Raw genomic sequence first — 54,837 nt, forward strand, 5'->3', positions numbered from 1 at the left:
AGCATGAAGTGATCGCTGGCGGGCACCTCATGCTTGTTTTAGACTTGGCCGGCAGCCGGGTTGGGCCGCTGGCATATGGGGCCGATAAAATGATCTTCCGTCAGCTCTTCGATTCCGTTTCGGGCACCTATTCCTATCTGCTCGCCAGCCGCCGCGGCGGCGAGGCGCTGATCATCGATCCGGTGCTGGAGAAGGTCGAGCGCTATCTGCAGCTGGTCAACGAACTCGACCTCAGGCTGGTCAAGGCGGTGGATACGCATCTCCATGCCGACCACATCACCGGTCTCGGCGCGCTGCGCGACAGGACGCATTGCGTGACCGTGATGGGCGAGCAGACCAAGGCCGACGTCGTGTCGATGCGGCTTGCCGACGGCGACAAACTTGCCATCGAGGGGCTGGCGCTCGATGTCATCTATACGCCCGGCCATACGGACGATTCCTACAGCTTCATTCTGCCGGACCGGGTGTTCACCGGTGACACGCTGCTCATTCGCGGCACCGGCCGCACCGATTTTCAGAACGGCGATCCGCGCCAGCAATATGAATCGATCTTCGGCCGCCTGCTCAAGCTCCCCGACGAGACGATGATCTTCCCGGCGCACGACTACAAGGGCGAGACCGTGTCGACGATCGGCGAGGAAAAGGCCTTCAATCCGCGCCTGCAGGTGAGGTCGGTCGACGAGTACGTGAACATCATGAACAATCTGAAGCTGTCCAATCCGAAGATGATGGATGTGGCGGTGCCAGCCAACATGAGAGTGGGGCTGCACCAGGACGATATCGCCAGCCGGGGCTGGTCGGTGACCGCCGAAGAGGCGCTGGCGCTGGTCGGCCGGCCCGACGTCGCGCTGATCGACCTGCGCGAGCAGTCCGAGCGGGAACGCCACGGCGTCATCCCCGGCGCGATCCATCTGCCCTATGCGCGGCTGCAGGAGAATATCGCCGCCGGCGGCATGCTGCATGAACTGGCGAAGTCGACCAGCAGACAGATACTGTTTTACTGCGCCTTCGGCGAACGCTCGGCGATGGCCGTGCAGGCGGCGCAGGATGTCGGGATCTCGAGCGCCCGCCACATCCAGGGCGGCATCGATGCGTGGCGGAGGGCCAGCGGCCCGCTCATCCACTAAGGCGCGTTGATATTCAGATGATGCCGGCCTGCAAATGCCGGTTTCCTGCGCTTCCGGTGCTCACGTACTTTAAGTACGCTCCGCTCCGGTTCTCGGAAACCGTCATTTTCGGCGCGGCCTGACCTGAATCTCGACACGCCTTGGGGTGTGCCAATATTCAGGTGATGCCGGCCTGCAAGATGGCCGGAGGCTCAGTGCAGCCCGATGAGCTTCGCGCCCCGCCGGAACAAAGCTTCGCCATCCCGGTCGAAGCGGAAGGTGGCGATGAAATCGTCTGCCCGGTAGTCAGGCAATGTGGTGCGGATCGCGGCTGCAAAATTGCGGGCCTCGTCCCGCCGGCCGGCCAAGGCCAGGCAATGCGCGGCGATCGCCAGGATGATGACATGGGCATTGGGCCTGGCCGCCGCTTTCAGAGCCCATTCGGCGGCTTCGTTGTATTCGCCCAGCCGCGCATGGGCCATGGCGCGCGCGCCCATCATGCCGAACAGCAGCGGATCGAAGGGGCTGAGATGGCGCGAGTGATCGGACGAGCCGATCGCCGATTGCGGATCGCCCGACTGCGAGTGGACAAAGGACAGGGCATAATGGCCGAGCGCGAAGTTCGGGCTGAGGTCGACGGCCTTTGCCAGCTCGAGCAGCGAGCCGTCCTGCTCGTCGCGCAGCCACAATGCGCGGCCCATCGCCCAGTGAGCGGCCGGATTGCGGTCATCGACCAGAAGACTGTGACCGGCGCTTTCGAAAGCCAGTGCCGCCTCCCGGTCGCGATCGCCCCAGCGCTGGAAGGCGCTCTGCCAATGGGTGAAGGAAAGCCCGGCATAGGCACGGGCGAAGGTCGGGTCGAGCTTCAGGGAGTCGTTGAAGAACTGCTGCGCCAGTTCGTTTTCCTGGCGGGTGAAGCGGTACATGTGCCAGAGGCCGCGATGATAGGCCTCCCACGCATTCAGCGAATTCGGCGCCTTCAGCATTGCCCGGTTTCGTTCGACGGTCGCGATCTCGGCCGCGATCGAGGAGACGATGCTGTTGCCGATATCGTCGATGACGACGAAGATTTCGTCCGGCCTGTGCTCGAAGGTCTCGGCCCAGACGATCCTCGCGGTGCGGACCTCGACGAGCTCGACCGAGACGATGACCCTGCCCGAAAGGCTGCGGACCGAGCCAGTCGCCACATAGTCGACATTGAGCCTGCGCCCGGCATCCTCCGGCGCGATGTCCTTCTCGGCCAGAGCGAAGACCGATCCGCGGGCAATGACGAAGAAATCGCGAAGCTTGGCAAGACGCGTGATGATGTCGTGGGTCAAGCCATCGGCAAGCCCGCCGCGGAAATTGACGGTGCTTTCCGCAAACGGCATCACCGCCAGCGAGGCCCGGCGCAATGCGGCGGGTTCGGCTTCGACGGCAACGATCGGCGGTTGCGGGGCCAGAAAAGCTGGCCCGGATCGGGCGCACGGCGTCGCGCGGGAATGGCGGGCTTTTATCTCCTGCCATGCTTCCCGCAAGGGAGCGACATCCAGCTCCTCGGAGCGAAAGAGCTCCGCCGCGGTCGCAAGATGCTCCTCACCGGCGCCGATCTGTCCCCGCCGCGCGAGGTTTTCCAGCAGCGCCACATGCGCGCGCCCGTCGAACGGCGCGAGTTCCAGCCATCTGTCCAGATAGGCGCCTGCTTCATCGGCTCCCTGCGGGAGAAGGCCAATGATGTGTTCCAGAACGGCGACGTGGCAGGAGCTGAAACGGCGGCGTTGCGCGGTCAGCCAACTGGTGAAATGCGGGCTCCGATCGAGCTCCAGCCCGTCAAGAAAATCGCCGGCGAAGAGTTGCGCAAGCGCCCGCAGACGTTCGAGGCTGAGCGTTTCGATCCCTTCGGCGACCGCCGCAGCCGCTTCGACGGCGTCGACGCTCTTATCGGCAAGACGAAGCGCCACGGTGTCGCCTTCGGTCTCGATCCTGTTGAGGCCCGGTTCGTTGAGGGCGCCGCGAAGCTTGCTCAGGCACCAGCGAAGCTCGCCGCGCGGATCATTGGGCACATCCCACAGAAGCTCGCAGAGCCGGCTGCGGCTGACGGGATGTGGCGCGAGCACCAGATAGGCAAGCAGCGCGCGCAGCTTGCGTGAGGAAGGCAATTTAACCGGCTCGCCGTCACGGGCAATCGTCAGTTGCCCAAGCAGTCGCACGGACAGGCCGGCGGCGGCGTCGCTCAGGCTCGATCGGGTGGATTCCACGTATGTTTCCACGCTTTCTCCAACGCTGACCAGTTGGTCCATGTTCTATCACCAAAGACGACAGGAAGCATCCGGCAGCCCAATTCCATGCCGGAATGCCGCCGTTGCCGCATTAGCGGCAGGTCAAGCAACCTAGCGGGGCAAAGTGTCGAAACCGCGCCGCCGAAGTCGCCGGTCTGTAACCGGCACGTGAGATAGCGAGGAGAAAAGCTCATGTTGCAGCAGTTGAAAATCAGGACCACCGCCGGTCGCGGCCGGCTGTTCGACAGCATTCTCGACACGGTCGGCGACACGCCGGTCATCCGTATCAACAATCTCGGCCCGGCCCATGCGACGATCTATGTGAAGGCCGAGTTCTTCAATCCGGCAGCCTCGGTGAAGGACCGCCTGGCGCTCAACATCATCGAGGAAGGCGAGCGCAGCGGCAAGCTGAAGCCGGGCCAGACCGTCGTTGAGGCAACCAGCGGCAACACGGGCATCGGCCTTGCCATGGTCTGCGCGCAGAAGGGCTATCCGCTGGTAGTGACGATGGCCGACAGCTTTTCCATCGAGCGCCGCAAGCTGATGCGCATGCTGGGCGCCAAGGTGGTGCTGACGCCGCGCGCCCAGAAGGGTTTCGGGATGTACAAAAAAGCCGTCGAGCTCGCCGAAGCCAATGGCTGGTTCCTGGCCCGCCAGTTCGAGACGGAAGCCAATGCCGCCATCCACGAGGCGACGACGGCGCGCGAGATCATCAACGATTTCGCGGGCTCAAGGCTCGACGTGCTGGTCACCGGCTATGGCACCGGCGGCACCGTCACCGGCGTCGGCCGGGTGCTGCGCCGCGAACGGCCGGATGTCCGCATCGTCCTTGCCGAGCCTGCGAACGCGCAGCTTATCGGCAGCGGCAAGACACAGGAACGCGGCGCCGGTGGCGCGCCGGCCTCGAGCCATCCGGCCTTCGAGCCGCACCCGATCCAGGGCTGGACGCCGGATTTCATCCCCGAGGTGCTGCAGGAGGCGATCGACAAGCGCTACTATGACCAAGTGATGCCGATCCCCGGTCCGGAAGGCATCAAGTGGGCGAAGGCGCTGGCGCGGCAGGAAGGGATCTTCACCGGCATCTCCGGCGGCGCCACCTTCGCCGTGGCGCGCCAGATCGCCGGAACCGCTCCAGCCGGCTCGGTAGTCCTGTGCATCCTGCCCGACACCGGCGAGCGCTACATGTCGACGCCGCTCTTCGACGGCATCGAGGCCGAGATGGATGCAGAGGAGACGGCGCTGTCGCGCTCGACACCGAGCTGCCAGTTCGACGCCTGAAGACAACGCGGCGCTGTTGTCCATCCGGATGGCGGCGCCGCGACTGATTTGGCGTGGGACCCGAGAGCGGGCCGCATGCCTGGGCTGGTCGCATGCTTGGGAGAAACCGATGGACACGCTGCAGGAAGCCAAGGTCGCGGACGAAACGCTCGATCCGCCGGACTGGGCCGATATGCAGGCCCTGTCGCACCGGGTCGTCGATGACGCCATCGGCTATCTCAGGGATGTGCGGGAGCGCCCGGTGTGGCGCGGGATGCCGGACGAGGTCCGCGCCTTCTTTTCGGCGCCGTTGCCGCGCGAGCCGGCGCCGATTGCCGACGTCTATGGCGACGTCGCCCGCAACGTCATGGCTTATCCAATGGGCAACATCCACCCGCGCTTCTGGTCCTGGTACATGGGCTCAAGCAACTTCACCGGCGCGCTCGGCGATTTCCTGGCGGCGATCCAGGGCTCGAACCTCGGCGGCGGCAATCACGCCGCCGGGCTGATGGACAGCCAGGTGGTCGACTGGTGCAAGGAGATGGTGGGCTTTCCGGCCTCGGCCAGCGGCACGCTGGTCAGCGGCGGCTCGATGGCCAACATCATCGGGCTGACCGTGGCGCGCAATGCCAAGGCGGGGGTCGATGTGCGCGAAAGAGGCGTCGGCGCCATACCGCGGCCGTTGCGCTTCTACGCGTCGGACCAGGTCCATTCCTGCCACCGCAAGGCGATGGAAGCGCTCGGCCTCGGCAACAGGGCACTGCAGCGCGTCTCCACCGACGCCAATTTGCGCATCGACGTCGATGCGCTCAGGACGGCCATCGCGGAGGACCGCGCTGCGGGTTTCAAGCCGGCTTGCATCATCGGCACCGCCGGCACCGTCAACACCGGCGCGATAGACGACCTGCAGGCGCTGGCGGCGTTGGCGGCGGAGGAAGACCTATGGTTTCATGTCGACGGCTGCATCGGCGCGCTGATCGCGATCGCACCTGAAAACAGATCGCTCGTCGCCGGTATCGAGCAGGCGCATTCCATCGCGCTCGACCCGCACAAATGGCTGCACGCACCGTTCGAGGCGGGCTGCGCGCTGGTTCGCGATGCGTCCGCCCACCGAAATACCTTCGCCGTCACCCCGGAATATCTGGAATCGACGCCGCGCGGCCTCGCTTCCGGGCAATGGCTGCACGACTACGGCCTGCAGACCTCGCGCGGGTTTCGCGCGCTCAAGATCTGGATGGCGCTGAGAGAGCACGGGGTCGAAAAATTCGGCCGGCTCATCGACCAGAACATCGCCCAGGCCGGTTATCTGACTGAGTTGATCCGGGCCGATCCGGTGCTGGAGCTGACGGCGCCGACCACTATCAACATCGTCTGCTTCCGCCATCGCCTGGAAGGCGCATCCGAAGAACGGCTCAAGGCATTCAACACCGAGATCATGCTGAGACTTCAGGAAGAAGGCAGCGCGGCTTTATCGGACACGACCGTGCGCGGCCGGCACTGCCTGAGGGTCGCGATCACCAATCACCGCACGCGGCGCGACGATCTCGATCTCCTGGTGCGCGAAACGCTTCGCATCGGAAAAGAAATCGAGGCTGCGGTCTGAAGTGCGCTGTGAAGACTCAACTGGCGGCCAGCGGCGCGCCGGGCAGATAAAGCGCGATCGGCCGGATCTCGTAGACAGCGGTGGGATTGACGCGCTTGAGATCGCGCGCCACCGCGATCGCCTCGTCCTGGCTCTCGCAATCGAGGACATAGAGGCCAAGCAACTGCTCCTTGGTCTCGGCAAAGGGACCGTCGATCACCATGCCGTCGCCCGGACCGCGCAGCGTGACCGCTTTCGCGGTCTCGCCCAGCCTGGCCGCCGGCCCCAGCTTACCGGCGCGGATCAGCCTGTCGTTGATCTCGAGCAGGTCTTTCATAAGGGCTGCATCCTCCTCGGGCGTCCAAGACTGGACGGTCTCTTCGACGTGATAGGCAAGGATTGCGTAAAACATGGTTCGGTTTCCTCGTGCATGACCCCGAAAATCGGAATCGTTTTTTTGCGTCGCTGACCTTCGGTTCGGAAAGGATCATGCACCAAATTGAAGTGCTACAGCGTCCTCTTCGCGTCCAAGAGGACGCGCGGCGCTGTAGAGCCGGAGCGGGCCGCACTATCACAAGGATGGAGCGGCTGATCCAGTCCCGGCGGCAGCCGGGAAAGCGGCTGCTGACTCAAGCTGCCAGCGGCAGGCGCAGCTCCGTCAGCAGGCCGCCGCCGGGATGGTTCGAAAGGCTGATCTCGCCGCCGGCGCCGCGGGCGATGTTGCGGGCAATGGTGAGGCCGAGGCCAAGGCCGCCGGTCTCGCGGTTGCGCGACTGTTCGAGGCGCACGAAGGAACCGAAGACCTGATCCAGCTTTGCCTGCGGAATGCCCGGCCCCTCGTCGCGGATGGTGAGCGTGATCGTGTCGCCCGACCGCAGCACGCCGATATGCGCCCTCTTGCCGTAGGTGACGGCGTTCTGGACGAGATTGGTGATGCAGCGGCGCAGCGCCACCGGCCGCGCGATGCAGATCAGGCCGCGCGTGGGTGTAGCGTCCTCGTCGAATGAAGCGTCCTCGAACATGTCGACGACAGACTCCGCCAGCGACCAGAAGTCAATCCGCTCGGCCTTTTCCTCCGTGACCTCGAATTTGGCGAAGTCGATCACCGAGCTGGCGATGCTTTCGATGTCGGCGAGGTCGTGGGCGAGGGCGGCGCGCGCCGGCGATCTGCGCAGCAGCTCGAGCCGCAGGCGCATTCGGGTCAGCGGCGTGCGCAGATCATGCGCCAGCGCCGCCGCCAGGTGCTCGCGATCCTCGACATAGTCGCGCAGCCGCATCTGCATGGCGTTGACCGCCTTTGCCGCGGCGCGGATCTCGCGGCTGCCGGTCTCGGCGATCGGCGGGCTTTTCAGGTCGTTGCCGATGCGGTTCACCGCCGTCTCCATCATCCGGTAAGGCGCGGTCAGCCGGCGCAGCGACCAGATCGACATCACCACGACCAGCCCAGCGATCAGCGAATAGAGCGGCAGGCTGTCGACGCTGAGGATCGGCCCGGCAGGCGTGATCGGCTCTGTAAAGTTCAGCCATTGGCCGTCGGAAAAGCGCAGCGACGCCGTCAGCTTGTCGCTCTGGGCGAAATCAGCCGCCAGCACCAGAAGATCACGCTCGACCTGGCCGACATCCCTGTTCATCACCTGGCCGTCCGGGGCATCGGCTTCCTGCGTCGCCGGGTCGCGGCGCACGCGCGCGTCGGTGACGCCGAACTTGGACAGGCGGCCGACCAGGATGTCCTCCAACTCGGCAAGCTGGTCGTCGCCGGCGATCGAGGAGATGACGGCAGGGGTGTCCGAAACGGTCAGTGCATAGGTGGAGTTGAACAGGCCCGACGCGGTAACTTTGCGCTCCTCCGGCGTGGCCTCATGCATCAGTTGCACCAGCGAATAGGCGCGGTCGTTCAGCCGGTAGAGGTCGACCACGCCGTTGGCCGCGGCGCGGTCGCGCGAGACGATGTAGAGCGTCGCGACCTGGCTGATCATCAGGCCGGCAATGACGATGAGCAACACCCAGACAGGCAGGGTTTGCGGCAGGAAGCGTCTCATTCGGAGGTCGTTTCGGGCAGAAACTGATAGCCGCCGCTGCGCACGGTCAAGATCAGCTTCGGCGTCTTCGGGTCGTCCTCCATCTTGCGGCGCAGGCGGCTCACCAGGATGTCGACGCTGCGGTCGAAGCTGTAGCCGGAGTCGCCGCCCGAAAGCTCGATGAGCTGCTCGCGGGTCAGAACGCGCTGCGCGCTCTTGACGAAGGTCTGCAGCAGGTTGAACTCCGCCATCGTCAGCTCCACCCGCACGTCGTCGGGCGCCGTCAGCCGGCGGCGCGAGCAATCCATGGTCCAGCCGGCAAAGCGGTAGATCTGCTTGCTGGTGGGCCGGCGCGGCTCGGCCGTGCCGTTGCGCCTCAGCACCGCGCGGATGCGTGCCAGCAATTCGCGCGGATCGAAGGGTTTCGGCACATAGTCGTCCGCGCCCATCTCGAGCCCGACGACGCGATCCGTCGTCTCCGTCACCGCGGTCAGCATGATGATCGGCGTCGCATAGTTCGCGCGAATTTCGCGGCAGAGCTCCAGCCCGCTTTTTCCCGGCAACATCACGTCGAGGACGATCAGGTCGACCTGCGCGCGGCGCAGGATCGCCTCCATCTCGGTTCCGTCGGCGGCCACGGTCGTACGCAATCCCCGCTTCTGGAAGAACTCCTGAAGCAGGTCCCGTATGCCCTTGTCGTCGTCGACGATCAGTATGTGCGCGTCGGATTTCACGAGAGCCCCGCGATTTGCTGTAGCCAAGCCGTCCTTCGGTGATCACCCACACGATAGAATTCGGGCCACATCTTGGCCAGTGGCGACGAAATAGGAAGGGTTGGCTCCCCGGAAACAATTCAGAAACAAAATTCTACATTCGGGAAAAACTCGTGAAAAATTTCAGGGGCATAACTGGTGCCGTGGCGGTCAGGTCATCGGCTGCGACGCAAGTTTCCGGAGTAACGGGCAAGACCGATGCAGAGGTTCTGGACCAGCGTGATGGGTGCTTTGCTCAGCATGTCGCTCATCACAGCCGCGGTCGGGGCCTCCAACGCAAAGGTAACGCCGCTGACCCGGACCGAGCGCTGCACCAACCTCAACCGCCAAGTTGACGAAGCCCTCGTAACCCATGCCGCGGCAACGCAGGTCACCGCGGCGAAGGCACTTCAAAGAAAGGGAAACCGGTTCTGCGCCGCCAAGAAACAGGCACAGGGCATCCGGATGCTCGCAAATGCTTTGAAGCTGCTTGGAGTGACACCGATCGACCCGGTTCAGTGACGCTCACCCCCTCGACCCGCATGAAAAGGAAATGAAGCCATGAAGAAGTCCCTCCTCTCCGCCCTCGGCCTCGGTGTTGCTCTCTCGCTCGCGATGCCGGCTCTCGGCAACGCTGCCGCCACGACGACCGCTGCTCCGGCTGCTTCGACGACGACCGCTCCTGCCGACACCACGGCTGCCAAGCCCGTGAAGAAAGTCGCTGCCAAGAAGACGGTCAAGAAGCACAAGAAGGCTTCGAAGACGGTCGTCAAGAAGGCCGACAAGAAGGATGCCCCGAAGACCTGATCCGGGTCTCGGTATTACATCTTGCAAAGACCGCTCCGGCCGGATCCGACCGGAGCGGCTTTCCGGCGGCCGAAGTCCGACACCGGCGGCTTCCGCCGCGCCGCGCTCCCAACCCTTAACCCGATCGCAATGCCGGTGCCGTAGGACAATCCGCATGAAGAAGCGGCTTTCGTCCCTGATGCGCTCGCTGACCCTCGGCGGCCTGATCGCCACCGCGGCAGCGAGATCTTTGATCATCTTCAAGGCCAGCCCGGTGCCGGATCCCGCCAGCGGCAGGACGGAGCCGGAGCTTTTCGCACCGGCGATCTCATCGAGCTTCGACTACATCACGCCGGCCCAGAGCTGGGTCCTGATCGTGCTCATCGGCGCAACCCTGATCGGCTTCGCCGCCTGGACGGTTGCAGCCTTTATGGAGCGCGGTTCCAACATGGGCGATGGCGGCTCCGGCAGATCCGGCACAACCATGCGCCGCACGATCGGTCGACATGGCCGTTGAACGGCAGGCGACGCTCCCCACATAACGTCTTGTCGTCGTGATCCGCTCCGGGCGGACAAATGGACGTATGCTTCCCTGCATGGCAGAGTCGAAGCGAGAATTGTGGATGTTTTCGCGCAATTCCGGACGGAAAGCCGCTGAACACCTTTCCTGGAATTGCTTTAGCTTACGACTGGCGGATTTCCTATGCCTGAGACCGTCCTCATACCCCGTACCAAAACGCAGCCGAAGACCGAGCGGCCAAAGCTCTACAAGGTCATTCTGGTCAATGACGACTTCACGCCGCGCGAGTTCGTGGTCACCGTGTTGAAGGCCGAATTCAAGCTCAGCGAGGATCAGGCGCATCGCGTGATGATCACCGCGCACACGCGCGGAGTCTGCGTGGTCGCGGTCTTCACGCGCGATGTCGCCGAGACAAAGGCCACGCGGGCGACCGATGCCGGCAAGGCCAAGGGCTATCCGCTGCTGTTCACGACAGAGCCGGAGGAATAGGGGGCACTCCCTCGCCCCGTTTACGGGAGAGGGAAAGCGAGGCCGGCTTGCCGGCCGAGCAGGGTGAGGGGTGAGGCAAGCGCTGGGTTCTGATTGGCTGGGCGCCGCCCCTCATCCGCCCTTCTGGCACCTTCTCCCCGTGAAAGGGGGAGAAGGAAGGATGCTACCGCCCTTCGCGGTACCACATCGAGCCGATCGCCAGCAGCAGCAGGCCGAGGCCGAGGAAGCCGCCGAATAGCGGCACGCGTGAAACGGCCTTGAGGGTGCTGTCATCGGTGGTGCGGAGCCCGATCCAGTCATCGCCCGAGGCCGCGCCCGCGGAACGGACCGGCACGACCGACGGCAGGCTGACGCCGCCGCCGAGGCTTCCCAGCATGGATGACGGCGCCAGCCGGCGCACGCTACCGCCGGTCGCCTCAGCCGGCGCCTTCAGCCTGTCCTCGGTGGAGACGACATCGGAGAATTCCGGCGCGTTGATCGGGCCGACATGGGCAAGGGCGGTGAGGTCGCCATTGCCCACCTGATAGAGGCCGATCTCGCTGGCCTGCAGGCTCCCGGTGAAAATGCCCGGCTCGGCCTTTTCGAGCTTGACCGTCATCGTCTTGCCGGTGGGCGTGATGACCTGGGCCGGGCCTGGATCGTTGCTCATCGTCTGGCGCCTTATTTCCAGCACCATGCCGCGCCCGTCGGCGGTCAGGCGCTCCTCTTCCAGCTCCGGTTCCTTCATCAGCCAATGGGCGATGCGGCGATAGAGCTGGACATGCGGCCCGCCGCCTTCGAAGCCGCGCGCCCATAGCCAGCCCTGATCGGAAAGCAGCATGCCGACCCGGCCTTCGCCCTTGCGGTCGAGCAGCAAGAGCGGCCGGTCGTCGGCACCTTTCATCACCACCTCGCCTTCCGGATTCTTGACGCCGATGGTGCGGAACCAGCGGCTCCAGTGCGGCGGTTCGGCAGCGGAGCCGTCGAGCCCACGCGTCACGGGGTGGCGCTGGCCGAGATCGGTGAGACGCGGATAGAAGGCCTTGTCGACAACCTCGCCGGTGGGCATCGCCGGCAGGGCCGACATCAGCGGCGTGCGGGCAATGGAGCTTTCGCCGGCATATTCGGGGCCGGCGGCGATCAGCAGCGCGCCACCCTTTTCGACATATTCGGAGATGTAGTCGTAATAGAGGATCGGCAGCACGTCGCGGTGCTGGTAGCGGTCGAAAATGATCAGATCGAAATCCTTGATCTTCTCAACGAACAGTTCGCGCGTCGGGAAGGCGATCAGCGACAACTCGTTGATCGGCGTGCCGTCCTGCTTTTCCGGCGGCCGCAAAATGGTGAAGTGGACGAGGTCGACCGAAGCGTCGGATTTCAAAAGGTTGCGCCAGGTGCGCTCGCCGGCGTGCGGCTCGCCGGAGACCAGAAGCACGCGCAGATGATCGCGGATACCATCGACCAGCGCGATGGCGCGGTTGTTGGCGTCGGTCAGTTCGCCCGGATCGTGATCGATTGAAAGCTGGACGATGTTGCGGCCGGCGTTGGGGATGGTGACCTCAAGCTTCATCGGCTGGCCGATGGTCGCATGCTCGACCGAGACCTGCTCGCCATTGACCGAGACCCGCACGTCGACCGGACCGCCCTGGCCTTCGGTGGAAATGACGCGATAGCTCATGTCGAGCGGCTTGCCGACGAGACCGAAGCGCGGCGCGTTCTCGAAGCGGATGCGGCGGTCCTTCTCGTGCTCGTTGCCGGTGATCAGGGCATGCAGCGGCGCGTTGAACTCCGGAGCGCCGGCCGGCGCATCATGCACCTCGCCGTCGGTGATCATGATCGCGCCGCCGATGCGCGACGGCGGCACGTCGCGGAAGGCGCCTTCCAGCGCGCTGAACAGCCTGGTTTCCGTGCGTTCGTCGGCGTCCTCGGACTTGCCGGCCTCGACGACGCGGACGTCGAATTGCTTGAAGCGGCCAAGACGCTCCTGAAGGCCAGCCAGCGCCTCGTCGGTCTGCTTGGCGCGGTCGCCGATGTCCTGGCTGTGGCTGCGATCGACGACGACGGCGACGACGCTCTTCAGCGCCTCGCGCTCTTCATCGAGGAAAACCGGGTTGAGCAACGCCGCGCCGAGCGCGAGCAGGGCGATGAAGCGCAGCACCGAGCCGCGCTGGCGGAACCACAGGCCGGCCAGCGCGAGCAGCAGGAGCGGCACGATGACGACCCAGAACAGCGGCCAGGAAACAAGCGGCTCAAAGGAGATCGACCAGTTCATGACCTACTGCCCCAGCCGTTCGAGCAGGACGGGCACATGCACCTGGTCGGATTTGTAGTTGCCGGTCAGCATGTACATCATGATGTTGACGCCGGCGCGCAGCGCGTAGATGCGCTGCATCGGATCCGGCGGCACGGTCGGCAGCATCGGATCGCCGTTCTCGTCGACCGCCCAGGCGCCGGCGAAATCATTGGCGGTGATCATGATCGGCGAGACGCCGTCGCCGGTGCGCACCGGACGGTTCTCGGTGTTGCTGGCATCGAGCGAGGTCTCGACCCAGAGCGGACTGCCGTTGAAGCGGCCGGGAAACTCGGGAAGGATGAAGAAGGACTTCGTCAGCACATGGTCCGACGGCACCGGCTCCAGCGGCGGCACGTTGAGATTGGCTAGGATGTCGCGCAGCCGCTCGGTGGCCGGGCTTGCCGAGCCGGCGCCGATGCCGTTGGAGAATTGGTCGCGCGTGTCGAAGAGAACCGTGCCGCCCTGCTGCATATAGGCATCGATGCGAGCGACCGCCGCTTCGCTGGGCATCGGCGCGGTGGCGTCGATCGGCCAATAGATCAACGGATAGAAGGACAACTCGTCCTTGGAGATGTCGACACCCGCCGGCGGGCCGGGCTCCAGCGCCGTCTTCTCGATCAGGAAGCGGGTGAGACCCTCGAGGCCGGCGCGGCTAATCGAATCGACGCCGGGCTCGCCGGTGATCACATAGGCGATGCGGGTTTTCGAAATGTCGTCGACCGCCTGGGAATCGCCGGGCTTCGAATCATCCGCGCGGGCAAGATCGGCGTGGGCGAAGAGCCCGCCGATAGCGATCAGAACGGCAGCGGCGGTCGCCGCGGCACGGCGCGGCCGGCGCGACAACAGCCCACCCATCCAGAACACGGCAAGCGTGTCGAGCACCATGAGCAGCAGGGCCATCGTGACCAGTGGACCTTTCAGGTTTTCCGATTCGTCGAAGGCGTAGGGGATGGCGGTCACCGGCAGCGAGATCTGCGGCCGAGCAAGCGGCGTGAACGTGCTCGAGGCGTTGAGCAGGTTATGCGCGAAGACGCCGGTCTCCGAGCCATAGAGGCCGGGCGGGTTTTCCAGCGTCACCGGCAGCGTGCCGGTGGCGGGCACGAGCGGCCGCGCATCGGGTGTCGGCGGCACCAGCGTGCCGTCGGCGCCGATCATGCGATAGGGCGCCAGCGACGCGGCGGCAGCCTCGGCATTGGCGACTGCGGCGCCCTGGTTGCGCGACAATTGCACGACGCGCCTCAGCATCTCGACGAAGCTGCCGGAGATCGGCAGGTTCGACCAGGTCGCCTCCGGCGTGACATGGAAGAGCACGAGCGTGCCCTTGTCCTTCTTCATGCCCGTGACCAGCGGCGTGCCGTCGGCCAGCGTCGCCCAGGTGCGCTCGACGATGTCGGGCGTCGGCTCGGCCAGCACCTGCCGGCTGACGGTCACCTCGGTCGGCGGCGCGAGATCGGCGAACGGGCCGTTCTTAGGGAATTCGGTGACCGGTTGCGGCGTCGTCCAGGACAGCGCGCCGCCCAGCGCGCGCTCGCCGCTGCGCAGCCTGACCGGCAAGAGGTCGTCGTCATTGCCGGCGGCGGCCAGCCTTGAACCGGCAAAGCGCACCAGCGTGCCGCCATTGCTCACCCAGTCGACCAGCCGCTGCCGGACCTGCGCGGGAATGGTGCCGACATCGGCCATGATGATCATCGCCGGCTTCTGGTCGAGAAGCTGCGGTATGGCGTCGGCCAGATCGGCGCTCGACGGCTCGACCAGATCGGCGAAGGGCTGCAGGGCGCGGCGAATGTAATAGAGCGGCGACAGCAGCGGCTGCGCCTGGTCGGCCTCGGCCTGCGAAAGCAGTCCCACGCGGCGGCGCTTGGAGTTCTCGTCCAGCACGCGAACGGCTCCGGCCTGATGCTCGCCATCGAGTGCTATCGAGGCGAAGTCGTTGCGCAATTCGAACGGCACCTTCATCGTTCCGGTGGCAGTGGTCTCACCCGGCGCGAAGGTCAGCGTCGCGTCGGCGATGCGGCGGCCCTTGTCGTCGAAGGCGCCCGCCGTGAGTTGTGCCGGCGCCGGATCGCCGGGCGCGCGGACGGTGGTCAGCGTGAAACCGTCGACCTGATTGTCGGCGCCGGTCAGGCCGGTGAGCGAGAATCGGTCCGAGGTGGCCCAGACCAGCCTCGAGGCATTTTTTTCCAGAAGAGTCTTGAAAGCCACTTCGTCGCCGTTGGCCGCCAGCCCGTCGGCAAGCACGGCGACGCTGGCGCCCGGCAGGCGCTCCAATGTGGCGGCGACACGGGCATAGACGGCAGGGCGGTCGGTCGGGATCGGGCGCGGCTTTGCCGCGCGCAGGCGGTCGAGCGCGGCCGACGCATCGAAGGGGCCGATCTCGACATTCGGCTTCTCGGCGGTGAAGGCGATGACGACCGGCACGCCGTTCGAGCCGGCGTCGGCGATCAGCCGCTCCGCGGTGGCGACGCGCCTGCCCCAGTCGGCGGCACTTGCCCAGTCATTGTCGATGACAAGCGCCAGAGCCGAGCCTTCCGCCGGCAGCTTTTCGCGCGGATTGAAGACCGGTTCGGCGAGCGCGGTGATGACGAGCGCCGCCATCAACAGTCTCAGCAGCGTCAGCCACCAAGGGCTTTGATGCGGCGTCTCCTCGCGCCTCAGGACCCGGGCGAGAATCCTCAGCGGCGGAAAGACCTCGGTCTGCGGCCTGGGCGGGGTCAGCCTCAGCAGCCACCAGATCACCGGCAGGGCCAGCAGACCCCACATCACCATCGGCGCGCCGAAGGAAAGCGGCAGCCAGCTCATGTGACCACCTTTTCGGCAAGGCCGCCGGCGGTCAGCCCTGCATGACTGCCGCCGGCAGTCAGCCCTGGGCGGCTGCTGTCGGCGGTCATCGCCATGTGGACGCGCACGAGCGCCTCGGAGGCGAGGCGGTCGGTGTGGTTGACGGTGAAACTCCAGCCGAGGCGCTTGCACCAGCCGGCCAGTTCCTGGCGGCGCGCGGCGTAGAGCAGGCGGTATTCGTCTTTAAGCGTTTCGGCGCGGCCGGCGGTCAGCTTGTCGCCGGTTTCGGGATCGGTGAATTCGGTGCGGCCGGCATAGGGGAAGGTCTCCTCGGCCGGGTCGGCGACCTCGATCAGATGCGCGCGCACGCCGTGACGGGCGAGCACGTCGAGCCAGGCCATGGTTTCCTCGACCGGATCGAGGAAATCGCTGACGATGACGATGTCGCAGAAGCGGCGGATGGCCGCGAGATCGGGCTTGGCCGGCATCTCGCCGGCATGGCTGAGCTGGGCCGCGATGCGTTCGGCGCCGTTGCGGGCGGTGAACGGGTCGGTGAGGCCCGGCCAGGCGATGCGCTCGCCGCTGCGCGACAGAAGCTCGGCCAACGCAAGCGTCAGCACCAGCGCGCGCGATTCTTTGGAAACGCCGGCTCCCGCGGACTTGTAGAGCATGGAGGGGGAGGGATCGGACCAGAGCCAGACGGTATGAGCCGCCTCCCACTCGCGGTCGCGAACATAGGTGTGGTCGTCGCGCGCCGAGCGGCGCCAGTCGATGCGCGAGGCATCGCCTTCGACATAGGGGCGGAACTGCCAGAAATTCTCGCCAATGCCGCGCTTGCGGCGGCCGTGCCAGCCGGCGATCACCGTGTTGACGATGCGGCGGGCCTCGACCAGCAGGTCCGGCACCAGAGAGGCCCGCAGCCGGCCACGGGCGAGCGCATCGCGCGTCGCAACCGGTGTCTGAACCTCGCCAATTCGACCCATCAGATGCCTTTTGCCAGTTTCGCCACCACGTCGCGCACGGACGTGCCTTCGGCGCGGGCGGCGAAAGTCAGCGCCATGCGATGCTGCAGCACCGGCTCGGCCAAGGCACGGATGTCGTCGACCGACGGCGCCAGCCTGCCATCATATAGGGCGCGCGCGCGGGCGCACAGGGTCAGCGCCTGGCTGGCGCGCGGACCCGGGCCCCAGGCGACGTGCCTGTCGGTGTCGGCAACGCCCTGGCCCGGACGGGCCGAGCGCACCAGCTTGAGGATTGCCTCGACGACGCTTTCCGGCACCGGCATGCGGCGGATCAGCGTCTGAACCTCCTTCAGCCTGGCCGGCTGCAAGACATTGTCGGCCTTGGCCTCCTCGACGCCGGTGGTCTCGAGCAGGATGCGGCGCTCCGCCTCGATCTCCGGATAGAGGATGTCGACCTGCATCAGGAAGCGGTCGAGCTGGGCTTCCGGAAGCGGATAGGTGCCTTCCTGTTCCAGCGGGTTCTGCGTCGCCAGCACGTGGAAAGGCGAGGGCAGGTCGTGGCGAACGCCGGCGATAGTAACGTGATATTCCTGCATCGACTGCAGCAGCGCCGACTGTGTGCGCGGCGAGGCGCGGTTGATCTCGTCCGCCATCAGAAGCTGAGTGAAGATCGGCCCCGAGATGAAGCGGAAGGAGCGCTTGCCGAACTCGTCCTGCTCCATCACTTCCGAGCCGAGGATGTCCGACGGCATCAGGTCGGGCGTGAACTGGACGCGGCGGGAATCGAGGCCGAGCACGATGCCGAGCGTCTCGACCAGCTTGGTCTTGGCGAGGCCCGGCACGCCGACAAGCAGCGCGTGGCCGCCGGCAAGCAGCGCCACCAGCGTGCGCTCGACGACGGCCTCCTGGCCGAAGATCACGCGGCCTACGGCGTCGCGAACCTTCGAGATGTCGGCCAGCGCCTTCTCGGCCTGCTCGATCATCGCCTTGTCGCTCAACGGACTTTCCTTGATCATCACGCTCATGCCGTTCGATCCTTGTGGTTGGAAATACCGGCCTGCACTCTCAGAGTCGCAGAATGCCGCGATTCGGCCTCGCCTGGCGCCTGTGATTGAACTTAAATCACAGACTTAGGCTGACAAGCGAAACAACAGTGACTATTTCGTGACCATGACCGATCATTGCGGACATCGCGAACCGAGTCTGACCAGCGCCACCGAGGCGCGCGGGCTGGAAGCGCTGATCTCGCGGGCGGCGCGAGCCGGCAGGGGGCCGGCTCCAGTGGAGCGCTGGAATCCGGACTTCTGCGGCGATCTCGACATGGAGATCAAGGCCGACGGCACGTGGTTCTATCTCGGAACGCCGATCGGGCGCATGCCGCTGGTGCAGCTTTTTTCGAGCGTCTTGCGCAAGGACGCCGACGGCAAGACCTACCTCGTGACACCGGTGGAGCGCGTGGGGATCCGCGTCGCCGACGCGCCCTTTGTCGCCGTCGAGATGAACGTGTCGGGAACCGGCGACGATCAGGTCATCACCTTTCGCACCAATGTCGGCGACGTCGTCACCGCCGGACCCGGCCATCCGCTGCGCTTCGTCGACGAGGACACCACAGGCGGGCTCAAGCCCTATGTGCTGGTGCGCGGGCGGCTGGAGGCCTTGGTGGCGCGACCGGTGATGTATGAGCTGGTCGAGCATGGCGAGGAGATCGACATCGACGGCAGGGCAATGTTCGCCGTGCGCTCCGGCGGCGAGGTCTATCCGATCATGCCGGCCGAGAAACTCGAGCGGCTAAGCGCGTGATGGACCAGGTGGCGCCGGTGCCGTTCTCGATCGCGGATTTTCGCGCCCGCGCTGCGGCGCAGGCCGAGGCGCAACCCGGCGACGAGTTCGGCGATCACCGCTACAATCCAGGCCATCCCAGGCTGAAGCACATCAAGCCGCTGCGCGACGCCGCGGTGCTTATCCCGGTCATCGATCACGCCGACGGCGCCACGGTGCTGCTGACCAAGCGCGCCGAGAAGCTGCGCAGCCATTCCGGCCAGGTGGCCTTTCCCGGCGGCACCATCGATCCGACCGATCCCGGCCCGGAAGCGACGGCGCTGCGAGAAACGTTCGAGGAAATCGGCCTCGACCGCGACCACATCGAAATCGTCGGCCGCATGCCCGACTACATCTCCGGCAGCGGCTACCGCATCGTGCCGGTGCTTTCCGTGGTGCGGCCGGGCTTTTCGCTGACGCTCAATGCCGACGAGGTCGACGCCGCCTTCGAGGTGCCGCTGCGCTTCCTGATGGACCCTACCAACCACGCGCGCGACAGCCGCATGTGGAACGACCTCGAATGGTTCTTCTACGAGATGCCCTATGGCGGCCAGCGCATCTGGGGCGTCACCGCCGGAATCATCCGCACACTCTATGAAAGGCTCTATGCATGAGCACGGGGGTGTCTCTCTCCGGCAGGGCCGACTGGCTGGACGAAAAGCATCTGCAGAAGCTGCTTGCCGCGCTGACGGAGGGCGGCGAAGGGGCGCGCGTGGCCGGCGGAGCGGTGCGCAATGCGCTGATCGGCCAACCGGTCGCCGACATCGACATCGCCGCTACGACCCTGCCCGAGGAAACGATCCGCCGCGCCCAGGCCGCCGGCTTCAAGACGGTGCCGACCGGGATCGAGCACGGCACCATCACGGCGATCGCGGGCGGCAAGGCCTATGAGGTCACGACGCTCAGGGCCGATATCGAGACCGACGGCAGGCGGGCCAAAGTGACGTTCGGGCGCGACTGGAAGGCGGACGCCGAGCGGCGCGATTTCACCATCAACGCGCTCTATGCCGAAGCCGACGGCACGGTCGTCGACCTTGTCGGCGGCGTCGCTGATATCGAGGCGCGCCGCTTGCGCTTCATCGGCGATCCGGAAGCGCGCATCCGCGAGGATTATCTGCGCATCCTGCGCTTCTTCCGTTTCTTCGCCTGGTACGGCGACGGCCGGCCTGACGCCGAGGGCTTGAAGGCCTGCGCGAGGCTGAAGGACGGGCTCGCGCGGCTCTCGGCCGAACGCGTGTGGTCCGAGCTGAAGAAGCTGCTTTCGGCCCCCGATCCTTCGCGCGCCCTGCTGTGGATGCGTCAGGCCGGCGTTCTCACCGCCGTGCTGCCGGAGAGCGAGAAATGGGGCATCGACGCCATCCACGGGCTGGTCAGGACCGAAAAGGATCTCGGCTGGAACGCCGATCCGCTGCTCAGGCTGGAGGCAATGGTTCCGCCGGATGCCGCGCGCATGAAGACGCTTGCCGAAAGGCTCAGATTTTCGAACGGCGAGGGCGAACGGCTCAAGCAATGGGCGCTGACGGCTTCGCCGGAACACAAGACGACCGAGACGGAATTCTCGAAAAAGCTCTATTTCGGCGATCGCGAAGGCTTCGTCGATCGGCTGCGGCTCGCGCTCGCCGCCGCGCGCGCACGTGCCGTCGAGGACAATCAGGCCCTGATGGAAGCCGGCGGCTTCTCGCGCCTGCTTGGCTTCGCGTTGAAATGGCAGAAGCCGGTATTCCCCATCAAGGGCGCTCACCTCACCAAACTCGGCGCGTCGCCCGGGCCGAAGCTCGGCGCGATCCTGAGAAACCTCGAGAAGGAATGGGTCGATTCTGGCTTCATCCTGGACCGCGGCGCGCTGCTCGAACGCGCTGCGAAAGCTCTCGAGGGTTAGATGACGCCTGAACGATCGGCGCGGCTCACTTGATCGCCACGGGAGCGAGGGCGCGCGAAAGACTCGCCTCGCCCTTGCCGTAGACCGCAGGATCGTAGTTAGCCAGTGTGTCGGTGCGAGCCGTGTTGAGCAGGTCGTTGGTGATCTGAACCGGCGTCGCCTTGGTGAACTTGCTGCCGATGATCGCGGCGTAGCCGGAGATGATCGGCGCGGCGAAGGACGTGCCGTAAAGGCCGGTCTTGTCGCCCTCGACGCCGACCACGAGGAAGTGGCTCTGCACGAGCGGGTCGGAACCGGCGTAGTTGGAATACCAGGCAAGCGCGGCCTTGTTGGATGTCGTGCCGTTGGTCGACAGCGCGCCGGCAAAGATCGCCGTCGGCTTGCCGATCAGGGCGAGGTCAAGATAGTCCTGCTGGCCGCCTGTGACGCCGCCGACCGCCACCGCGTCGTTTCCGGCCGCTTTCGAGACTATGGCCGATCCCTTGGTGGCGTAGGAGATGATCGATGCCTCCTCAGGGGCCCACCAGATCTGGTTCACGCCGTAGCCCGCGGCGGTATACATGCCGTAGCTGAGGTTGAGCACGTTGCGGCCGCCTGCCAGCGACACGGCCGAGCTTGTGGAAAAATCCTTGGAGCGTATGGTCGCCGCGGGAGCGATCATGCTCGCTTCCTCGCGCGTCCATTCACCGTGCCTTTGGGTCTGCACCCCGATCCCGAAATTGCCGGAGAAGCGCGACGAACTGCTGAAGTCGTCAACGATGGTGATGGTGACACCCTTGCCCTTGTAGCCCTTAGCCCATGCGGCGCCGACGTCGGGGCTCATCCAGTTCCGCACTGCCTGTGTGGTCTTCGCGGCCGGGATCCTCGCGCTCACGCATATTGACCCGCCGCCATGGCAAAGTGCTGCCATCTCGTCCGCGTCGAGGGCTTCCTGCGCCGACGCGGCCGATGCCGGCAGAAGGACGAGAGCGGCGGCAATGGCGAACTTCCAACGACTACCAGACATAGTCTTACTCCCGGTCAAACTGGAACGAGGACGGACGATTTGCGAAATACGGGGGCAAGAAGACTTCTCATGCCTGGCCTCCCGGCGGTCAGAAAGTAACACGGTAATTGAGCCACAGGTGCAGCCTCTCGGGTGTAGCGTTAACCAGATATTTCAGCGTTTCCTCAGGTGCCGTCTCGCCGGCCGCGAGGCGGCAGTTGACGCTGTAGGTGCCAAGATTCCCGTAGTCGGCGACGCAGGGCCTTTCGGTGAGGTTGCCGCCGATGATCGAGGTAACCGACAGGGACAGGGTGCTGCTCGGGCTGGGATGGGTCTGGGTGAGAAAGCCGAGCTTGAGGCTCGGCGCGATGCGATACTTCTCGCCTTGTTCTCCGGTCCCAATTCCCCACAGGATGCCGCTGCTTTCGGTCAACTGGGTGAGAAGGTCGACGTGCAGGTCGAGCCAATTGGCGTGGTACCACCGATTGAACGAGACCCACCTTCCGTCCTGCAATTCGTAGCCGCCGTTGCCGAGGTCTCTCGCGCGATCGCTGAGCGGCGAGCCCTGGTGGATATCGACGAGCGAGGTGGTCATTTCCTGGGCGGCCGCCGGCGACGCGCAGAGGAACGCGCACAACAACAGCGCCGCCGTTCGCGAACCGCCTCGATTGTCGGATTTTTCGCGCATGCGCGAAGCACCTCGCCCACCGGATCCGGATAGCGCCTGGATGGCGACAGCTCCTCGGACAGCCGCCTTTGGCCGGATCATACGCTCGACGATCGCATGGAGACCGTTACCGCGGGGTTATCGAAGCCGGTACGAATATAAGTTTCTGCTTGAATTCGGCGAAAGCCGGGTCATTGCCGGCGGTCGGGACGAAAAAAAGCGAGATGCGCCTGGATGCTGCATCCCGCTCGCCGTCTTGTTAGTAGTCGTGCGAAACCGGTTCAGGCCGCGTCGCGGACCTTCTCGATGCGCGAGCGGATCGCCTCGATCATGGTCTCGCGGATGATGGTTTCGCCATGGGTCTCGCGCATGTGCTCGACGGCACGGCGCATGACCTCCGCTTCCTCCTCGGCGCGGGTGTGCCAGTCACAGCCAGGGACGAGTGTTCCGCATTGGAATTCCTTCATGGGTTTTCCCTTTCCTCGCTGCGGAGCGGTTCAGCTTCGACCACTCCAGCCGTTGCTTTTTACGCAATCCCGCATGGAAAACCGCTAGGCACTTTTCCTGGAATTGCTCAAGTGGATAATCATAACACATGTCGCCGGCTTCGGTTGCATCAAGAGTAGTGCTGTCGGGGACGACCGGTCAAAGTGCTGAAGCCGAAAAAGGCGGAGCAGTACCGCTCCGCCTCCTCGTTGCCTGATCTGCTAAGGCTAAGCGGTCCGTCACTTCATGATCTTGACGGCCTCGGCGATCTTGTTCTTGCCGCTCACGTCCCAGGAAACGCGGACCTTCTCGCCCGGCTTGATGCCCGGATCCTTGAACGCATTGGACAGCGTGAAGGTCGATCCGTTGTCCAGAACAAGGCTCATGGCCGTTCCATCAAAGCTCTTGACCGTGCCGGTGGTGTGCTTGACCGCGGCGAACGCGGCGCCGCCGGAGGCGAGAAAGGCAGCGGTTGCTGCCGTCACAATAAGCTTGCGCATGGCATGCTCTCCTGGAAATGCGGGCACCCGTTTGGCAAGGCACCCCTCTCGATCAGGGCCGTCCGGTCGCGTCGGGTCGCGGCTCGCGGAAGTTTCGAACCGCCGGCGCTTCCCGACCCCGGGACGTTAAATAACTCAATTTTTTCAAAAGGATATTAGACGAAAAAGAAATCGAAGTCGCCACATTGTCCGCCAAGATTTGCCGAATGGGACATCAATGCGGCCAACCTTGCGCTCACCGGATTTTTACGGCCATTTTACCTCGGGCGGCAGGCTGGACAGGATCGAGGCGACATTGCCGCCGGTCGTCAGGCCGAAGATGGTGCCGCGATCGTGAAGCAAATTGAATTCGACGTAACGGCCGCGCCGGATGAGCTGCTCGTCGCGGTCGCCGTCGGTCCAGTTCTGGTTGAAATTACCGCGCACCAGGTGGGAATAGACGACGAGGAAGGATCGGCCGACATCCTGGACGAAATTGAAATCGGCGTCCCAGCCGCCTTTGTCCTCGCCCGAACGCAGCCAGTCGAAAAAGATGCCGCCGACGCCGCGCGGCTCGTTGCGATGCGGCAGGAAGAAGTACTCGTCGCACCACGCCTTGAATTTCGGGTAGTCGGCGACGGCGGCGTTCTTCTCGCAGGCGAACTGCATGGCGCGGTGGAAGGCGAGGGTATCGGGGTCGTCCTGGGTGCGGCGGCGGTCGAGCACCGGCGTCAGGTCCGCGCCGCCGCCGAACCACTGGCGCGTGGTCACGACCATGCGCGTGTTCATATGCACGGCCGGCACGTTCGGGTTCCAGGGGTGCGCGATCAGCGAAATGCCGCTCGCCCAGAAGCGCGGATCCTCCTCGGCGCCGGGCATCTGCTTGCGGAATTCGGGAGAGAATTCGCCGTAGACGGTCGATGTGTGAACGCCGACCTTCTCGAAGACGCGGCCGCGCATCATCGACATGGTGCCGCCGCCGCCTTTGCCCTCGTCGCGCTCCCAGGGAGTCTTCTCGAAACGGCCGGGCGACCAGGACGATTGCGGTCCCGTGAGTTCCTGCTCGATCTGCTCGAATGTGGCGCAGATGCGCTCGCGCAGCGCCTCGAACCAGAGGCGGGCCTTCATCTTCTTCTGCTCGATGTCGGCCGGCAGTCCCACAGGAAGGTCAGGTCGTTCCAATTCCGTCTCCAGTCACGGGCTAGCCTGCCCGACAAAATGACTCGTTTTTTCCCGGCGCGATCCCTAATCTCTTAAGGGCAAGGGTCAAGTCCTGTCTGACCAAGGCGCAAAAAGGAGTTCCTTCGTGCGCACCCCGGCAAGACCGCCGCTGGACGGCTTGAAGAGGAGGCTGGAGCGCTCGCGGGCCGAGCGCGAAAGACAGCCGCGCGACGGATTCCTGCGCGAGACCTTCGTGCTGCCCCGCCCGGACGCGCGTCTCAAAGCCAAGGAATGGTTCGAGCGTTTCCCCAAGCAAGCCTACTGGACCGAGATCGAAAGCTGGTTCGAACGGCCGGGCGACGTCATCGAATTCACCATGCGGCGGCTGCCGGCGGCGGATTAGGGTGTGTTGATATTCAGGTGATGCCGGCCTGAATACACACCTTAGAGCGCGAGTTAGAGCGCGAGCCGTCTCAGGGCGCCAGCAGCCGCCTCGCGCCGGTTCCTTCCCTGGCCAGCTTGTCGTCCCTGTTCCTGAGCGGGCATTTGTCGATCGACATGCAGCCGCAGCCGATGCAGTCGGTCAGGCCGTCGCGCAGCTTCTTCAACTGGGCGATCTTGTGATCGAGCCCGTCGCGCCAGGCCGTTGAAAGCAGGTTCCAATCCTCGCGCGTCGGCGTTCGGCCCTCGGGCAGGGATTGGAACGCCGCGGCGATCTCGGCGAGCGAGATGCCGACTTCCTGGGCGACACGGATGATCGCCACCCGTCTCAGCACGTCGCGGCTGTACCGGCGCTGATTGCCCGCCGTGCGATGGCTGCGGATCAGCCCGCGCGCTTCGTAAAAATGCAGCGCCGATACCGCCACGCCGCTGCGCATCGCCACTTGGCCGACCGTCAATTCCTTCACCAGAGCCATCTCGCACTTTCCGCTTGACCTCAAGTTAGGTTGAGCTTGTAGCGAAGGGGCGGTGATATGGCAAATGCAGGAGAAGGCGATGTGCGCCTGGGTAAGAATGACGCCGCAAGTGGAGGCCTTACGCGACAGGAGCGAGGGGCTGAGGATACTGTCTGAGCTGGCGGAGCGCTTCGCCCGCGACCATCGCGGCGGACAGCGCGACATTGACGCTGCGCGCTCCCGCCCGCATCGGGATGGTCAGCCGCGCGTCCGCCGCCTGGTGAATCTCTTCCGGCACGCCGGCGGATTCGCGGCCGAACAGAAGGATATCGCCGGCGGCGAAGGTAAAGCCTGTATAGGCGGTCGCGGCCTTGGTGGTGAGCAGCACCAGGCGGCGCGCCTTCGTCCGGCGCCACGCTTCGAAGGCGTGCCAGTCGGCATGGCGGGAAAGCGCCGCCATTTCGAGGTAATCCATGCCGGCCCGTTTCAGCGCCCGATCGGAGATGGGAAGCCGGCCGGCTCGATGATGTCGACGCTGAGATCAAGGCAGGCGGCGAAGCGCAGGATTGTCCCGGTGTTGCCGGCGATATCCGGCTGGTAGAGCGCGATGCGGAGACGATAGTTCATTTCCGCATCCTTCTAATAAGTGGCAGATCGGCCACAGGCATCCCCAGCTTTTGGCGATTTCTGGACTGGCGGGTGGTCATTTTCTGCGAAGGCGAGTATATGCCCATCATCGTCAACCCGAACCGAAGGAGGGGGACCACATGATGACCATGCACTTCCAGCTCCTCTCCGGGGCTCTTGTATGCCCAACGGCGGTTTCGGTACGACGATTCTCCTGACACTTTAAGGCCTCATCGCACCGATTCCCGCCGAACCCAGTTTCGGCTTCTCGAAGGAATCTCGCGATGTTTTTCAAACTACCAAAGGGGCGCGCCGCCCCACCTGAACGTGTAGGGACCCACGCTTGTCGTCGTGTCAAGACCGACGCTTGCCGTCATGTCGGGACCGACGCTCCCAGTCGTGTCCTGACCGACGCGTTTCCTGTCTCCGGCCGAATGCCGGAGATCGAGTTCGTGTCACCCTTTTTAACGCATTTGCACATGGAGGTCGGACCGATGTTCGATCCATTCAGAATACCCGGCTCGAGAAGCCTGCACGAGCGCAAGATGGCGACCTGGGCGCTGCTGATCGGCGAGACCTACTCGTCGGCGGTGCACGCGGAGGAGCGCCGGCGTCCGCATCGTGGCATGCTGCCGGACGTCGATTTCTCGTGCGCCGTGCCCGACCACAGCCGGCCTTCGCTGGTGCGCCGTGTCGCAAGGCTGCTTCGCCCGGCCGGCAAAACGCGGACTGGCGACAGCTTTTCGTCAGGAAGTTCGGTGCCGTCAGCATCCTCCGGCGAGCCTGTCGGCGAAAAGCCCGCGACACCCTATATTGCGCGAAGCAGGGCCGGCGATTCAGATGATTCCGTATCGCCGGCCCGTCGCGCCGCGCGGCAGGGGACGCTTGCTCATCAATCCCGCGCCGCGTGAGCGCATAGACAAGTCGAGTGCCTGGGATGTTCCGCTGGTTTGAAAACAAGCTCGATCCGTTTCCCGCCGCGGAGCCGGTCGAGCCGCCGAAGACGCTGGTCGCCTTCTGCGTGCATTATACGCGCGGCGCTTGGCCCTATATCCTCCTCGACGCCGTGCTGGTGACCGCGATCGCCTTCACCGAAGTGTGGATGTTCGGCTTCATGGGGCGCATCGTCGACTGGCTGTCGGCGCAGAACCGCGAAACCTTCCTTGAGACCGAGAGCTGGAAGCTCGGCGGCATGGCTTTCGTCGTGCTGTTCGCGCTGCCAGGCACGGTGTGGCTGCATTCGCTGCTCAACCAGCAGACGCTGATGGGCAATTACCCGATGCGTATCCGCTGGCAGGTGCATCGCTACCTGCTCAAGCAGTCGATGGCCTTCTACCAGGACGAGTTCGCCGGCCGCATCGCCACAAAGCTGATGCAGACCGCGCTCGCCGTGCGCGAATGCGTCATCAAGCTGATCGACGTCCTCAACTACGTCATCGTCTATTTCCTCGGCATGCTGTTCATCGTCGGCTCGGCCGACTGGCGGCTGGCGGCGCCGCTCGCCGTCTGGCTGGTCGGCTATATCGTGCTCTTGCGCTTTTTCATCCCCCGGCTCGGCAAGGTCGGCGAGGAACAGGCCAATGCGCGCTCGACCATGACCGGCCGCGTCGTCGACAGCTACACTAACATCCAGACGGTGAAGCTGTTTTCACACGCGCGCCGCGAGGCAACCTTCGCCAAGGAAGGCATGGCGGGCTTCCTCGATACCGTCTACCGCTCGATGCGCCTGGTGACGGTGCTTTACGGCCTGCTCTACATCCTGAATTCGCTGCTCCTGTTCTCCGTGACGGCAATCTCGCTTTGGCTGTGGCTGGGCGAGGCGGTGACGATCGGCGCCGTCGCCGTGGTTATCGGCCTGGTGCTCAGAATGTGGGGCATGTCGCAGTGGATCATGTGGGAGATGTCGGGCCTGTTCGAGAACATCGGCACGGTGCAGGACGGCATCCAGTCGATCTCGCTGCCGCGCCTGGTCGAGGACCGACCCGGCGCCAGGGACATCGCCGTCAGCCATGGCGAGATCCGCTTCGAGGACATCCGCTTCCACTACGGCAAGCAGAAGGGGGTCATCGAGAACCTGTCGCTCACCGTGAAACCTGGCGAGAAGGTCGGCATCGTCGGCCGTTCCGGCGCCGGCAAGTCGACGCTGGTCAATCTGTTGCTGCGCTTCTACGACCTGGAAAGCGGCAGGATACTCATCGACGGCCAGGAGATCGCCGCGGTGACGCAGGATTCGCTGCGCGCGCAGATCGGCATGGTGACGCAGGACACATCGCTGCTGCACCGGTCGGTGCGCGACAACATCCTCTACGGCCGACCTGACGCGACCGACGAGATGTTGCTCGAGGCGGCGCGGCGGGCGGAGGCGCTCGATTTCATCGACGGGCTTTCGGACCACAACGGCCGCAAGGGATTCGACGCCCATGTCGGCGACCGCGGCGTCAAATTGTCCGGCGGCCAGCGGCAGCGCGTCGCCATTGCCCGCGTTATGCTGAAGGACGCGCCGATCCTGATCCTCGACGAGGCGACCTCGGCGCTCGATTCGGAAGCCGAGGCGGCGATCCAGGAGAACCTTTACAAGCTGATGCAGGGCAAGACCGTCATCGCCATCGCGCATCGGCTGTCGACCATCGCCGCGATGGACAGGCTCGTCGTCTTGGACAAGGGCCGTGTCATCGAGGAAGGGTCGCATGAGCAGCTCGTCGCCAGGGGCGGGCTCTATGCCCAGCTCTGGCAGCGCCAGTCGGGCGGCTTCCTGCTCGACGACGTTTCGGCCGAGGCCGCCAACGACGCAATCGCCAAGGGTGAAGCCGCGGAATGATGAAGGCCGTCTATCGCTGGTTCGAGCGCTGGGTCTACCCGTTCCGCGAGCCCGCGAACCTCCGGCCACCCGCCAGCGTCGGCGGCTTCCTCTGGCATTATGTCGGGCAGGCCAAGCTCGCCTTCTTCGCCATGCTGATCATCGGGGGCATCGCGCCGCTGGTCGAGGCCGGGCTATTCTATTTCGTCGGACGGCTGGTCGATATTCTCGACCAGCTTCCCGGCGAACGCAGCTGGCACACGCTGTGGACCGCCGCCGGTCCCGAGCTTATGTTCATGGGCGCGGTGGTGCTGATCATCCGCACCCTGGTGGTCGGTCTGTCGGCGCTGGTCGATGAGCAGACGATCACGCCCGGCTTCTACAATCTGGTGCGCTGGCAGGCGCACCGGCATGTCTCGCGCCAGTCCTATGCCTTCTTCCAGAACGATTTCGCCGGCCGCATCGCCACGAAGGTCTGGCAGGCGGGGCAGGCGACGGGCGACCTGATGGAAAGCTTCCTCGAGGTCGTCTGGTTCATGATCGTCTACACGGTGACGACGCTGGCGCTGGTCGCCGGTCTCGACCTCAGGCTGGCGGTGCTGGTGGTGATCTGGATCACCGCCTTCGGCTTTCTGGCGAAACTCTATTTGCCGGCGATACGCAAGCATGCCGAGGCGACCGCCGAGGCCGGTTCCATGATCACCGGGCGGATCGTCGATTCCTATTCCAATGTGCAGACGCTGAAGCTGTTTTCGGCCGATGGCGACGATCGTTACATCCGCAGCGGCTTCGACATCTATCTCGATGCGCTGCGGCCCTTCACGCGCCGGCTGACCGGCGTGCGCATGGCGCTGACGATGCTTTCGGGCATCATGATCACAGCGATTGCCGCCTTCGCCATCTACTTGTGGGTCGAAGGCTCGATCACGGTCGGCGCCGTCGCCTTCACGCTCTCCCTGGTGCTGAGGCTCAACATGTTGTTTGGCCGGCTGATGATGCAGCTCAACAGTATCCTGAGGAATCTCGGCGTGCTGGAGAATTCCAAGGCGCTGATAACGCAGCCGCTCGGCTTGAACGACGCGCCGGACGCCAAGGAACTGATGGTTGCCGGCGGCCGCATCGATCTCAGGAACGTCACCTTCCATTACGGCAAGGGGGCAGGGGTCCTCGACGGTATCGACCTTGTCGTGCGGCCAGGCGAGAAGGTCGGGCTGGTCGGTCCGTCGGGCGCCGGCAAGACGACGCTCGCGAATCTCATCCTGCGCCTCTACGACCTCGAGGGCGGCAAGATCCTGATCGACGGCCAGGACATCGCTGAGGTCACGCAGAATTCGCTGCGCGCCAATATCGGCGTGGTCAGCCAGGACACGGCACTCTTCCACCGCTCGCTGCGCGACAACATCAAGCTCGGCATGCCGGACGCGACCGACACGCAAGTGATCGCGGCGGCGCGCAAAGCCGAGGCGCATGATTTCATCTTGGGCCTGCGCGACAACCGTGAGCGCGTCGGCTACGAGGCCTATGTCGGCGAGCGCGGCGTGAAGCTCTCCGGCGGCCAGCGCCAGCGCGTGGCGATCGCCCGCGTCTTCCTGAAGGACGCGCCTATCCTGATCCTCGACGAGGCGACCTCGGCGCTCGATTCCGACATCGAGGCGGCGATCCAGGAAAATCTGGCGAGGCTGATGGAAAGCAAGACCGTCATTGCCATCGCGCACCGGCTGTCGACGATCGCCGCGCTCGACCGGCTGGTGGTGCTCGACGGCGGGCGCATCGTCGAAGAGGGCACGCATGACGAGCTGGTGGCGCTCGACGGTCTCTATGCGCGGCTGTGGAAACGGCAGTCCGGCGGCTTCCTGTTCAACGAGGAAAGCGTGCTGGAAGAGACGCGGCCGGCGGAGTAGAACGCGCCTATGTCGGTCAGAATGCCTTCCAATTTCGGACGATTAGGCGCGCAGGAAAGCGCGCTCGACCTGCTCGGCCACGAAATCCTCGCCGAAAAGGCGGCAGCCCTTGGCCGCGCCGGCCAGCGAGTCGAGGAAACGCTGGCCAAGCTGCGCGAGAACGGCGAGGGCGAGCATCGCAACCGGCTGCTCAAAGCGGCGGCGGAAGCCGTTCATGGCTATTTCATCCAGCGCGAGCTCTGCGGGCTGCGCAAGCATGACGCCGTGATCCGCGAATACAACATCCCGAGGGCGGTGCTGGTCAGGCTCGGCGCAAGCTGAGCTACTCCAGCCATTCGGTGATGAAGCTGCCGTTCTCGTGGATGTCGGTGGTCTCGAGCGGACCGGGGCCGAGATTGGTGAATTTGTGCGGCGTGCCGGGCGGCACGATGAGGATCTGGCCGGCCGAAGCCTCGATTTCCCGGTCGCCGACCGTGAACAGGCCGATGCCGGAGCGGATGATGAAGATCTCCGCATAAGGGTGCTTGTGCAGGCGCGGGCCGCCGCCGATTCCCGGCACGTAGTTGAAGATCAGGCAGCTTCTGGAGCCGAAGGGCCCGCATTGCAGCTCACCTTGCCAGCGGTCGGGGGCTTCCGCCCATTTGTCGCGGTCGATGACATGCGCCATGGCTCGACAATAGACCGGGCCAGCCGCCACTGTCGAGGCAAACCAGGACCCAGCTTGGCCTATGATTTCGCGCCGTTTTGTGGTCTCGGGCAGCCTGCCGAAGGGGCGGCTGCCGATGCTGCGGCGCGTGCCCGCGACAATCTGCCCTTGTGCCTTCACCCGACTGGACAAAAACGGGCTTCACGCATAAACCCAACTCCAAATGCCGGAGGAATTCGCTAGCCTGTTCGCCATGCGCTGTCGGGCCGGCGCGATTGAGCGGGGACAAGGCTCGGCCGCCGGCACGGAAAGAGGCGAAAGGATCAGGCACCCGTGAGCGCAACCGAAATCCACGATCCCAACCGTCGCGATTTTCTCTATATCGCCACCGGCATGGCCGGCGTGGTCGGCGCAGGGGCCGTCGCCTGGCCGTTCATCGACCAGATGCGCCCGGACGCCTCGACGCTGGCGCTGGCCTCGGTCGAAGTCGATGTCTCCTCGCTCCAGCCGGGCAGCTCGCTGGTCGTCAAATGGCGCGGCAAGCCGGTCGTGGTGCGCAACCGCACCGAGAAGGAAATGAAGGACGGCGAGGCGGTCAGCCTCAACGACCTCAAGGACCCGATCGCCCGCAACGCCAACCTGCCCTCAGACGCGGCGGCGACCGACGCCAACCGTACCACGCCCGGCAAGGAAGCCTGGATGGTCATGGTGCAGGTCTGCACCCATCTCGGCTGCATCCCGCTCGGCCAGGAGGGCGATTTCGGCGGCTGGTTCTGCCCGTGCCACGGCTCGCAGTACGATACCGCCGGCCGCATCCGCAAAGGCCCGGCGCCCGAGAACATGGCGATCCCGGTCTACCAGTTCATTTCCGACACCAAGATCCGTATCGGCTGAGGCAGGGGGATATTTCGATGAGCGAGGGACACTCCACCTACACGCCGAAGACCGGCATCGGACGCTGGGTCGACGCCCGCATGCCGCTGCCGAGGCTGGTCTATGACAGCTTCGTCGCCTATCCGGTGCCGCGCAACCTCAACTACATGTGGACGTTCGGCGGCATCCTGTCGATCATGCTGGCCGCGCAGATCCTGACCGGCATCGTGCTGGCCATGCACTACACGTCCGACAGCAATCTCGCCTTCGATTCGGTCGAGAAGATCATGCGCGACGTGAATTCGGGATGGCTGTTGCGCTATCTCCATTCCAATGGCGCCTCCTTCTTCTTCGTCGCCGTCTACATCCACATCTTCCGCGGCCTGTTCTACGGCTCCTACAAGGCGCCGCGCGAGCTGCTGTGGATCCTCGGTTGCATAATCTACCTGCTGATGATGGCCACCGGCTTCATGGGCTACGTGCTGCCCTGGGGACAGATGAGCTTCTGGGGCGCCACCGTGATCACCGGCTTCTTCACCGCCATCCCGCTGGTCGGCGACTGGATTCAGCAGCTTTTGCTCGGCGGCTTCGCCGTCGACAACCCGACGCTGAACCGCTTCTTCGCACTGCATTACCTGTTGCCGTTCATGATCGCCGGCGTCGTCGTGCTGCACATCTGGGCGCTGCATGTCGTCGGCCAGTCGAACCCGACCGGCATCGAGGTCAAGTCGAAGACCGACACCGTCGCCTTCACGCCTTACGCGACCATCAAGGACGCTTTCGGCATGATCGTGTTCCTGTTCATTTTCGCCTATTTCGTCTTCTACCTGCCGAACTATCTCGGCCACCCGGACAACTACACGGTCGCCAACCCGCTGAAGACGCCGGCCCACATCGTTCCGGAATGGTACTTCCTGCCGTTCTACGCGATCCTGCGCGCCATCACCTTCAACATCGGGCCGATCAATTCCAAGCTCGGTGGCGTGCTGTGCATGTTCGGCGCCATCGCCATGCTGTTCCTGGTGCCGTGGCTCGACACCTCCAAGGTGCGCTCGGCGGTCTACCGGCCCTGGTACAAGCTGTTCTTCTGGCTGTTCGTGGCCGACGCCATCCTGCTTGGATGGCTGGGTTCGCAGCCGGCCGAAGGCAGCTACGTGTTCATGGCGCAGATGGCGACGCTGTTCTACTTCGCGTTCTTCCTGGTCGTCATGCCGGTGCTCGGCCTGATCGAGACGCCGCGGCGCCTGCCGAACTCGATCACCGAGGCGGTGCTTGAAAAGAAAAACAAGGGGGCCGGCGGGCGTCCGGCAGGCGCGGTGAGCGCGCCGGAAACCAAGGGCTGAGAATCTGAGGGGATTTGGCATGAAGAAGATTCTCACCTCGCTGGCGCTGTTCGGCCTTGTGGCTGCCGGCGCTGCGGCCGCATGCATTGGGGCCGCCTCCGCCCAGGAGGGCCACGCCGAGGCCGCGCCGACGCATTTCCCGATCAACGAGCCGAAGGAGATGGACTGGACCTTTGCCGGCCCGTTCGGCACCTATGACAAGGCCCAGCTCCAACGCGGGTTGAAGGTTTACAAGGAAGTCTGCTCGGCCTGCCACTCGATGAACCTGGTGGCGTTCCGCACGCTGGAAGGGCTCGGCTATTCGGAGGCGCAGATCAAGACGCTTGCCGCCGAATACACCATCCATGACGGCCCGAACGATGCCGGCGACATGTTCGACCGGCCGGGCAAGCCGTCGGATCACTTCCCGGCGCCGTTCCCGAACGAGCAGGCGGCCGCCGCCGCCAATGGGGGCGCTGCGCCGCCCGACATGTCGCTGCTCGCCAAGGCGCGCGGCGTCGAGCGCGGCTTCCCGCGCTTCGTCTTCGATATCTTCACCCAGTACGCCCAGGGCGGTCCGGACTACATCCACTCGCTCTTGACCGGCTACGACCAGACGCCGCCGGCCGGCATGGTGATCCCGGAAGGCACGCACTACAATCCGTACTTCTTGTCCGGCGTGTCGCTGAAGATGCCGAAGCCGCTTTCGGACGGCCAGGTGACCTATGACGACGGCTCGCCGCAGACGGTCGACCAGTATTCGCGCGACGTCGCGGCCTTCCTGATGTGGGCCGCCGAGCCGCATCTCGAAGAGCGCAAGAAGACCGGCTTCCGCGTGCTGGTGTTCCTGCTTCTGTTCGGCGCCCTGGTCTACATGACCAAGCGCAAGGTGTGGGCCGACGTGGCGCACTGAGCCCGGTGGCTTCCGAGAAAAATGCAAGGGCGCCGAAGGGCGCCCTTTTCTTTTCGGCCGCTTGCCGGCAAAACTGTGCGGCAACGGATCAACCGCGCCATGAACTCCTCCCTCGAAGACACTCTGCTTGCCGCGATCCGCACCATCCCGGACTATCCTAAACCCGGCATCCTGTTTCGCGACATCACCACGCTGCTTGGCGACGCGCGCGCCTTCCGCCGCGCCATCGACGAGCTGGTGCATCCTTATGCCGGGCTGAAGATCGACAAGATCGCCGGCATCGAGGCGCGCGGCTTCATCCTGGGTGGCGCCGTGGCGCATCAGCTTTCCGCGGGCTTCGTGCCGATCCGCAAGAAGGGCAAGCTGCCCTATGAGACGGTGCGCGTTGCCTATAGCCTCGAATACGGGCTGGACGAGATGGAGATGCACAAGGACGGCGTCTCGCCAGGCGAGAAGGTGATCCTTGTCGACGATCTGATCGCCACAGGCGGCACGGCGGAAGCGGCGGTGAGGCTCTTGCGCCAGATCGGCGCCGACATCGTCGCCGCCTGCTTCGTCATCGACCTGCCGGATCTCGGCGGGCGAAAGAAGTTGGAAGCGCTCGGCGTGCCGGTGCGGACGCTTATCGGATTCGAGGGGCATTAGCTCTTCTCCCTCGCCCCGTTTACGGGGAGAGGGAAGCGGAGCGAGCAACGCGAGCGGAGCAGGGTGAGGGGTAAGCGCGATCGTCGAGTTTGAGACATCATCGCTGGCGCCGCCCCTCATCCGCCCTTCGGGCACCTTCTCCCCGTGAACGGGGAGAAGGAACTACTCCACCTTCACCAGCACGGCGCTGTCGAACTCGATAACCTTGTCACCGGTGGAGTCAAAACCTTCGGAACGCAGCGTGAGCAGGCTCCAGCCGGGGCGGCCGGCAAGCGGGCGATGGGCGAGCGCCATGCGCGTGAAGGTCACCGTTTCGCCGGCATAGACCGGCTTCAGCCATTTGAGGTTGCGGAAGCCCGGCGAGGGGCCGAATTCGGGCTGCGGACCGGGGCCGGTCCAGCGCACGCCCTCGGTCTCCATGCGCTTTTCGAGATTGTATTTCATCCAGGTGGCGGCGGTGTGCCAGCCGGAAGCGCACAGTCCGCCGAGCACGCTTTTCTTCGCCGCCTCCTCGTCGACGTGGAAGACCTGCGGATCGTATTTCCTGGCGAACGCCTTGATCTCGTCCGCCTCGAATTTGTGCGAACCGAGCGTGACGGTTTCGCCGATGAGGAAATATTCGTCCAAAGTCATGACGGGCTCTTTGCGGCATCACGCGCGAGGAACATGCCGGTGTTCTCGAGCTCGAAGACGCATTCGCCGCGCTGGTTGAACAGCTCGCTGCGCATGCTGACGAGCCCAAGCTGAGGCCTCGATTTGGACTGGCGCTTGGCAAGCACGGTGACCTTGCCGGTGAGCCGGTCACCGGCCACAACCGGCTTCTTCCATTTCACATGCTCGATGCCCGGCGAGCCTTGCGAGGTCGAATCGAGTAGGAAGGCGTCGCACAGCATGCGCATGAACATTGCGCAGGTGTGCCAGCCCGAAGCCGAAAGGCCGCCCAGGATGCTCGCCTTGCCGGCCTCCTCGTCGAGATGCATCGGCTGGGCATCGAATTCGCTGGCGAATTCGATGATCTCGGCCGCGCTCACGTTCTTGCTGCCGAGGTCGAGCGAGACGCCCTCGACGAAATCCTCATAGGCCCAGGTCTTTCCGGTCATGTCGGCAATCCGGTTGAACGAACGCGTGATCCCCCCAAGGTCGGGCATCCCGGATGACGGCCCGGGCCAATTTGGTCAAGTCCTTTCTGGTGAGCCAGTTGTTTCGGCTGGAAGTGTCAGAGCCAGCCGCGGCGGCGGAAATACCAGAAGGGAAGGATCGCCGAGACCACCATCAGGCCGATGGCGAAGGGATAGCCGAACTCCCATTTGAGCTCGGGGATGATGTCGAAGTTCATGCCGTAGATCGAGGCGACCAGTGTCGGCGGCAGGAAGATGACGGCGGCGACCGAGAAGATCTTGATGATGGCGTTCTGCTCGATCGAGATCATGCCGAGCGTCGCATCGAGCAGGAAGGAGATCTTCTGCGACAGGAAAGTGGCGTGATCGGCAAGCGACAGCACGTCGCGCGACAGCGTCTTGATGCGGGCCCGCACATCCTTGCTCATCTTGGTCTGGGCCGCGACATGGGCGAGAAAGCCGGCCAGGCGCTGCAGCGAGATCAGGCTGTCGCGGACGGAGGAAGCCATGTCCTCCTTGCGGCCGATGCCCTTGAGCAGCTCCTGGAAATCGCGATTGCGCTTCGAGGCTTTGGTCGAGCGCGCCTCGAAGATGTCGCGCGAGATCGCTTCCACATCGCGGCCGGCGCGCTCGAGGATGTCGGCAAGCCGGTCGACGATCGCTTCCAGCAGGCCGATCAGGATGGTGTCGCCGCTCGTGCAGCCGGTCGCGACCTTCTCCGCGCGCAGCGGGAAGGTCTTGAAGGCCTTGGGCTCGTGATAGCGGATGGTGATCAGCCGGTTGCCGGCGAGCGCGAAAGTCACCGGCGACATCAGTGGATCGTCGGCCTCGGTCTGCGCGGGCAGCACGGCGGTCATGAAGTAGGCGCCGTCCTCGATGTAGAGGCGGCTGGAGATCTCGATCTCTTCCATCTCCTCGCGCGTCGGGATGGCGATGCCCAGCCAGCTCTCGATGCGCGCCTCTTCCTCCTTGGTCGGATTGAACAGGTCGGCCCAGACGACCCGGTCGCCTTCCGCGGCGAGGTCGTCGGTGACGCGCAGGCGATCATTGTCCACGACGAAGGCCTTGATCATCGCCGGTCTCCCTTGCTGGACCAAAGAGATTCGTCAGGATTGCATGGGCTTCGAGCCCGGAGCATCAGCGGATTAGCCCCGCTGCATCACGAGGTCAAGACGGGCGCCAACCACCGGCCGGAACGCTGGCGGCCACGTCGAATGAAAGCAAGGCAACGTCAGGTGTTGAACTTGAACAACATGATGTCGCCGTCCTGGACGACATACTCCTTGCCTTCGTCGCGCGCCTTGCCGGCTTCCTTGGCCGCCACTTCGCCGCCCAGCGTGACGAAGTCATTGTAGGAGATCGTCTGGGCGCGGATGAAGCCGCGCTCGAAATCGGTGTGGATGACGCCGGCCGCCTGCGGCGCCTTGGCGCCCTTGTGCACGGTCCAGGCGCGCGTCTCCTTCGGTCCGACGGTGAAATAGGTGATGAGCTGCAACAGCTCGTAGCCGGCGCGGATAACCTTGTTGAGACCCGGCTCGTCAAGGCCGAGGGTCGCGAGGAATTCCATTTCCTCCTCGTCCGACAATTGGGCGACTTCCGCCTCGATCGCCGCCGAGATCACCACGGTGCGGGCACCCTGCGCCGCCGCCATCTGCTCGACCGCCCTGGTGTGCTCGTTGCCGGTGGCGGCCTCTGCCTCTGCGACGTTGCAGACATAGAGCACGGGATGCGAGGTGAGCAGGTTCAGCCCCTGCAGGATGCGCAGGTCTTCCGCCGCGATGCCATTGAGCAGCACGCGCGTCGGGCGGCCCGCCTGCAGCAGCTCGAGCGCGGCCTCCATCATCGGCAGCACCGTCGTCGCTTCCTTGTCCTTGCCCGAGGCGCGCTTGCGGAACTGGACGATTCGGCGCTCGAGGCTTTCGAGGTCGGCGAGCATCAGCTCGGTCTCGACGGTCTCGGCGTCGGCGACCGGATCGATGCGGCCCTCGACATGGGTGATGTCGTCATCCTCGAAGCAACGCAGGACATGGACGATGGCGTCGACCTCGCGGATGTTGGCGAGAAACTGGTTGCCGAGGCCTTCGCCCTTGGAGGCGCCGCGCACCAGGCCTGCAATGTCGACGAAAGAGATGCGGGTCGGGATGATCTCCTTCGACTTGCCGATCGCGGCGATCTTCTGCAGGCGCGGATCCGGCACCGCCACCTCGCCGGTGTTCGGCTCGATGGTGCAGAAAGGATAGTTGGCGGCCTGCGCCGCGGCCGTCCTGGTCAACGCATTGAACAGCGTCGACTTGCCGACGTTGGGCAAGCCAACGATGCCACATTTGAAACCCATTTTGTCCGGTCCTATCGGGAATTCGAGATTTGGTGTGGGCTATGGGCGAAAGGGGTGACGAACGTCAAGCCCCATGCCTGATCGTGACGGTGTCTAGTCCTTGCCGAACAGCTTCTTCAGCATCGCGGCCATCGGGCCGCTTTCGGGAACCTTTTTCGGCGCCTGCTGCGGGCGGGCCTGGCGGATGTGGCTTTGGGCCTTCGGCGCCTTGGGCGGCGGCCTGTCGTCGTCGCCGGTCGGCACGAGCTTGTCGCGCAGCGCCAGCGTGACGCGGTTCATGAACGAACTGTCATCGCCCTTGGCGAGCAAGCCAGCGTCATCGGCGATCGCGTCGAGCAGCACGTCGAGCCATTCGCGGTCGGCCTTGGCGAAGTCGCCGAGCACATGGCCGTGCACCATCTCCTTGACGCCCGGATGGCCGACGCCGATGCGTACCCGGCGATAGGCATTGCCGACATGCTGGTCGAGCGAGCGGATGCCGTTGTGGCCGCCGGAACCACCGCCCACCTTGATCCTGACCTTGCCGGCCGCAAGGTCGATCTCGTCGTAGAAGACGGTGAGGGCGGCAGCGTCGAGCTTGTAGAAACGTAGCGCTTCGCCGACCGACTGTCCGGACAGGTTCATGAAGGTCTGCGGCTTGATCAGCAGGACCTTCTCGCCGCCAAGCGTGCCTTCGGCGATGATGCCCTGGAACTTTTTCGACCAGGGCGAAAAGGAATGGCGGCGGGCAATCGCGTCCGCCGCCATGAAGCCGACATTGTGCCGGTTGTTCTGATACTTCGCGCCCGGATTGCCGAGGCCTGCAAAGACAAGCATCGTCGTCTCCTGGCGTGGGAGAATTACTTCTCTTCGGCCTCGGGGGCCGCTGCTTCGGGCTCCTCCGCCTCGGTGGTCTCGGCCGCCTCCGGCTTCATCGCCGAAGAGCCGGCAACGGTCGCGATGGTGAAATCGCGGTCGGAGATCACCGGCTTGACACCGGCCGGCAACCTAACCGCCGAGATGTGGATAGAGTCGCCGATGTCGGTGCCGGTGAGATCGACGGTGATGAATTCCGGGATCGCATTGGCCGGGCAGTGGAACTCGACTTCGTGACGCACGATGTTGAGCACGCCGCCGCGCTTGATGCCGGGCGACTTGTCCTCATTGATGAAATGGACGGGCACGTCGACATTGACCTCGGTGTCCTTGCCGACGCGCAGGAAGTCGACATGGACCGGGAAGTCCTTGACCGGATCGAGCTGGAAGTCCTTCGGCAGGACCTGGATCTTCTTGCCGTCGACATCGATCGTGGCAATGGTGGTCAGGAACCCGCCGCCGTGGATCTTGTAGAAGATGTCCTTGTAGTTGAGCGCAATCGCCAGGGGAGGCTGCTTGTCGCCGTAAATAACTGCAGGCACTTTACCGTTGCGGCGAACTGCACGGGCGGACCCCTTACCGACCTGTTCGCGCGCTTCGGCCTTGAGCTCGTAAGCATCGTGGCTCATGGCATTTCCTTTCGCGTGTTATGGAGCGTTCGCGGCGGGCAAGCCCATCCGTAAACGTCGAAAGCCGTCGCAGCCTTGCATAGTCGATCCAAACGCTTTTGGCTGTCCAAACGCTTCCGGGGATCATGCAGGCCTGGCCGGCCTTCCTCCGCGTTGCCTCCAAGGGTGTCTACGCGGGTGGCGGCTCTATAGCGGAAGGCGGCGAGAGGCGCAAGCCGTTGAGCCGGAGGCCTTTGGCCAAGATTTACGCGAAGACATCCGGCCTACCGGGCAGAGCATAGTCAACGCTCCCGGCCGGTGCAAAGTTGGATCTGGCGGGTCGCGCCAATTGCCATCTGCGTCCGTGATGTAGCATCGGTCCGTTTTCAATCGTCCTTGGCAGGCATTCGACAGACCTTTGGAGATCGACATGAAACTTCTGTTCAGCCGCAATCCTAATCCTCGCCTTGCGGTCGCGGTGGCGCGCTATCTGAAGGCGGAGGTCGCGTTCGAATTCGCTTCGCCCACGGCGCCGGGGCAGGCCGAGCGCTATCGCGCGCTCAACCCCAATCTGACGCTGCCCATACTGGTCGGCCCGGGATGGAGCCTCTGGGAGGCCGATGCCATAGCCTGCCGGCTTTCGCGCGATGCGCATTCGGATTTCTGGCGCGGCGGCGACGACGAACCCGAGATGATCCGGTGGCTGAGCTGGGGCAAGGAGAACTTCGTCAGGGCCACCGACATGGTGCATTTCGAGCGCGGCACGAAACAGCGTTGGGGTTTAGGGCCGATCGACAAGGCCTTGGTGGAGGAGGGGCTTAGAGTATTCCACACATCCGCCGCCCTCCTTGATGTCGTGCTTTGTGAAAGGGAGTGGCTGGTCGGCAATTCCGTTTCCTACGCCGATTTCCGCATGGCGACGTTTCTTGCTTTCAACGATGCCGCCTGGCTGCCGCTCGACGACTATCCGTTTGTCAGCCGCTGGTATCGCCGGCTTGAGGATATCGAGGCCTGGCGCGATCCGTTCCACGGGCTGGAAGCGCCGCCACTGCCACCGGTCAAACGCGAAGCCGTGCTGGACTGAGCGGCGATCTGAACGGTCCTTTTTGAAGGACCGCCGCCGACGCGGCCCTGGCCGATCCGTAGCGGAAATGGCCGATAGCCGCACCGTCCCGGTGATGGGACGCGGGCCGGAACTCCGCATCCGCTGAACCAATCAACGGCGAAAGGACGCAAACTCAATCCCTCTGCCAAGCTCGTTTTGAAATCTTCTCGCTCCTTTAATTATATAAAATCGGTAGACTTAATGGATAAACGTCGCGAGGAGAGCCGAGATGACGAAGAAGCTGGTGGTGGGGATATCCGGCAACCTGACCCGTCCGTCGAAAACCAAGGCGTTCATCAACCACATTGCCGGCGAGGTCGCCGGCCGGATTGGTGCAACTCCCGCGGTCTTCGACATCGAGGACCTCGGTTCGTCCTTTCCTCCGGCGCGGCGCCTCTGCGACCTCGACCCGGCCGCCCGCACCATCGTCGAACAGATGGTCAACGCCGATGTGCTGGTGGCGGGATCGCCGACCTTCAAGGGCAGTTACACAGGCCTTTTCAAGCATTTGTTCGACCTGCTCGATCCGTCTTCGCTACGCGGAAAGCCGGTCGTTCTGGCGGCGACCGGCGGCGGCGAGCGTCACTCGCTGATCGTCGAGCACCAGTTGCGGCCGCTGTTCGGCTTCTTCGAGGCGCTGACCATTCCGAGCGCGATCTACGCCTCCGACAAGGATTTCGCCGACGGTGTGCTGGTGTCGGAAGCCATCTATGCCCGCGCCCATCAGGCGGTGGCCGAGGTTGTCAATGTCGTTGGCGCCACCCGCAGCGTCGGCCTCGCGGCCTGACGTCCAAACAATCGTTTCGAACGCGAGGGACCCACCATGACCAGCCCCAGCAAGTCCAGACAGATCAAGCTTGGCGCCTTTCTGCCCGGCGGCGGTCAGCATGTCGCGGCCTGGCGCCATCCGGACTCGCCGGCCGACGGTGCGACCAATTTCGAGTTCCACCGAAAGCTCGCGCTGACCGCCGAGCGCGGCCTGTTCGATGCCTATTTCCTGGCCGACAATCTGACGGTGGGGCTCGGCGCCCGTGAAGGCGGCAACGCCAAGATCGCCGGTTTCGAGCCGGTGACGCTGTTTGCGGCGCTGGCGCCGCTGACCACGCATCTCGGCTTCATCGCCACCGCCTCGACCACCTATGAGGAGCCCTACACGCTCGCCCGCAAATTCGCTTCGCTCGACCTTTTGTCGAACGGCCGCGCCGGCTGGAACGTGGTGACCTCGGCCGGCGACGACACGGCGCGCAACTTCAACCGCGACGTCCAACCCAACCACGCCGAACGCTACGCGCGGGCGCATGAGCATGTCGAGACCGTCAAGGCGCTGTGGGACAGCTGGGAAGACGACGCTTTCATCCGCGACAAGAAGACCGGCCGCTTCTACGACAAGGACAAGCTGCACGACATCAACCACAAGGGCGATCATTTCAGCGTCAAGGGGCCGCTCAACGTGCCGCGTCCGGTGCAGGGCCACCCCGTGGTGGTGCAGGCGGGGCAGTCCGAGGATGGTCGCAGGCTCGCCGCGGCCTCGGCCGAGGTGATCTTCACCGCACATCAGGGCTTGGCATCGGCGCAGGAATTCTACCGCGACATCAAGGCGCGCGTGGCGGCGGCCGGCCGCGATCCGGCGCAGGTGCTGATCATGCCGGGCGTGGCGCCTTTCGTCGGCCGCACCGAGGAGGAGGCCCGCGCCAAGTACCAGCAGTTGAACGACCTGATCCTGCCGGAAGATGGCGTGGCGCTGCTCAACGCGCTTGCAGGCCAGACGCTCGATCTCCGGGATTACCCGCTCGACGGCCCGCTGCCGGTAGCCAAGGAAACCGAAGGCATGAAGAGCCGGCAGGCGCTGATCCGCCAGATCGCCGACGAGCACAATTTTACGATCCGCCAGCTCTATCAATGGGTGGCGACCGCACGCGGCCATTACACGGTGATCGGCCGCGCCACGGAGGTCGCTGACCAACTGGAAGAATGGTTCACCAGCGAAGCCGCCGACGGCTTCAACATCCTGCCGCCCTGGCTGCCCGGCGCGCTCGACGATTTCGTCGATCTGGTCATCCCGGAATTGCAGCGGCGCGGCCTGTTTCGCACCGCCTATGAGGGCAGGACGCTGCGCGAGAATCTCGGCCTCAGGCGGCCGGAGAACCCGTGGACGGTCGCCCGCTCGACCGTGCTCGCCGCCGAATGATCCCCTGAAAAGGAAAGGCAAGACGATGACTTTGCAGCACATCGAACGTCCGATCGGCATTAGCGGGCATGACGGCGGCAACGGCTTCGGGTCGGAGGCCTTGCGGCTGGCCGGCCGGACCTCGGCGCGGATCCTGTCGCGTTATGGCGTGCTTCTCGGCTTCCTCGCGCTCTGGCAGGTGGCGGCAAGCAGCGGCTGGGTCAACGCGGCAGTGCTGCCGCCGATCGACGCGATCGTCGCAGCACTGTGGAAGGGGCTCGCCGGCGGCGGCCTGCTCGGCGACATCGCCATCAGTCTGCAGCGCGCCGGCCTTGCATTCGCTGCGGCCGTCATCGTCGCCATCCCGCTCGGCCTCATCATGGGCCAGGTGCGGGCGGTGGAAACCGCGCTCGATCCGATCCTGCAGCTGTTCCGCCAGACCTCGGCGCTGGCGCTCTATCCGGTGTTCATCCTGCTGTTGGGACTGGGCGAAGCCTCCAAGGTGTTCGTCATCTTCTGGGCGACGCTGTTTCCGCTGCTGCTCAACACCATCAGTGGTGTCAAAGAGGTCGACCCGAAGCTGCTCGAAATGGCGCGCGTCTATGGTGCCCGGCGGCTGACCATATTCCGCCGCGTCGTGCTGCCCGGGGCCGTGCCCTCGATCTTCGTCGGCTTGAGGCTCGGCGCCACCACCGCGCTGCTGCTGCTGATCGCCTCGGAGATGATCGGCGCCAACAAGGGCATCGGCTTCCAGGTGATGAACGCGCAATACAACTTCCAGATCCCGCTGATGTTCGCGGCGATCGTCATCCTTGCGGCGCTCGGCCTGATCGCCAACCAGGCGCTGGTCGGCCTGCAGCGGCGGCTCTGCCGCTGGAGCAGCACCGTCGGCTGAGCGGTCGATCCCTCACCGTCACCCCTGAAGCCATGAAAGGCTGGACCATGACCATCACACGCCGTTCGCTTCTCCTGCGTGCCCCGCTTGCCGCCGGCATCGTCGCCATCGGCCTGCCTTCGATTGCACGCTCGCAAGCCGCTTCCGTCAAGATACGCTACCTCGCCAGCCGCGGCGGGATCTCCCCGCATGAGCTGGCGGACGCGCTCGGCAATTTCAAAGGCCTCGGCATCGAGATCGAGAATGTCGGCTATTCCAGCGGCGGTCCGGAATCGCTGTTCGCGCTCGCCTCCGGCAGCGTCGACCTGGGCTCGGCCGCGACGCCGGCCGTGATCAACTCGATCGCCGGCGGCAACGACTTCGTCGCTGCCTACCCTAGCAACGGTATCAACAGGCAAGTGAAAAGCGTCTTCTACGTGCTCGAAGACAGCCCTATCAAATCGATCGCCGGCATTGCCGGCAAGACGATCTCGGTCAACACGCTTGGCGCCCATCTCGACTATACGGTGCGCGAGGCGCTGCACGGCGTCGGCCTGCCGCCGGATGCCGCCAAGCTGGTCGTGGTGCCCGGACCGCAGCTCGAGCAGACCTTGCGCTCGCGTCAAGTCGATGTCGCCGGCCTCGGCTACTGGCAGGCAACCTTCGCCGGCCAGCTGGTCAGCAATGGCGGCGTGCGCGGCGTCTTCAACGACACTGACGTGCTCGGCGAGATCGCGGGCGGTTTCGTCGTGCTGCGGCGCGACTTCATCGCCGCCAATCCCGACGCCGCCCGCAACTTCGTCGAGCAGTCGGCGCGCGCTGCCGACTGGTCGCGGCAGAACCCTGACGAGGCGCGCAAGCTGCTTGCCGACGTACTCAACAAGCGCGGCGAGAATGGCGATCTGGCGCGCTACTGGACGGGCTTCGGCCTGCGTGAGAAGGCGGCAGTCACGAACCGCGACGTCGACTTCTGGGTGAGCATTCTCGAACGCGACGGCCGCTTGCCGAAAGGCAAGCTCAAGGCCGCCGACATCCTTTATCGCCCCGGCGAAACCAAGACCAACTGAGCATGGAGGCACGCGCCATGGCTAGCGCACGCGGCGGCGAGGTCACGATACGCGACCTTTCGAAATCCTTCAGCCTCGGCGGGCGCCAGCTCGCGGTGCTGCGCTCGCTCAACCTCGATATCCGGTCCGGCGAATGCCTGGTCATCGTCGGCGCCAGCGGTTCCGGCAAGACGACGCTGCTGCGCATCCTGGCCGGGCTGGAGCGGGCCGATGGTGGCGCCGTCGCGATCGACGGGAGAGAGATCGAGGGTGTCGGCGAGGAGCGGGCGGTGATCTTCCAGGAGCCGCGCCTGCTGCCCTGGCTGACCGTGCTCGGCAACGTCGCCTTCGGACTCGAAGTGCGCGGCGTGCCCAAGGCGGATGCCGAGAAGCGGGCGCGCTTCTATATCGCGCTGGTCGGCCTGGCAGAATTCGGCGATGCCTATCCAAGGCAGCTCTCGGGCGGCATGGCGCAACGCGTCGGCATCGCACGGGCGTTGACGGTGCAGCCCGAGATCCTGTTGCTCGACGAACCGCTCGGGGCGCTCGATGCCATGACCAAGATCTCTATGCAGGAGGAACTGGCGCGCATCTGGAACGAGGAGAACGTCACCATGGTCGTGGTCACCCATGACCTGGAGGAGGCGATCTATCTCGCCGACCGGGTGCTGATCCTGCCCAAGGAGAAGGGCGGTGCGGCAAGGCTGATCGAAATCGACCTGCCGCGCCCGCGCGACCGCAGCGAAAGCCGCTTCGTGCGCTACCGCGAGGAATTGCTGCGCGAGTTCGGCCTGCATTGAGGCCGGGATTGTGCTCGGCTGTCAGGCGGCGTCGGCCGGCTGGTCGCTGCCCAGCGCATCGCGCAGAGCCCAGACCTTGCGGGTGAGAGCATCGATCTCCGCCAAGCTCATGCCCGAGCGCTCGATCAGCGTTTCGCCCAGACAATTGCATTGCGTGAGCAGCGCCCGGCCGGCCGCGGTGAGGTCGACCTGCACCTGCCGCTCATCGGCATGGCTGCGCTGACGGGTCACCAGCCCCGCCTGTTCCATTCGCTTGACCAGCGGCGTGACGGTGCTCGACTCCAGCGCCAGCCGTCGCGCGATGGTGCCGACCGACATGCCGTCTGCTTCGCCAAGCGCATTGAGCACGAGATATTGCGGATAGGTGATCCCCATCTCGTCGAGCATGGGCTTGTAGGTGCGGTTGATCGCCATGCTGGTGACGTAGAGCGCGAAGCAGAGCTGATTGTCCAACGGTAGCGGCACGGCGGAATTCCTTTTCCTGCGTTGTTCCATCTGTACCACAAAAAATGATATCGCGATATATATTATTGTGGACACGAACCGCCGTTTGCGTTACGCATATCGTTATCGCGATACTATTTATCGTGATGTCAAACAAAAACGGAGATTGCAAATGACTGAGGCTTCGCACAAGGCCGGTTCGGGCAGCGGCACGATCACCACCAAGGACGGAACGCAAATCTACTACAAGGACTGGGGAACCGGTCAGCCGGTCGTCTTCCATCATGGCTGGCCATTGAGCAGCGACGACTGGGACGCCCAGATGCTGTTCTTCCTCTCCAAGGGTTACCGGGTCATCGCCCATGACCGCCGTGGCCACGGCCGTTCCAGCCAGACCGACACCGGCAATGAGATGGATACCTACGCCGCCGACGTCGCGGCGCTTGTCGCGCATCTCGACCTCAAGGACGCCATCCATGTCGGCCATTCGACCGGCGGCGGGGAAGTGGCGCGCTATGTTGCCCAATACGGCTCCGGAGGCCGCGTCGCCAAGGCCGTGCTGATCGGCGCGGTGCCGCCGATCATGCTCAAGACGCCGGCCAATCCCGGCGGCCTGCCGATCGAGGTGTTCGACGGATTCCGCTCGGCGCTGACGGCGAACCGCGCCCAGTTCTTCCGCGACGTTCCGGCCGGCCCGTTCTACGGCTTCAACCGCCCGGGCGCGACGGTGTCGGAAGGCGTCGTCGACAATTGGTGGCGCCAGGGCATGATGGGCGGCGCCAAGGCGCATTACGACTGCATCAAGGCGTTCTCGGAAACCGACTTCACCGAGGACCTGAGGAAGATCGACGTGCCGGTGCTGGTCATGCATGGCGACGACGACCAGATCGTGCCGATCGCGGATTCGGCGATGCTTGCGATCAAGCTGCTCAAGAAGGGCGAGCTCAAGGTCTACAAGGGCTTTCCGCACGGCATGGCCACGACCCACGCCGACGTGATCAACGCGGATCTGCTGGCCTTCTTCAAGGCCTGAGTTCCCAGCGGAAACAAAAAAGCACCCGCCATTAGGCGGGTACCCGCCATCAGGCGGGTGCTTTGATCTCTGGAACTCGTTCGGCGTGGCCGGCTCAGGCCTTCCGCGCTTCCTTCATATTCGGCAGGAAGACCGTCAGCAGGCCGAGGAAGGGCAGGTAGGAGCAGATCTGGTAGACGAAGTCGATGCCCTTCATGTCGGCGATGACGCCGAGCACCGCTGCGGCAATGCCGCCCATGCCGAAGGCGAAGCCGAAGAAAATGCCGGCGATCATGCCGACGCGGCCGGGCACAAGCTCCTGCGCGAAGACGACGATGTTGGAAAAGGCCGACGACAGGATCAGGCCGATCAGCACGGTGAGCACCATCGTCCATTCCAGATTGGCGTAGGGCAGCGCCAGCGTGAACGGCAGCACGCCGACGATCGAGAACCAGATCATCGCCTTTTGTCCATAGCGATCGCCAAACGGGCCGCCGAGCAGGATGCCCAGCGCCGAGGCGCCGAGGAACAGGAACAGCATCACCTGCGACATCTGCACCGAAACGCCGAACTTATGGATGGCGTAGAAGGTGTAGTAGCTGGAGAGCGAGGCGATATAGGCGTTCTTGCTCAGCACCAGCAGCGTCAGCACCACCAGCGCGCCCATCACCTTCTTGCGCGGGAAGGGCGAGAGGTGGCTTGCCTGCCTGCGGGTGGCCATCGAGGCGCGCAGCCGGCTGTACCAGCCGCCCACCTGCCACAGCACGACGATGCCGATCAGCGAGCCGACGGCGAACCAGGAAATGCTGGCCTGGCCGAAAGGCACGACGATGAAGGCGGCGAGCAGCGGCCCCATTGCCTGGCCGAAATTGCCGCCGACCTGGAACAGCGACTGCGCCAGGCCGAAGCGGCCGCCGGACGCGAAGCGGGCGATGCGCGAGGATTCCGGATGGAAGATCGCCGAGCCGATGCCGATCAGCGAGGCGCCGATCAGGAGCAGCCAGTAATGGCCGGCATGCGCGAGCACCACCAGCCCGACCAGCGACGAGGCCATGCCCCAAGGCAAGGAATAAGGCATCGGCCGCTTGTCGGTGATCATGCCGATCACCGGCTGCAGCAGCGAGGCCGTCACCTGGAAGGTGAAGGTCAAAAGGCCGATCTGCCAGAAGTCGAGACCGTAATTGTCCTTGAGCAGCGGATAGATGGCCGAAAGCAGCGACTGCATGATGTCGTTGACGCAGTGGCAGAAGCTCACCGCAAGAATGACGGTGAAGGCCGTCGCTTGCGCCGAGGTGTGGCTTGCCGTCGCTGGCGCGGCGACGGAGGTGGCGGTCGTATCGGTCAAGGCGATGCTCCGTGGTCTTCTTGGCGGCGAACCGCAGCCGGCCTTATAGGACGCTCGCCTTATAATCTGCTTGAATGGCGACTTCTTTCGTGGTTTGGTCCAATAGTTTCGCAAGTGGGCCACATCCGATGCCGCACGGACGGGAAATCTTCAGAGGCGACGCCGCCGAGCTCGGCCGCCTGTTCGAAAGTCGCTGGCAATGGCTGGAAGAGGCGATCGGACCGGCGGTCGCGCTGCCGACCGAATATCCCGATGGCTACCACGTGCCGCGGCACCGCCACAGCCGCAGCCAGTTGCTGCATGCGCTGGTCGGCGTGGTGCTGGTGACGACGAAGCACGGTCGCTGGATGGTGCCGCCCGACCACGCGATGTGGATACCGGCCGGCATCGAGCATTCCGTCGAGATGCTGGGCGATGTATCGATGCGCTCGGTGTATGTCACGCCAGACGCCATTCCCGGCCTGCCGGAGGGCTTGCGCGTCGTCGGCATCACCGAGCTGATGCACAGCCTGATCGTGGAATCGGAGAAGCTGCCGCAGGGCGGCGAGCTCGAAGGGCGCGCCGGATTGATCATGGGGCTCTTGCTGCACGAGATCCCGAACCTGCCGGAGCGGCCGCTCGGCCTGCCTTTCCCGGCGGATCCGAAGCTGGCAGCACTTTGCCGGCGCTTTGTCGCCGCTCCCTCGCCGCATGCGACGATCGACGAATGGGCGGATGCCGCTGGCATGAGCCGGCGCTCCTTCACCCGCGCCTTCCACCGCCAGACCGGCTTGTCGTTGTCGACCTGGCGCCAGCAGGCCTGCCTGTTCGCGGCGCTGCCCCGGCTGGCCGACGGCGAGCCCATCACCAGGGTGGCGCTCGATCTCGGCTATGACAGCGTGCCGGCCTTCATCACCATGTTCAAGCGCATGCTCGGCACCTCGCCGCGCGGCTATATGCGCGGCGCGCGCGAGGCAGGCGAAGGAATGAAACGGCTGGCCGGCTCGGTTCAGGCCAGCAGCGCCGTAGTTTAAAGCATGTCTCCCGAAAGTGTGCAGCGGTTTCGGGACAGAGACATGCGTAAAATCAAAGACCTAACCTAATGCAGGTCGGGTGAATCCTTTTTCACGCGACCTGCTTTAGTCGAACAGGCTCGAGACCGATTCCTCGGTCGCCGTGCGCGAGATCGCTTCGCCCATCAGGTCGGCGATCGAGATGACGCGGATGTTGGGCGCGTCGAGCACGGCCTGGCTCGGCTGAATGGAATCGGTGATCACCAGCTCCTGCAGCTTCGAGCCGGCGATGCGGGCGACCGCGCCGCCCGAGAGCACGCCATGGGTGATGTAGGCGGTGACACTGGTCGCGCCGTTGGCGAGCAACGCATCGGCCGCGTTGCAGAGCGTGCCGCCGGAATCGACGATGTCGTCGATCAGCAGGCAGTCCTTTCCGGCGACGGCGCCGATGATGTTCATGACCTCGGATTCGCCGGGGCGCTCGCGACGCTTGTCGACAATGGCGAGTTGCGCATCGAAGCGTTTAGCAAGCGCGCGCGCCCGCACGACGCCGCCAATGTCCGGCGACACCACCACGACGTTGCCAAGCTGCTTGTATTTCGCCTTCACGTCGCGGGCCATCACCGGCACCGAGAACAGATTGTCGGTCGGAATATCGAAGAAGCCCTGGATCTGGCCGGCATGAAGGTCGAGCGTCAGCACGCGGTCGGCGCCCGCCCGGGTGATCATGTTGGCGATGAGCTTGGCCGAGATCGGCGTGCGGCCGGAGGCGCGGCGGTCCTGCCTGGCATAGCCGAAATAGGGGATCACCGCCGTGATGCGCTTTGCCGAGGAGCGCATGAAGGCGTCCATCATGATGAGCAGTTCCATCAGGTGGTCGTTGGTCGGATAGGAGGTCGACTGCAGGATGAAGACATCCTCGCCGCGCACATTTTCCTGGATCTCGACGAAGATTTCCTGATCGGCGAAGCGCCGGACGCTGGCCTTACCCAGCGGGACGTTGAGATAGCGAGCGACCGCTTCGGCCAGCACCCTGTTGGAATTGCCCGCGAAAAGCTTCATGCACCGTTCCTGGTGAAGGATGGAGAGACCGGACAGACTCTCATGAGCCTTTTATGCGGGCTTTTAGCGGCCCGCGCCGGTATTGCAAGCCTCGTGATCGGGAATCCTTCGACAAGGTGCAACAAAGGCCGTCGGGCATCGCAAGCCGGCAACACAACAGGTCGCACTAGCCGGCGCCGCCGCTGCCGAGCCAGGCGGTGAACTGGTCGATGGTCTGATCAGCGATCGCCTGCATGGTAGCGGGTGCTACCGCCGGCCAGCCCTCGGTGCTGCCGACGGAAGGTGCCTTCCGCTGGCCGTTGATGCGATGCAGGCGATTGCCCGAGGGGTCGTAGACGTCCCAGACGTAGATGACGGTGGTGTCCTTGCCTTCGGACATCGTCGAAAAATAGCCTTTCAGCACATGCGTCGCCGTCTGGTCGGTGCTGCCAACAAGCGTCACGCCGCGCTGTTTGGCGCGCGCCTGCAGTTCGGCCGTCAAGGGTGCTGCGGCCTCCACCGAGGCGCCGACGAGCGGCGCCACCTGCAGTCGGGTCTTGGCAAGGGCGGCGGTCCGGCCGGGCGTCGAAGCCGTCGGTGCTGGCGCGGTCGTCGTCGGCGACGTGGTGGCCGACGTCCCTTGCGTGGCAGGCAAGGACTGGGCCGAGCCTGCCGGCGGGGTGACGGCAGAAGGATCGAGGACATCCTTGGCGTTGGTGCAAGCGGCAAGCGCCAGCGCCGCAAGCAATGACACGGTCGTCACCCGCGATCGTCTCATTTGCCCGAAAACTCCCTGGCGGCGAACGCCCCCGCGTGAACCAACCATCATGGATTCACCGTACGATCAAGTCGAGATCATGGCGGGAGAGCGGCTTCGGCGCCGATTCCGTTGTGAGGTAGGTGCGGCCAAGCGTCATCGCTGTCTCCGTTTCGGAGTCCATGATGATCATGTGCGCGAACAGCGTCATGTTGGGCGCGATCGGCTCCGGATTGCCCTGGTAGAACATCGGCATATCCATCCAGGACGGGGTGAAGCGGGCGCCGAGCGAATAGCCGCAGGCGTTCAGCCGATGCTTGGTCAGATTGTGCGCCTCGAGCGTGCGGGCATGCGCATCGAAGACGTCGCCGAAGGTGTTGCCCGGCGTCATCGCCTTCTCGACCGCAAGCAGGGCCGCGCGGGCAGCGTCGAACAGTTCCTGATGGCGCTTCGAAACCTTGCCGGTCAAAACGGTGCCCATCATCGCCGCGTGATAATGATGGAAGACGCCCGCCCACTCGAGCGTCAACTGATCGTTCTTGGTGAGCTTGCGGCGCCCGGCCTTGTAGCGGCAGAGCAGGGCGTCGAGGCCGGAGCCGATGATGAACTCGTTGGCGGGATAGTCGCCGCCACCGGCAAAGATGGCGCCTTGCATGGCGGCAAGGATGAGCCCTTCGTCGCCGCCCTGCTTGATCAGCGGCAGCGCGGCATCGAGCGCATCGTCGGCGAGGCTTGCGGCTTTTTCGGCCTTGGTGATCTCGGCCGGACTCTTGAAGAGGCGCAGCCGGCCGACGATTCCGGACGCATCGGCGATCTGGCCGAAGGTCTGCAACTGCTCGTCCACGCGGCGGCCATTGTAGGCAGTCAGGCCATGCGTGTCGTACTCGACGCCGATACGGGCGCCGAGCAGATCGAGGTCGTTGAGCAGGTTGCGCAGGTCGATCGCGGGATTGGCGCCGTCGCGGTCGGTCCACAGCACGATGTTGTCGATGGTCGAGGTGTGGCGCGCTTGTCTCAGATCGGCCGAGCGGGTGAGCAGCACCATCGAGCCGTCGGCCTTCACCACCAGGCACTGGAAGAAGCAGAAGCCGAACGTGTCGTAGCCGGTCAGCCAATACATGGTCTCCTGCGCGAACAAAAGCACGGCGTCGAGCTTCTTCTCGGCCATCTCGATCAGCAGCCGGTCGCGCCGCGCGTCGAATTCCGAACGTTCGAAATGCAGCGCCATTACTCTTTCTCCAGAACGATTGCCGAAACCTGGCGCCCGTAATCCGCTTCCTTGCGGTGGGTGGTGCGCCGGTAGGAATAGAAAAGATCTTCTTCCGCGTAAGTGCAGCGGCCGAGCCCTTCGGCGGTCACGCCGGCTTTGCGCAGCCGGTCGACCGTATATTGGTTAAGGTCGAACATCGAGTGGCCGGAATTGGCCGACAGCCTGAAATAGCGCGCGTTGCCGGCGTCGGCCTCGACGAAGCGGGCGACGAATTCGGGCCCGACCTCGTAATTGTTTGGGCCGATCGAAGGGCCGAGCACGGCGACGATGCGCTCACGGCGGGCGCCAAGGCCTTCCATCGCGGCAATGGTGTTTTCGAGCACGCCGGTGAAGGCACCTTTCCAGCCGGCATGGGCCGCGCCTATGACGCGGGCTTCGGCGTCGGCGAACAGGACCGGCCCACAATCGGCCGTCGAGGCACCGACGGCGATGCCCGGCCGGTCGGTGACGACGGCGTCGGCTTTGGGTCGGGGGCTTGCAAAAGGCTCCCTGGCGATGACGACATCGGGCGAATGGACCTGGTGCGCGGTGAGCAGATGATCCGCCGACACGCCCAACCAGTCGGCGACGCGGCGGCGATTCTCGGCGACCAGCGCCTGATCGTCGCTGGAGCCGGTGCCGATATTGAGGCCCTGGTAGATGCCGCCGGAGACACCACCGATGCGGGTGAAATAGCCGTGGCGTATGCCTGGCGCCTTCTCAAGCAGAGGCGAGCGTACTGGATCGGGTCTGGTCTGATTCAGCATGGATGGGTTTGTTGTCCGCGCAGGCCGTTTCGTCAAGGCGAAGTTCGGGCACGTGGCAACCAGCTTGCACGGGTCGCCGGCGGACATCAGCCCGTTTTCGCCGCCGGCAAAATCTTCATCACCTTGAACAGATGGCCCATCGCATCGGGGCCGGCGAGGCGTTCGACGGCGTCGGAGATCGCCTGCCGCTCACCGTCATCGGCCTTGGCGCCGAGCGCGCCGGCGCGCTCGAGCAGGCCCATGCCGAGCAGGAATTCGCCCTGCGTGGTCAGTTCGGCGTCGAGGCCGTGCGCCCGGGCGCTTGCGGCCAGGGCAGAGAAGTCCACATGGGCGGTGAGATCGGCCTCGCCGGGATTGGCCAGCACATCTTCGTGATCGTGCCTGCGCACGGCCTGCAATGTGTCGCCGATGCCGGGCTCAAGATGGCCATAGTCGATGAACAGCCCCGCGCCGCCGTGGCCGGCGATGCGCTCGGCAATCGCCGCCATCAGCGCGGCGCGAGCAGGCGCCACCTCGACGATCGCGCCTTGCGGCGCATTCGCTGCACCGGCCGGCAGCAGCGCCGGGTCGACGGAACCCGCGCCGGCGAAAAAATGGAGGTTGTCGGCATCGTCGAGGCCGACCACGCGCTCGCGCCAGCCTGAACCGACATAGACGAACTGGCGAATCGGCACCGCGTCGAACAACTCGTTGCCGACGATGAAAAGCGGCTGTTGCGGCAGCGTGTCGATGGTCTGGTGCCAGGTCGGGGCCGCATGCTGGCCGGCAAGCGTCTCCTTCTGGATTTCGGTCAAGCGCGGACTGATCTCGATCATCGCAAAGGAAGCCTCGGCGGCAAGCGACGGATCGAGGCGCGACCAGGCGCGCAACATGTCCTTCATCAGCGTGCCGCGACCGGGACCGATTTCGGCGAAGGTCGCGGGGAGCGGCCGGCCGGCACCCTCCCATGCTTGGTAAAGCCAGACGGCGACAAGCTCGCCGAACATCTGGCTGATCTCCGGCGCGGTGACGAAGTCGCCGGCGGCGCCAAAGGGCTCGCGGGTCGTGTAATAGCCGTGCTTAGGGTCGAACAGGCAGAGCGCCATGTATTCGCTGACCGGGATCGGCCCCACGGCGCCGATAAGGTCGACGATGCGGTCCTTCTGCCGGGTCATGCCGCCTGCGGCTGCGTCATCGGCTTTGCCGTCGCCATGGCCCAGATGCCGGCGAGCACCATTGGCGTGGACAGGATCATGCCCATGGTCAGCCAATTGGTGCCGAGCAGATAGCCAATCTGCTGGTCGGGCTCTCGGAAGAACTCGACGAAGATGCGCGACAGGCCGTAGCCGCAGATGAAGGCGCCGCCGACGAAGCGCGGCGTCCCGAGCTTCAGCCGAGAATGGGTGAGGAAGCGCAGCACCAGGAACAGCACGAGGCCTTCAAGCAGCGCCTCATAGAGCTGGCTGGG

56 protein-coding genes and 1 pseudogene (1 of these 57 only partly in view) are annotated in these 54,837 nt (G+C 64.7%); 27 read left to right on the top strand and 30 right to left on the bottom strand.

All coding sequences use genetic code 11. The features are described 5' to 3' along the window. The first annotated feature begins 89 nt into the window (after window positions 1–89). Window positions 90–1,127: an MBL fold metallo-hydrolase gene (locus EH240_RS24160; protein WP_125003304.1), complete on the top strand. Its 1,038-nt coding sequence runs from the start codon at window positions 90–92 to the stop codon at window positions 1,125–1,127. Between the two features lie 191 nt (window positions 1,128–1,318). Here the strand turns inward: EH240_RS24160 and EH240_RS24165 are convergent, their stop codons facing one another. Next, entirely contained in the window at window positions 1,319–3,385 is a 2,067-nt protein-coding gene (locus EH240_RS24165; protein WP_125003306.1) for a BTAD domain-containing putative transcriptional regulator, read from the bottom strand. Between the two features lie 171 nt (window positions 3,386–3,556). On the opposite strand from EH240_RS24165, the gene EH240_RS24170 reads away from it, so the two are divergent. Together EH240_RS24170 and EH240_RS24175 are read left to right on the top strand one after the other, a co-directional pair. After that, window positions 3,557–4,642 (top strand): PLP-dependent cysteine synthase family protein, encoded by a 1,086-nt coding sequence (locus EH240_RS24170; protein ID WP_125003308.1) that lies wholly within the window; start codon window positions 3,557–3,559, stop codon window positions 4,640–4,642. Window positions 4,643–4,751: 109 nt separating this feature from the next. Continuing rightward, on the top strand, window positions 4,752–6,224 hold the full coding sequence (locus tag EH240_RS24175) for a pyridoxal phosphate-dependent decarboxylase family protein (protein ID WP_125003310.1): 1,473 nt from the start codon (window positions 4,752–4,754) through the stop codon (window positions 6,222–6,224). 16 nt (window positions 6,225–6,240) lie between these two features. On the opposite strand, the gene EH240_RS24180 is transcribed toward EH240_RS24175, so the two are convergent. The 3 genes from EH240_RS24180 to EH240_RS24190 form a co-directional block, all read right to left on the bottom strand. After that, entirely contained in the window at window positions 6,241–6,615 is a 375-nt protein-coding gene (locus EH240_RS24180) for a YciI family protein (RefSeq protein WP_125003312.1), read from the bottom strand. A gap of 217 nt (window positions 6,616–6,832) precedes the next feature. Further along, window positions 6,833–8,242, bottom strand: coding sequence for an ATP-binding protein (locus EH240_RS24185; protein ID WP_125003314.1), 1,410 nt, complete (start codon window positions 8,240–8,242; stop codon window positions 6,833–6,835). Then, a complete protein-coding gene (locus tag EH240_RS24190) occupies window positions 8,239–8,955 on the bottom strand; it encodes a response regulator (protein WP_125003316.1) in 717 nt (238 codons plus the stop codon). The genes EH240_RS24185 and EH240_RS24190 overlap by 4 nt, the downstream gene beginning before the upstream one ends. Before the next feature lie 237 nt (window positions 8,956–9,192). Here EH240_RS24190 and EH240_RS24195 point away from each other — a divergent pair, with 237 nt between their 5' ends. The 4 genes from EH240_RS24195 (at window position 9,193) to clpS (ending at window position 10,768) form a co-directional block, all read left to right on the top strand. Beyond that, on the top strand, window positions 9,193–9,495 hold the full coding sequence (locus tag EH240_RS24195) for a hypothetical protein (RefSeq protein WP_125003318.1): 303 nt from the start codon (window positions 9,193–9,195) through the stop codon (window positions 9,493–9,495). Between the two features lie 39 nt (window positions 9,496–9,534). Continuing rightward, complete coding sequence (locus EH240_RS24200; protein ID WP_125003320.1) at window positions 9,535–9,780, top strand: hypothetical protein; 246 nt, start codon at window positions 9,535–9,537, stop codon at window positions 9,778–9,780. A gap of 154 nt (window positions 9,781–9,934) precedes the next feature. Then, entirely contained in the window at window positions 9,935–10,276 is a 342-nt protein-coding gene (locus tag EH240_RS24205) for a hypothetical protein (RefSeq protein ID WP_245436331.1), read from the top strand. A 186-nt stretch (window positions 10,277–10,462) separates the two neighbouring features. Further along, window positions 10,463–10,768 (top strand): ATP-dependent Clp protease adapter ClpS, encoded by a 306-nt coding sequence (clpS, locus tag EH240_RS24210; RefSeq protein ID WP_125003322.1) that lies wholly within the window; start codon window positions 10,463–10,465, stop codon window positions 10,766–10,768. Window positions 10,769–10,931: 163 nt separating this feature from the next. Here the strand turns inward: clpS and EH240_RS24215 are convergent, their stop codons facing one another. From EH240_RS24215 to EH240_RS24230, 4 genes are read right to left on the bottom strand one after another with little or no spacing between them, the layout of a single operon-like run. Then, window positions 10,932–13,019: a hypothetical protein gene (locus tag EH240_RS24215; protein WP_125003324.1), complete on the bottom strand. Its 2,088-nt coding sequence runs from the start codon at window positions 13,017–13,019 to the stop codon at window positions 10,932–10,934. A 3-nt stretch (window positions 13,020–13,022) separates the two neighbouring features. Beyond that, window positions 13,023–15,839 carry a DUF4159 domain-containing protein gene (locus tag EH240_RS24220; RefSeq protein WP_125003326.1) on the bottom strand — a complete coding sequence of 939 codons (2,817 nt, stop codon included), beginning with the start codon at window positions 15,837–15,839 and terminating at the stop codon, window positions 13,023–13,025. After that, a complete protein-coding gene (locus tag EH240_RS24225; protein WP_125003328.1) occupies window positions 15,836–16,801 on the bottom strand; it encodes a DUF58 domain-containing protein in 966 nt (321 codons plus the stop codon). The genes EH240_RS24220 and EH240_RS24225 overlap by 4 nt, the downstream gene beginning before the upstream one ends. Then, window positions 16,801–17,805, bottom strand: a complete 1,005-nt coding sequence (locus tag EH240_RS24230; RefSeq protein ID WP_125003330.1) for an AAA family ATPase — start codon at window positions 17,803–17,805, stop codon at window positions 16,801–16,803. The genes EH240_RS24225 and EH240_RS24230 overlap by 1 nt, the downstream gene beginning before the upstream one ends. 145 nt (window positions 17,806–17,950) lie before the next feature. Between EH240_RS24230 and EH240_RS24235 the strand changes: the two genes are divergently transcribed. The 3 genes from EH240_RS24235 to EH240_RS24245 are packed head-to-tail and all read left to right on the top strand — an operon-like array spanning window position 17,951 to window position 20,477. Next, complete coding sequence (locus EH240_RS24235; RefSeq protein ID WP_125003445.1) at window positions 17,951–18,580, top strand: DUF1285 domain-containing protein; 630 nt, start codon at window positions 17,951–17,953, stop codon at window positions 18,578–18,580. Continuing rightward, entirely contained in the window at window positions 18,580–19,212 is a 633-nt protein-coding gene (locus EH240_RS24240; RefSeq protein WP_125003447.1) for a CoA pyrophosphatase, read from the top strand. Before EH240_RS24235 ends, EH240_RS24240 begins: the two co-directional genes overlap by 1 nt. Continuing rightward, window positions 19,209–20,477: a CCA tRNA nucleotidyltransferase gene (locus EH240_RS24245; RefSeq protein WP_125003333.1), complete on the top strand. Its 1,269-nt coding sequence runs from the start codon at window positions 19,209–19,211 to the stop codon at window positions 20,475–20,477. Before EH240_RS24240 ends, EH240_RS24245 begins: the two co-directional genes overlap by 4 nt. Before the next feature lie 25 nt (window positions 20,478–20,502). Here EH240_RS24245 and EH240_RS38540 read toward each other — a convergent pair whose 3' ends face one another. The 5 genes from EH240_RS38540 to hemF all read right to left on the bottom strand — a co-directional run bounded on the left by EH240_RS38540 (window position 20,503) and on the right by hemF (window position 24,276). Continuing rightward, window positions 20,503–21,483, bottom strand: a complete 981-nt coding sequence (locus EH240_RS38540) for a S8/S53 family peptidase (RefSeq protein ID WP_125003335.1) — start codon at window positions 21,481–21,483, stop codon at window positions 20,503–20,505. 88 nt (window positions 21,484–21,571) lie between these two features. Then, entirely contained in the window at window positions 21,572–22,150 is a 579-nt protein-coding gene (locus EH240_RS24255; protein ID WP_125003337.1) for a hypothetical protein, read from the bottom strand. A gap of 260 nt (window positions 22,151–22,410) precedes the next feature. Then, a complete protein-coding gene (locus EH240_RS24260; RefSeq protein ID WP_125003339.1) occupies window positions 22,411–22,596 on the bottom strand; it encodes a DUF1059 domain-containing protein in 186 nt (61 codons plus the stop codon). 258 nt (window positions 22,597–22,854) lie between these two features. Further along, window positions 22,855–23,115 (bottom strand): DUF1344 domain-containing protein, encoded by a 261-nt coding sequence (locus EH240_RS24265; RefSeq protein WP_125003341.1) that lies wholly within the window; start codon window positions 23,113–23,115, stop codon window positions 22,855–22,857. Window positions 23,116–23,361: 246 nt separating this feature from the next. Next, the gene (gene hemF, locus EH240_RS24270; protein ID WP_125003343.1) at window positions 23,362–24,276 is read right to left on the bottom strand and encodes an oxygen-dependent coproporphyrinogen oxidase; all 915 of its coding nucleotides are present in this window, start codon (window positions 24,274–24,276) and stop codon (window positions 23,362–23,364) included. Window positions 24,277–24,400: 124 nt separating this feature from the next. On the opposite strand from hemF, the gene EH240_RS24275 reads away from it, so the two are divergent. Next, the gene (locus EH240_RS24275) at window positions 24,401–24,658 is read left to right on the top strand and encodes a hypothetical protein (RefSeq protein ID WP_125003345.1); all 258 of its coding nucleotides are present in this window, start codon (window positions 24,401–24,403) and stop codon (window positions 24,656–24,658) included. A 70-nt stretch (window positions 24,659–24,728) separates the two neighbouring features. On the opposite strand, the gene soxR is transcribed toward EH240_RS24275, so the two are convergent. Continuing rightward, window positions 24,729–25,172: a redox-sensitive transcriptional activator SoxR gene (gene soxR, locus EH240_RS24280; protein ID WP_125003347.1), complete on the bottom strand. Its 444-nt coding sequence runs from the start codon at window positions 25,170–25,172 to the stop codon at window positions 24,729–24,731. 118 nt (window positions 25,173–25,290) lie between these two features. Next, window positions 25,291–25,778: pseudogene (locus tag EH240_RS24285) on the bottom strand (tRNA (cytidine(34)-2'-O)-methyltransferase). A 494-nt stretch (window positions 25,779–26,272) separates the two neighbouring features. Between EH240_RS24285 and EH240_RS24290 the strand changes: the two are divergent. From EH240_RS24290 to EH240_RS24305, 4 genes are read left to right on the top strand one after another with little or no spacing between them, the layout of a single operon-like run. Continuing rightward, window positions 26,273–26,689 carry a hypothetical protein gene (locus EH240_RS24290; RefSeq protein WP_125003349.1) on the top strand — a complete coding sequence of 139 codons (417 nt, stop codon included), beginning with the start codon at window positions 26,273–26,275 and terminating at the stop codon, window positions 26,687–26,689. A 26-nt stretch (window positions 26,690–26,715) separates the two neighbouring features. Further along, window positions 26,716–28,596, top strand: coding sequence for an ABC transporter ATP-binding protein (locus EH240_RS24295; RefSeq protein ID WP_125003351.1), 1,881 nt, complete (start codon window positions 26,716–26,718; stop codon window positions 28,594–28,596). Then, window positions 28,593–30,476: an ABC transporter ATP-binding protein gene (locus EH240_RS24300; RefSeq protein WP_125003353.1), complete on the top strand. Its 1,884-nt coding sequence runs from the start codon at window positions 28,593–28,595 to the stop codon at window positions 30,474–30,476. The genes EH240_RS24295 and EH240_RS24300 overlap by 4 nt, the downstream gene beginning before the upstream one ends. Window positions 30,477–30,485: 9 nt before the next feature. After that, complete coding sequence (locus EH240_RS24305; protein ID WP_125003355.1) at window positions 30,486–30,797, top strand: DUF6665 family protein; 312 nt, start codon at window positions 30,486–30,488, stop codon at window positions 30,795–30,797. A 1-nt stretch (window position 30,798) separates the two neighbouring features. Here EH240_RS24305 and EH240_RS24310 read toward each other — a convergent pair whose 3' ends face one another. Further along, complete coding sequence (locus tag EH240_RS24310; protein WP_125003357.1) at window positions 30,799–31,143, bottom strand: cupin domain-containing protein; 345 nt, start codon at window positions 31,141–31,143, stop codon at window positions 30,799–30,801. A 312-nt stretch (window positions 31,144–31,455) separates the two neighbouring features. Between EH240_RS24310 and petA the strand changes: the two genes are divergently transcribed. The 4 genes from petA (at window position 31,456) to EH240_RS24330 (ending at window position 34,875) form a co-directional block, all read left to right on the top strand. Continuing rightward, complete coding sequence (petA, locus tag EH240_RS24315; protein WP_125003359.1) at window positions 31,456–32,016, top strand: ubiquinol-cytochrome c reductase iron-sulfur subunit; 561 nt, start codon at window positions 31,456–31,458, stop codon at window positions 32,014–32,016. A 17-nt stretch (window positions 32,017–32,033) separates the two neighbouring features. After that, window positions 32,034–33,338 carry a cytochrome b gene (locus tag EH240_RS24320; RefSeq protein WP_125003361.1) on the top strand — a complete coding sequence of 435 codons (1,305 nt, stop codon included), beginning with the start codon at window positions 32,034–32,036 and terminating at the stop codon, window positions 33,336–33,338. A 19-nt stretch (window positions 33,339–33,357) separates the two neighbouring features. After that, window positions 33,358–34,230 (top strand): cytochrome c1, encoded by an 873-nt coding sequence (locus tag EH240_RS24325; protein ID WP_125003363.1) that lies wholly within the window; start codon window positions 33,358–33,360, stop codon window positions 34,228–34,230. A 99-nt stretch (window positions 34,231–34,329) separates the two neighbouring features. Continuing rightward, window positions 34,330–34,875 (top strand): adenine phosphoribosyltransferase, encoded by a 546-nt coding sequence (locus EH240_RS24330; protein ID WP_125003365.1) that lies wholly within the window; start codon window positions 34,330–34,332, stop codon window positions 34,873–34,875. Window positions 34,876–35,037: 162 nt separating this feature from the next. Here EH240_RS24330 and EH240_RS24335 read toward each other — a convergent pair whose 3' ends face one another. From EH240_RS24335 to EH240_RS24360, 6 genes are all read right to left on the bottom strand, one after another. Continuing rightward, complete coding sequence (locus tag EH240_RS24335; protein WP_125003367.1) at window positions 35,038–35,508, bottom strand: MaoC family dehydratase; 471 nt, start codon at window positions 35,506–35,508, stop codon at window positions 35,038–35,040. Beyond that, complete coding sequence (locus EH240_RS24340; protein ID WP_125003369.1) at window positions 35,505–35,975, bottom strand: MaoC family dehydratase; 471 nt, start codon at window positions 35,973–35,975, stop codon at window positions 35,505–35,507. Before EH240_RS24340 ends, EH240_RS24335 begins: the two co-directional genes overlap by 4 nt. Window positions 35,976–36,091: 116 nt before the next feature. Then, window positions 36,092–37,066 (bottom strand): magnesium/cobalt transporter CorA, encoded by a 975-nt coding sequence (corA, locus tag EH240_RS24345; RefSeq protein WP_125003371.1) that lies wholly within the window; start codon window positions 37,064–37,066, stop codon window positions 36,092–36,094. 158 nt (window positions 37,067–37,224) lie between these two features. Then, entirely contained in the window at window positions 37,225–38,328 is a 1,104-nt protein-coding gene (ychF, locus tag EH240_RS24350) for a redox-regulated ATPase YchF (RefSeq protein WP_125003374.1), read from the bottom strand. A 93-nt stretch (window positions 38,329–38,421) separates the two neighbouring features. After that, complete coding sequence (gene pth, locus EH240_RS24355) at window positions 38,422–39,144, bottom strand: aminoacyl-tRNA hydrolase (protein ID WP_125003376.1); 723 nt, start codon at window positions 39,142–39,144, stop codon at window positions 38,422–38,424. Window positions 39,145–39,167: 23 nt separating this feature from the next. Then, window positions 39,168–39,812 (bottom strand): 50S ribosomal protein L25/general stress protein Ctc, encoded by a 645-nt coding sequence (locus tag EH240_RS24360; RefSeq protein ID WP_125003379.1) that lies wholly within the window; start codon window positions 39,810–39,812, stop codon window positions 39,168–39,170. Between the two features lie 409 nt (window positions 39,813–40,221). On the opposite strand from EH240_RS24360, the gene EH240_RS24365 reads away from it, so the two are divergent. From EH240_RS24365 to EH240_RS24390, 6 genes are all read left to right on the top strand, one after another. Next, window positions 40,222–40,875 carry a glutathione S-transferase family protein gene (locus EH240_RS24365; protein WP_125003381.1) on the top strand — a complete coding sequence of 218 codons (654 nt, stop codon included), beginning with the start codon at window positions 40,222–40,224 and terminating at the stop codon, window positions 40,873–40,875. A 250-nt stretch (window positions 40,876–41,125) separates the two neighbouring features. Beyond that, window positions 41,126–41,683 carry an FMN reductase gene (msuE, locus tag EH240_RS24370; RefSeq protein WP_125003383.1) on the top strand — a complete coding sequence of 186 codons (558 nt, stop codon included), beginning with the start codon at window positions 41,126–41,128 and terminating at the stop codon, window positions 41,681–41,683. A 36-nt stretch (window positions 41,684–41,719) separates the two neighbouring features. Beyond that, entirely contained in the window at window positions 41,720–43,084 is a 1,365-nt protein-coding gene (locus EH240_RS24375; RefSeq protein ID WP_125003385.1) for an LLM class flavin-dependent oxidoreductase, read from the top strand. A gap of 25 nt (window positions 43,085–43,109) precedes the next feature. Further along, entirely contained in the window at window positions 43,110–43,958 is an 849-nt protein-coding gene (locus EH240_RS24380) for an ABC transporter permease (RefSeq protein WP_125003388.1), read from the top strand. A gap of 47 nt (window positions 43,959–44,005) precedes the next feature. Then, entirely contained in the window at window positions 44,006–45,004 is a 999-nt protein-coding gene (locus tag EH240_RS24385) for an ABC transporter substrate-binding protein (RefSeq protein WP_125003390.1), read from the top strand. Window positions 45,005–45,021: 17 nt separating this feature from the next. After that, window positions 45,022–45,783, top strand: a complete 762-nt coding sequence (locus EH240_RS24390) for an ABC transporter ATP-binding protein (RefSeq protein ID WP_125003392.1) — start codon at window positions 45,022–45,024, stop codon at window positions 45,781–45,783. A gap of 21 nt (window positions 45,784–45,804) precedes the next feature. Here the strand turns inward: EH240_RS24390 and EH240_RS24395 are convergent, their stop codons facing one another. Next, a complete protein-coding gene (locus tag EH240_RS24395) occupies window positions 45,805–46,248 on the bottom strand; it encodes a MarR family winged helix-turn-helix transcriptional regulator (RefSeq protein WP_125003394.1) in 444 nt (147 codons plus the stop codon). A 151-nt stretch (window positions 46,249–46,399) separates the two neighbouring features. Between EH240_RS24395 and EH240_RS24400 the strand changes: the two genes are divergently transcribed. Further along, a complete protein-coding gene (locus tag EH240_RS24400) occupies window positions 46,400–47,260 on the top strand; it encodes an alpha/beta fold hydrolase (RefSeq protein ID WP_125003395.1) in 861 nt (286 codons plus the stop codon). A 94-nt stretch (window positions 47,261–47,354) separates the two neighbouring features. On the opposite strand, the gene EH240_RS24405 is transcribed toward EH240_RS24400, so the two are convergent. Then, window positions 47,355–48,584, bottom strand: a complete 1,230-nt coding sequence (locus tag EH240_RS24405) for an MFS transporter (RefSeq protein WP_167484135.1) — start codon at window positions 48,582–48,584, stop codon at window positions 47,355–47,357. 128 nt (window positions 48,585–48,712) lie between these two features. Between EH240_RS24405 and EH240_RS24410 the strand changes: the two genes are divergently transcribed. Continuing rightward, a complete protein-coding gene (locus EH240_RS24410) occupies window positions 48,713–49,597 on the top strand; it encodes an AraC family transcriptional regulator (protein ID WP_125003397.1) in 885 nt (294 codons plus the stop codon). 105 nt (window positions 49,598–49,702) lie between these two features. Here the strand turns inward: EH240_RS24410 and EH240_RS24415 are convergent, their stop codons facing one another. From EH240_RS24415 to lgt, 6 genes are all read right to left on the bottom strand, one after another. After that, complete coding sequence (locus tag EH240_RS24415; protein ID WP_125003399.1) at window positions 49,703–50,638, bottom strand: ribose-phosphate pyrophosphokinase; 936 nt, start codon at window positions 50,636–50,638, stop codon at window positions 49,703–49,705. 166 nt (window positions 50,639–50,804) lie between these two features. After that, entirely contained in the window at window positions 50,805–51,395 is a 591-nt protein-coding gene (locus tag EH240_RS24420) for a hypothetical protein (protein ID WP_125003401.1), read from the bottom strand. A 55-nt stretch (window positions 51,396–51,450) separates the two neighbouring features. After that, window positions 51,451–52,602, bottom strand: a complete 1,152-nt coding sequence (locus EH240_RS24425; RefSeq protein ID WP_125003403.1) for a M24 family metallopeptidase — start codon at window positions 52,600–52,602, stop codon at window positions 51,451–51,453. Continuing rightward, window positions 52,602–53,390: a peptidoglycan editing factor PgeF gene (pgeF, locus tag EH240_RS24430; protein ID WP_125003405.1), complete on the bottom strand. Its 789-nt coding sequence runs from the start codon at window positions 53,388–53,390 to the stop codon at window positions 52,602–52,604. The genes EH240_RS24425 and pgeF overlap by 1 nt, the downstream gene beginning before the upstream one ends. 86 nt (window positions 53,391–53,476) lie before the next feature. Next, window positions 53,477–54,544, bottom strand: coding sequence for a class I SAM-dependent methyltransferase (locus tag EH240_RS24435; protein ID WP_125003407.1), 1,068 nt, complete (start codon window positions 54,542–54,544; stop codon window positions 53,477–53,479). After that, window positions 54,541–54,837, bottom strand: the end of a protein-coding gene (gene lgt / locus EH240_RS24440) for a prolipoprotein diacylglyceryl transferase (protein ID WP_125003409.1). Its footprint extends 558 nt past the window's final position; the window shows 297 of its 855 coding nt (coding positions 559–855); its start codon lies off the right edge, out of view; the stop codon is at window positions 54,541–54,543. Before lgt ends, EH240_RS24435 begins: the two co-directional genes overlap by 4 nt.

Origin of the sequence: Mesorhizobium tamadayense, assembly GCF_003863365.1 — a bacterium.
Lineage (GTDB): Bacteria > Pseudomonadota > Alphaproteobacteria > Rhizobiales > Rhizobiaceae > Mesorhizobium > Mesorhizobium tamadayense.

Coding starts and splice junctions, on each gene's coding strand:
- EH240_RS24160 (WP_125003304.1), top strand. CDS start 90: ATGATCTTCCGTCAGCTCTTCGATTCCGTTTCGGGCACCTATTCCTAT.
- EH240_RS24165 (WP_125003306.1), bottom strand. CDS start 3,385: ATGGACCAACTGGTCAGCGTTGGAGAAAGCGTGGAAACATACGTGGAA.
- EH240_RS24170 (WP_125003308.1), top strand. CDS start 3,557: ATGTTGCAGCAGTTGAAAATCAGGACCACCGCCGGTCGCGGCCGGCTG.
- EH240_RS24175 (WP_125003310.1), top strand. CDS start 4,752: ATGGACACGCTGCAGGAAGCCAAGGTCGCGGACGAAACGCTCGATCCG.
- EH240_RS24180 (WP_125003312.1), bottom strand. CDS start 6,615: ATGTTTTACGCAATCCTTGCCTATCACGTCGAAGAGACCGTCCAGTCT.
- EH240_RS24185 (WP_125003314.1), bottom strand. CDS start 8,242: ATGAGACGCTTCCTGCCGCAAACCCTGCCTGTCTGGGTGTTGCTCATC.
- EH240_RS24195 (WP_125003318.1), top strand. CDS start 9,193: ATGCAGAGGTTCTGGACCAGCGTGATGGGTGCTTTGCTCAGCATGTCG.
- EH240_RS24200 (WP_125003320.1), top strand. CDS start 9,535: ATGAAGAAGTCCCTCCTCTCCGCCCTCGGCCTCGGTGTTGCTCTCTCG.
- EH240_RS24205 (WP_245436331.1), top strand. CDS start 9,935: ATGAAGAAGCGGCTTTCGTCCCTGATGCGCTCGCTGACCCTCGGCGGC.
- clpS (WP_125003322.1), top strand. CDS start 10,463: ATGCCTGAGACCGTCCTCATACCCCGTACCAAAACGCAGCCGAAGACC.
- EH240_RS24215 (WP_125003324.1), bottom strand. CDS start 13,019: ATGAACTGGTCGATCTCCTTTGAGCCGCTTGTTTCCTGGCCGCTGTTC.
- EH240_RS24220 (WP_125003326.1), bottom strand. CDS start 15,839: ATGAGCTGGCTGCCGCTTTCCTTCGGCGCGCCGATGGTGATGTGGGGT.
- EH240_RS24225 (WP_125003328.1), bottom strand. CDS start 16,801: ATGGGTCGAATTGGCGAGGTTCAGACACCGGTTGCGACGCGCGATGCG.
- EH240_RS24230 (WP_125003330.1), bottom strand. CDS start 17,805: ATGAGCGTGATGATCAAGGAAAGTCCGTTGAGCGACAAGGCGATGATC.
- EH240_RS24235 (WP_125003445.1), top strand. CDS start 17,951: ATGACCGATCATTGCGGACATCGCGAACCGAGTCTGACCAGCGCCACC.
- EH240_RS24240 (WP_125003447.1), top strand. CDS start 18,580: ATGGACCAGGTGGCGCCGGTGCCGTTCTCGATCGCGGATTTTCGCGCC.
- EH240_RS24245 (WP_125003333.1), top strand. CDS start 19,209: ATGAGCACGGGGGTGTCTCTCTCCGGCAGGGCCGACTGGCTGGACGAA.
- EH240_RS38540 (WP_125003335.1), bottom strand. CDS start 21,483: ATGTCTGGTAGTCGTTGGAAGTTCGCCATTGCCGCCGCTCTCGTCCTT.
- EH240_RS24255 (WP_125003337.1), bottom strand. CDS start 22,150: ATGCGCGAAAAATCCGACAATCGAGGCGGTTCGCGAACGGCGGCGCTG.
- EH240_RS24260 (WP_125003339.1), bottom strand. CDS start 22,596: ATGAAGGAATTCCAATGCGGAACACTCGTCCCTGGCTGTGACTGGCAC.
- EH240_RS24265 (WP_125003341.1), bottom strand. CDS start 23,115: ATGCGCAAGCTTATTGTGACGGCAGCAACCGCTGCCTTTCTCGCCTCC.
- soxR (WP_125003347.1), bottom strand. CDS start 25,172: ATGGCTCTGGTGAAGGAATTGACGGTCGGCCAAGTGGCGATGCGCAGC.
- EH240_RS24290 (WP_125003349.1), top strand. CDS start 26,273: ATGTTCGATCCATTCAGAATACCCGGCTCGAGAAGCCTGCACGAGCGC.
- EH240_RS24295 (WP_125003351.1), top strand. CDS start 26,716: ATGTTCCGCTGGTTTGAAAACAAGCTCGATCCGTTTCCCGCCGCGGAG.
- EH240_RS24300 (WP_125003353.1), top strand. CDS start 28,593: ATGATGAAGGCCGTCTATCGCTGGTTCGAGCGCTGGGTCTACCCGTTC.
- EH240_RS24305 (WP_125003355.1), top strand. CDS start 30,486: ATGTCGGTCAGAATGCCTTCCAATTTCGGACGATTAGGCGCGCAGGAA.
- EH240_RS24310 (WP_125003357.1), bottom strand. CDS start 31,143: ATGGCGCATGTCATCGACCGCGACAAATGGGCGGAAGCCCCCGACCGC.
- EH240_RS24320 (WP_125003361.1), top strand. CDS start 32,034: ATGAGCGAGGGACACTCCACCTACACGCCGAAGACCGGCATCGGACGC.
- EH240_RS24325 (WP_125003363.1), top strand. CDS start 33,358: ATGAAGAAGATTCTCACCTCGCTGGCGCTGTTCGGCCTTGTGGCTGCC.
- EH240_RS24330 (WP_125003365.1), top strand. CDS start 34,330: ATGAACTCCTCCCTCGAAGACACTCTGCTTGCCGCGATCCGCACCATC.
- EH240_RS24335 (WP_125003367.1), bottom strand. CDS start 35,508: ATGACTTTGGACGAATATTTCCTCATCGGCGAAACCGTCACGCTCGGT.
- EH240_RS24340 (WP_125003369.1), bottom strand. CDS start 35,975: ATGACCGGAAAGACCTGGGCCTATGAGGATTTCGTCGAGGGCGTCTCG.
- corA (WP_125003371.1), bottom strand. CDS start 37,066: ATGATCAAGGCCTTCGTCGTGGACAATGATCGCCTGCGCGTCACCGAC.
- ychF (WP_125003374.1), bottom strand. CDS start 38,328: ATGGGTTTCAAATGTGGCATCGTTGGCTTGCCCAACGTCGGCAAGTCG.
- pth (WP_125003376.1), bottom strand. CDS start 39,144: ATGCTTGTCTTTGCAGGCCTCGGCAATCCGGGCGCGAAGTATCAGAAC.
- EH240_RS24360 (WP_125003379.1), bottom strand. CDS start 39,812: ATGAGCCACGATGCTTACGAGCTCAAGGCCGAAGCGCGCGAACAGGTC.
- EH240_RS24365 (WP_125003381.1), top strand. CDS start 40,222: ATGAAACTTCTGTTCAGCCGCAATCCTAATCCTCGCCTTGCGGTCGCG.
- msuE (WP_125003383.1), top strand. CDS start 41,126: ATGACGAAGAAGCTGGTGGTGGGGATATCCGGCAACCTGACCCGTCCG.
- EH240_RS24375 (WP_125003385.1), top strand. CDS start 41,720: ATGACCAGCCCCAGCAAGTCCAGACAGATCAAGCTTGGCGCCTTTCTG.
- EH240_RS24380 (WP_125003388.1), top strand. CDS start 43,110: ATGACTTTGCAGCACATCGAACGTCCGATCGGCATTAGCGGGCATGAC.
- EH240_RS24385 (WP_125003390.1), top strand. CDS start 44,006: ATGACCATCACACGCCGTTCGCTTCTCCTGCGTGCCCCGCTTGCCGCC.
- EH240_RS24390 (WP_125003392.1), top strand. CDS start 45,022: ATGGCTAGCGCACGCGGCGGCGAGGTCACGATACGCGACCTTTCGAAA.
- EH240_RS24400 (WP_125003395.1), top strand. CDS start 46,400: ATGACTGAGGCTTCGCACAAGGCCGGTTCGGGCAGCGGCACGATCACC.
- EH240_RS24410 (WP_125003397.1), top strand. CDS start 48,713: ATGCCGCACGGACGGGAAATCTTCAGAGGCGACGCCGCCGAGCTCGGC.
- EH240_RS24415 (WP_125003399.1), bottom strand. CDS start 50,638: ATGAAGCTTTTCGCGGGCAATTCCAACAGGGTGCTGGCCGAAGCGGTC.
- EH240_RS24420 (WP_125003401.1), bottom strand. CDS start 51,395: ATGAGACGATCGCGGGTGACGACCGTGTCATTGCTTGCGGCGCTGGCG.
- EH240_RS24425 (WP_125003403.1), bottom strand. CDS start 52,602: ATGGCGCTGCATTTCGAACGTTCGGAATTCGACGCGCGGCGCGACCGG.
- pgeF (WP_125003405.1), bottom strand. CDS start 53,390: ATGCTGAATCAGACCAGACCCGATCCAGTACGCTCGCCTCTGCTTGAG.
- EH240_RS24435 (WP_125003407.1), bottom strand. CDS start 54,544: ATGACCCGGCAGAAGGACCGCATCGTCGACCTTATCGGCGCCGTGGGG.